This is a genomic window from Albirhodobacter sp. R86504, from assembly GCF_042466415.1.
In the GTDB taxonomy this organism is placed as follows: domain Bacteria; phylum Pseudomonadota; class Alphaproteobacteria; order Rhodobacterales; family Rhodobacteraceae; genus Albirhodobacter.
In genome coordinates this window covers 2,497,501-2,554,495 of the sequence record NZ_JAXHCH010000002.1, presented here as the reverse complement: position 1 = coordinate 2,554,495, position 56,995 = coordinate 2,497,501, and the positions used below count along the sequence as shown (strand labels likewise).

The following is a 56,995-nucleotide window of genomic DNA, read 5'->3' as shown; positions in this document are numbered from 1 at the left end:
TGAGCGGCACAGATTTCCTGCGTTCGTTGGCGAATGGACATGGCTGGGTCTCCCTTGGCTAAGATCTCGCTACAAGGCATTCAACAGTCAATCAATATCGCAATCCCGTTGAGTGATAGATAACGCCTATCACTCTTTAGCTTCAATCTGGCCGAGCAACGCCTGCAACGCAGGCCCAATCAGATCGCGCGACGGCAAAATCATGCCGATCGGATGCGTGAATTCCGGCGTTAAAGCCCGCGCGGTGCAGCCGGCAGGCAACATAACGCCCTCGGCCAGCGCCTGCGGCAAGATCGCCGACCAGCCGCCCTGTGCGACATGCGCGAGCAATGTGATCGTAGAATTTGACGAGAGCCGCGCCTGCGCTTCGACTCCTGTTTCAACGCCCGCCTCGCCCAAGTGCCGGTCTATGATCCGGCGATTTTGCATCTCGGGCGTCAACAGGCAAAGGGGGCGGGACGCGGCCTCAACCCAAGGCAACGGACCGGTCTCATTGCTCCGCTCGACAAGGCGGTAATGTTCCTCGAAAAATGGGACATGCGAAATGCGCGCCGGCAATCCGTCGATATAACTAACGCCTGCGTCCAGCTCGAAAGTTTCCAACCCCTCGACAATCTCGGCCGACGAGGCAGACCGGATCGTCAAACGGACCTGCGGATGCGCGGCCATGAACGGCGCTGTGATCTGCGCCACCCGCGCCAGCGCGGTCGGAATAACGCCCAATCGAATATGCCCCGCGACGCCACGACGCGCGCTGCGCATCTCGTCGCGCAGATGACGCGCGTCACGTGTGATCCTGCGCGCCCAATCGAGCGTACGCAGGCCCTCCGGCGTCAGCCCCTGATACCGTGCACCCCGGATGACCAACTGGACGCCCAGTTGATCTTCCAACGCGCGGATCGCGGAAGAAAGCGTCGGCTGCGTCACCCCATGCGCCGTCGCGGCACGGCCAAAATGGCCCTCCCGCGCGAGTGCAACGAACATTTCAAGCTTGTCGATCATACGTCGATCTTATCAATCCCCGACGCCCCCCGCGAGTGCGAAAGAGGTGGCGCGCGCGCCCTATTTTTAATGCGCGAATTCTGATGCAGACCTTGTCGGAAGCGTTGGCGGTCTCTATCTCCTATTCCATGGATATATCTCGCCTTCTTCCCGCCCGCTTTTCGCACCTCGCGCGTCGCGCGCCTCGCGTTCCGGTTCTACGCCTAGAGGGCGTCATAGGTGGCTCGTCCCGCCCCGGCGCGGCAGGCCTGTCGGACGCCGCGCTCGCGCCGCTGATCGAACGGGCGTTCAAGAAAAACCCCACCGCAGTTGCGCTGGTTATCAATTCGCCCGGCGGCTCACCCGTGCAAAGTTCGCTCATCGCGGCGCGCATTCGACGGCTGGCCGAGGAAACCGGAACTCCGGTTCATGCTTTCGTCGAGGATGTGGCCGCATCGGGCGGCTACTGGCTTGCCTGTGCCGCGGATGACATCTGGGCCGATAGCACCTCGATCGTGGGATCGATTGGTGTGATTTCTTCCGGGTTCGGCCTTCACGAGCTGATCGCGAAACACGGGATTGAACGGCGCGTCCACACGGCCGGCGCCTCGAAAAGCTTCATGGACCCGTTCAAACCGGAAAAACCGGAGGATATCGAGCGGCTCAAAAAGCTTCTCGCGCCGATGCACGAGAGCTTTAAGGCCCATGTCGAGCAACGTCGCGGCACACGGCTGAAGACAGATCAGGATATCTTCACTGGCGACATCTGGACCGGCACCGATGCAACCGATATCGGCTTGATCGACGGGACGGCACATCTCGTGCCGAAACTACGCGCGCTCTATGGCGAAAAAGTGCGGCTTGAACCCTATGCCCGCAAGCGTCCGTTCCTGTCGCGCTTCGGAATGAGCCTCGCAGGATCAGTTTTGGACACGGTCGAGGAGCGCGCCACATGGGCCCGTTTCGGCCTGTAGAATGCTCCTACGCATCGTCCTCCTTTTTTTGATCGCGATGGCCGTCCTCGCGATGTTCGGAAAACTACGTCTACCAAAGGGACGGCGTTGCGCGCGATGCGGCAGACCTCGCTTGGTCGGGAAAGCAACCTGCGGGTGTAAGGATAAACGCGGATGATGATCAGTTTGGGAATGGTCGCGCTTGGCCTCGTTTTGCTCGTGGGCGCGGGCGATATCTTGGTGCGCGGGGCGACAGGGCTTGCCTTCCGTCTCGGAATTCCCCCCCTGATCGTCGGATTGACCGTTGTTGCCTTCGGCACATCCGCGCCGGAGTTGATGGTGTCGGTCGCCGCCGTTCTCGATAACTCTCCCGGGATCGCCTTGGGCAATGTTGTCGGATCGAACATCGCGAACGTGCTTCTTGTCCTTGGCCTACCCGCCCTGATTGCGACGGTTCACACACACCCGTCCGAGACACGCCAAAGCTATCTCATAATGATCGGGGCAAGCGTTCTGTTTATCGTGCTATGCTTCCTAGGCCCGATCCGCCTACCGCATGCGCTGGTCTTGCTCACGGCGTTGTTCCTCATGATCTTCGGCCAAGTTAGGAACGCGCTGACGCATCGCGCCTCCAATGCGGGCCGCGCGCAGATCCCTGAGGACGCGCTCGAACAAGATCCACAGCTTTCCAGCAAGAAAATTGCCCTTTTCCTGATCCTCGGATTGATCGGCCTGCCTGTGGGGGCAGATTTCCTTGTCAAAGGCGCCACGGATATCGCGCTGGCTGCTGGCTTATCAGAGGCGGTCATCGGGCTGACGCTGGTCGCAATTGGCACATCCCTGCCCGAACTCGCCACCTCTCTCACCGCTGCCTTTAAGGGCCGCACGGATCTGATGATGGGGAATGTGATCGGATCGAACATCTTTAATATTCTTTGCATCATCGGCTTCGCCGGCTTGATTGGCCCTCTCCCTGTGCCTGCCGAAATGCTGCGCTTCGATATCTGGGTCATGTTGGCGGCGGCCATTGTGATGCTTCCTTTCGCAATGCGCGGCGTCGCGATTACGCGAAAGCTCGGGCTGTGCTTGACAGGCGCGTATGCGGCCTATGTTCTGGCTATTATTGCCTGATCCACATGCGGACGCAGGCGGGATAAAAACAAAAGCAGGAGTGCGCTGATGAAACGAGCCCTGATTACAGGTGGCGCGAAGCGTTTGGGACGGGCAATGGCACTGTTCCTAGCGAACCGGGGTCATGATGTGGCCATCCATTTTGACAGCTCGCGCGAAGCTGCGGAGGAAACCGCAGAAGCGGCCCGCAAATTTGGCGTGCAGGCCGTGATTTTGCAGGCAGATCTGCTCGACGAAGACCAAGCCTCCGGTCTCGTTGATCGCGCCGCAAAGGCCCTTGGTGGGCCGATCGCGCTTTTGATCAACAATGCATCGATCTTTGAGCACGACACAATCGCCACCGCCACAAAGGAGAGTTGGGATCGGCATATCGGCTCCAACCTGCGCGCGCCGTATCTATTGACGCAAGCCTTCGCGCGGCAGGCCCCCGAAGCGGAGCGCGTATCGGAACCGGTCGCGCGCGCGATGATCGTCAATATGGTTGATCAACGCGTGGCGAAGCTCACGCCGGAATTCTCGACCTATACATTGGCGAAGATGGGGCTCTGGGCCCTCACGCAAACCGCTGCACAAGGGCTTGCGCCGGATATCCGTGTGAATGCGATTGGTCCGGGGCCAACCATGCAGGGGGCGCGTCAAACAGCGGAGAATTTCGCAAAGCAGCGCGCCGCAACGATCCTTGAGCGCGGAGGCGACCCTTCGGATATCTGCGCGGCACTCGGGTATCTCATCGAGGCGAAAGCCGTCACAGGACAGCTGATTTGCGTCGATGGAGGGCAGCATCTTGCGTGGCAAACTCCTGATACACAGGGGGTCGAATAGAACGGCGCGGACCGGCTTCTCTTAGTGGTTGAACCGAGTTGTCCACTCATCACGAGCCTGTCACATATCCGTTAAGAATTCGCTAACCATTTCAGGGGTTTGCCAAGATTGTAAATAATTATACAATAATTTCAATGGCTTGCAAATTAGCCTAAAAAATAGGCAACCCCTTGAAACCCCTTTGAATCAACGGAAATCCGATGGTTCAGAAAACTTCCACACAGACTTATCCACAGTTTCCGTGGACACCTTTTCACTTGATCCCCTAGCCGTAAGATTGCAGCGCAGGGCAGAATCGCCCCGCGCTGCATGACTGCCCCTGCGTCACTTGAAACTCCGGCTTGAAAGACCAAATCGAGGGGGCGACCGCTATGCACCGATTCTCCGAAACGAGACCTAGAAACGATCCGCAGAAAGACTCGCGCAATGAGTGACCCGACCCAGCCCCCCCCGCCCGATATGGGTTTTGATCCGCACGACATTCCATCGCAGATCGACCCGCTGGCCGAGGAAGGGAATATCCGTCACATCGGGATCACCGGCCACAAATTGATCGCGGACTATCTCAAACGGCTCGACGGGTCGCCGGGCGTTTACCGGATGCTCAATGCCGCGAATGAGGTTCTCTATGTTGGCAAAGCCCGCAACCTGAAGAACCGGGTCTCGAATTACGCGCGCCCGACAGGACATTCGGCGCGGATTCAACGGATGATCTCCGAAACCTCTGCGATGATGTTTCTCACGACGCGCACCGAAACCGAAGCGCTGCTGTTAGAGCAAAACCTGATCAAACAGCTCAAGCCGCGCTATAACGTCTTGCTGCGTGACGATAAGAGTTTCCCCAATATTTTGATTTCGAAGACAACCGAGTTTCCGCAGATCAAGAAACATCGCGGGGCGCGGCGCGAAAAGGGCACCTATTTCGGGCCCTTTGCCTCCGGAACCGCCGTGAACCGGACGCTCTCGCAACTTCAGCGCGTGTTCTTGTTGCGCAACTGCACGGATGCGATGTTCTCGTCGCGCACGCGCCCCTGTCTGCTGTATCAAATCAAGCGATGTTCAGGCCCCTGCGTCGGGAAGGTGTCGGCGGAAGACTACAGCGGCCTCGTGTCGGATGCCGAACGGTTCTTGCAGGGGAAAAGCACCAAGATCCAAGCCGAGCTCGCCGCACAAATGCAAGCCGCCTCCGATGATATGGAGTTCGAGCGCGCCGCAGCGCTACGCGACCGCATCCAAGCCCTGACCAATGTTCAGGGCGCGCAAGGCATCAATCCTCGCAGCGTGGCCGAAGCCGACGTGATCGCCGTACATATGGATGGCGGGATTGCCTGCGTGCAGGTGTTCTTCATTCGCGCGCACCAATCTTGGGGCAACCGCGACTTCTATCCGAAAACGGGCTCCGGCGCGGAGGAGGCGGAGGTGTTAGAGGCCTTCCTCGGACAGTTCTACGATGACAAGCCGCCGCCGCCTTTGGTGATGATTTCGCACCCGATCGAGGATGAGGATCTCATGATAGACCTGCTCTCCAAACGCGCGGGCAAGAAGGTCACGTTGACAGTCCCGCAGCGGGGCGAAAAGGCCGAGATCATGGAAAATGCGGCGCGCAATGCCCGCGAAAGTCTTGGACGGAAGATGTCGGAATCCGCCGCGCAGACCAAGCTTCTGGACGGTTTAGCGCTTGCCTTCGATCTCGAAGCCCCGCCGAAACGGATCGAGATCTACGATAACTCGCATATTCAAGGCGCCCATGCCGTGGGTGGGATGGTTGTGGCGGGGCCGGAAGGGTTTATCCGCAATCAATACCGCAAGTATAATATTGAGGGGAAAGATCTCACCCCCGGTGACGATTTCGGGATGATGAAAGAGGTTCTTTCGCGTCGGTTTGCCCGATTGCTCAAAGACGATCCCGGTCGCGAGACACCGGCCTGGCCCGATCTCCTACTGATCGACGGCGGCGCGGGACAAGTTTCCGCCGTGCACGACATCATGGTTGAGATGGGCGTGGAGGATATCGCGATGATCGGTGTTGCCAAGGGCGTTGATCGCGACCACGGCAAAGAGGAATTCCACCGCATCGGCAAGCGCCCCTTTGCCCTGCGGATGAACGACCCTGTTCTCTATTACATTCAGCGTTTGCGTGATGAGGCGCATCGCTGGGCGATTGGCGCGCACCGCGCGAAGCGTGCGAAGGCGGTGATGGCAAACCCGCTCGACGAAATTGCGGGCGTCGGAGCCACGCGCAAACGCGCGCTTTTGATGCATTTTGGCTCCGCGAAAGCGGTGTCGCGCGCAGCACTGCCAGATCTACAGCTCGTGCCCGGTATCTCCGCCGCGATTGCGCAAGTTATTTTCGACCACTTCAATCCGAAGGGATAACGAATGATACCGATGCTGAAAATGAACGATGGCAAGATGATCCCTCAGCTTGGGCTGGGCGTCTGGCAAGCCAGCGATGCGGAAGTGTTGGGCGCCATCAAAACGGCGGCGCAGGCCGGCTATCGTCAAATCGATACTGCACGTCGCTACGACAACGAGGCAGGCGTCGGCGAGGCAATCCGCGCCTGCGGCGTTGAACGCGACGAGATGTTTGTCACCACAAAGGTCTGGAATAACGATCAGGGGTATGAGGCCACATTGCGCGCCTTTGACGCCAGCCTAGAGCGCCTCAAGATGGATGTTGTTGACCTGTTCCTCATTCATTGGCCCGTGCCTGAGCAAGGATTGGCAACCGAAACGTGGAAGGCGCTGATCGCGCTGCAAAAACAAGGTCGCGCGCGGTCCATCGGGGTCTGCAATTTCCGCGAGAGCGATCTGGATGAACTGATTGACGCGACCGGCGTCACCCCGGCAATTAACCAGATTGAAATCCATCCGGCCTTCCAGCAGGCGGACCTTATCGCAGCCAATACGAAGCGCGGGATCCTGAGCCAAGCTTGGAGCCCGCTCGGCCAGGGCAAGATGCTGCAAGACCCGACCATCGCGAACATCGCCGCGCAACATCAGCGCACACCCGCGCAGATCATCCTGCGTTGGCACATCGAACAGGGGCATGTCGTGATTCCGAAATCCGTCACCCCTTCGCGTATCCTCGAGAATGCGGCTGTGTTCGATTTCGCGCTAACCGACTCGGACCTGACAGCGATCAAGGGGCTGGACCGCACAGATGGGCGTATTGGGCCCGATCCAGCGACCTTCGCGATGATGTGATCCCCGCATGAATCGGGCCCTGCGCGCGGATTTTCACGCCGCGCGCAGCTTTCCCGCGCGATTGCAGCCCTCTGCAACGTGGCAGAGATGCTATATCCTGATCGAAGGGCCATTCCCTATCTTTCCCTCTCGCGATTGCGGGGCTAGGGTGCGCTCATGACATGGAATTTGCCAAATATACTCACCGTCCTGCGCCTACTCGCCGCCCCCGGCGTCGCAGTGATGTTTTTGTATTTCGCCCGACCGCTGGCCGATTGGTTTGCGCTCGCGCTGTTCGTATCCGCCGCAGTAACTGACTGGTTTGATGGCTATCTTGCCCGCCTATGGCATCAAGAGAGCAAGTTTGGCGCCATGATGGACCCGATTGCGGATAAAGCGATGGTGGTAATCGCCTTGGTGATCATCACGGGCTATTCGGGGATGAACCCATGGTTGATCCTGCCGGTCACCGTAATTCTCTTCCGCGAAGTCTTCGTATCTGGCCTGCGTGAGTTCCTTGGCGCGGATGCGGGCAAGCTCAAAGTGACCAAACTCGCAAAGTGGAAAACGACCGCGCAGATGGTCGCAATCTCGATTTTGTTCCTTGGCACTGGCCTGACCTATCTCGAACGTGGCCGCGCGCCGCTGGTAGGTGAGGGTGATCTGCCACATGGGGCATCGGTTGCGGATCTGGCAACCCATGCCGGGCTTGCGATTATCTGGATCGCGGCCGTGCTTACAGCCGTGACAGGGTGGGATTATTTCCGCAAGGCGCTGCCTTTCTTGCGCGGGCCGAAATGAGCGCGCAAAAAATCACTGTCGTCTATTTTGCTTGGGTGCGTGAGCGCATCGGGAAAGCGCGCGAGGAAGTAGAAACCGCCGCCACAACGCCCGAAGGCCTGATCGCGGAACTCCGCGCGCGCGAACCCCGCTATGAGGCCGCCTTCGCGGATATTCGCGCGTTGCGCGTCGCGTTGGATCAAGAGCTCTCCGACTTTAACACATCTCTAGCGGGCGTGCGTGAAGTCGCTTTCTTCCCGCCAATGACAGGCGGATGATCAAGGTCTCGATCCAGCCCGAAGCGTTCGATGTCGGGTCCGAACTCGCCGAGATTGGCGCCGCCCCCGCAGGCGCTGTCGTGAGTTTCACTGGCATTGTGCGGGATGACAGCGGCGAAATGCTCGCGTTGGAAATCGAACATTATCCCGCGATGACAACCCGCGCGATCACATCAATCGTAGAGGAAGCCTGTGCGCGCTGGGATCTGGTCGATGTGGTGGTGATCCACAGGTTCGGGCGCTTGGATGTCGGGGCGCAGATCATGATGGTCGCCACAGCTGCGCGCCACCGTGTCGCCGCGTTTGAGGCTGCCGAGTTTTTGATGGATTACCTCAAATCGCGCGCTCCGTTTTGGAAGCGCGAAATCGGGCCCGATGGCGCGTCATGGGTCGAGGCGAAAGCCGCCGATGAGGATGCGCTAAAGCGTTGGTGAGATGCCGCCCCTAGAGGTTATCGGTTACGCGGAACCCTTCGGGAATTTGATCTACCCCGTCGAGCACCAGATCGGCCATGACCTGCGCAATTTTCGGCGCCATCCCGAACCCGATTTTGAACCCACCATTCGCGATGAAATGCCCTGCGCGATCAGGCCAAGCACCCAGCATCGGCGCTCGTGTCTTCGCCCTCGGACGCGCACCTGCCCAACGGTCAATGACGGGCGCATCCGCAATCGCAGGGCAAAGCACACGCGCCGTCTCGATCAATGTCTCCAAGCTCTCGTCGGTGCTGTTCGCATCCTCAAACTCACGTTCGGTCGTGGAGCCGATGGCGATCGTGCCGTCTGCGTGGGCAATGATATGCAAGCTGCCGGTATAAACTTGCGGGGCATCCCGCAAACCGGCTATGGCGCGCCCATCAAGGAGAGCGGACTGGCCCTTAATCCCCTGCCCGACCGTCTTGCCAAAGGCTTGGGTTAGATCGTCGAGGCCCGCCGCCCCTGTGGCGTGGATGACCGTGCCGCGATCCGCATGATCACCGATCAGAACTTCCCCGCCCAAAGCACAAATGCCCAACGCCAATGCCTGAGCCGCGGCGCGCGGCGCGGCCCGCGCCGAGAGCGTATCGAAAATCACAAGGCCCGTCGCACTCGGGGGGGTAAACGCGCCGAACTCTCGCGCCTCGCGGATTTCCCAGACCGCGTGATCCTGCCACAAAGCCTTCGCACTTTCTCCGCGCGCCCGGGCAAGTTCAATCGCCGCTTCATCCTTGAGGGGCTGCACCCTACCGACGCGGCCGTACCCCGCATCACCGCCACCAATATCGCGCACGGAGTCCCAAAACGCCTGCGCCATCAACAGGCTTTCGAGTTGGAATGCTTTTTTAGGGTTCCAGTTCTCCGGAACATGCGGCGCGAGCGCGCCCACATGCCCGCCGGACGATCCCGCACCAATACGCGTCGTCTCGATCACTCGCACCTTGGCGCCCCGCCGCGCGCATTCAAACCCGATCGCCAAGCCAAACACCCCCGCTCCCCGTACGGTGATCTCTTGCCTTGCCGCAGGTTTGATCCGGTTTGCGATTGTCATTATCCTTGCCCTTCGCCATGGTGCGCCGATTCAGGGGTAGACCAGATGCACGACCAAGACCAGAGCACGCTCACGTGGCGCGATGGGGTTATCCCCGTTTCAAACCGTTTCGATGATCCGTATTTCAGCCTCAATGACGGGCTGGCAGAAACGCGACATGTGTTTCTCGCAGGCAATGATTTGCCTGCCCGCCTACGCAACGGGTTCCACATTGCAGAGCTAGGCTTCGGCACGGGGCTCAACATGCTCGCGACGGCGATGATCGCCGATGCTCCAATCCGGTTCACCTCGTTTGAAGCTTATCCCCTGGAGGCCGCGGAAATCGCCCGCGCGTTGGATCATTTTCCTCAAGCGCGCGCGGTGGCTGACCCGTTTCTTGATGCATGGGCCCGCGGCGCGCGGCGCTTTGACGTGGGCCCTGTGGCGGTGGAGATTATCGTCGGCGATGCTCGCGAGACCTTGCCACAATGGAGCGAGAAGGCCGATGCATGGTTTTTGGACGGGTTTTCGCCCGCCAAAAACCCCGAGCTTTGGAATGAAGACATTCTCGCGGCCGTCGGTGCGCACACCGCGCAAGACGGCACATTCGCGACCTACACCGCAGCCGGTTTTGTGCGCCGCGGCCTGCAAGACGCGGGCTTCCATGTCGAGCGGATTGCCGGTCATGGCCGCAAACGCCATATGACACGCGGCCACCTTTTGACGACGGATATTTCACATGGCTGAGCAAGATAACCGAAAAGGCATTTGGATGATGGTCGCGGTGACGATCATCTTCGCCCTCCAAGACGGGATCTCGCGTCATCTCGCGGATACTTACAATGTCTACATGGCGATCTTGGTGCGCTTTTGGTTTTTTGCGGGCTTCGTCATTCTTATCGCCGCGCGCAGCACTGGCGGCCTGCGCCGCGCTATGCGCTCAAACCGGCCCAAAACACAGATTTTACGCTCGGTGATCTTGGCGCTTGAAGTGATCGTAATGATCCAGTCCTTCGTTTATCTGGGCCTGATCGAAAGTCATGCTGTCTTCGCGTGCTACCCGTTGCTCGTCGCCGCACTCTCGGGGCCAGTCCTGGGGGAGGCCGTAGGCTGGCGTAGGATCACCGCGATTGTCATCGGGTTTATCGGTGTGCTCATCGTTTTGCGGCCCGGCTTCGATGTGTTCTCGCCTTACGCCCTAGTCCCGCTGCTGGCGGCGGCGATGTTTGCCATCTATTCCTTGATGACGCGCTATGTCGGGCGACACGACCCCGCATCAGTGTCGTTTTTCTACACAGGTGTGGTCAGCGCTGCCGTGATCACCGTGATCGGCCTGCCTTATTGGGTGCCCATGACAGGCTCTGACTGGGGATTGATGGGCATACTCTGCCTGACAGCCTCCGCAGGGCATTATCTGTTGATCCGGGTCTATGAGGTCGCCGAGGCGTCGGCTGTGCAACCGTTTGCCTACCTCCAACTCGTCTTTGCCTCGCTCCTCGGGGTCTTGGTCTTTGGCGAGACGATTGAGATGAACGTCGCGATCGGTGTTTTGGTCGTTGTCGGGGCGGGTGTCTTCACACTGTGGCGCGCACGTGTGAAATCCACCGGCGACGAGGATGAAACCCCGCCCCTAAAACCCTAACAATCTGTGCGGTGGCGCGTCCTCATGAGCGTCTGCGCTCATTGCCCGCGCAGCTCTTGTGAGAACGTCACTGGGCCCGCCTCCGCCCCAAGGCGCATCCGGTAAACGGGAAGGCTTTCGGCCACGCGCATCACGTAGTTTCGTGTTTCCGAGAAGGGGATCATCTCGACCCAATCGACGATGTCGACAGTCGGTTCACGCGGATCGCCACGCTCCTCCATCCACCGCCGCGATCGCCCTGGCCCGGCGTTGTAACCAACCGCAACGAGAACCGGACTAGAGCCGAACTCCGCGCGCAGCGTCGCCAGATATTCAGCCCCCAATTGCGCGTTGTAATCGGGATTTGTCAGGCGGTTTACGTCATATTCAACGCCCAGCTTTGACGCCATCATCTTCGCGGTTCCTGGCATCAACTGCATGAGCCCGCGCGCGCCCACGGGCGAGCCTGCGGTGGCGTCAAATTCACTCTCACGCCGCGCGATTGCGAGGGCGAGTTCCGGCGGAACGGAGAGTTTGTCTTTCTCGATACCCGTCAGCGGGAAATAGGCGGAGGTGAGAACCAGCCCATCCGTTGCGGCACGCTTTGCAAGGCGAACGGCAAGCGTGGGATCGTTCCACTCCTGCGCGAGCTTCGCAAGGCCTGCGATATCGCGGGCCCCCAAGCTTTCGGAGAGGTGCAAGATGAATCGCCGCGCCAACTCATCCGCGCCCGCATCATGCAACAACACTGCGGCCTCAAAAACCGAACTACTGCGGAAAGTGCCTTCCTTCCAATCGGGAAGCGGCGCTGTTCCTGCGAGGGTCGGATCCAATGTGCCGCCGATCTTTTCAGCTGCGAGAAGCCCGTAATACGCCGTCTGATGCGCAGCGGCGCGGGCATAGGCGGCCCGAGCATCCGCCGTGCGGCCCATGTGTTCCAGCGCGCGCCCTTCCCAATACCCCGCGCGCGCGGAGGAAATCGGGCTTTCAACGAGTGTTTCGAGATGCTGGAAATGGCCGAGCGCGGTCGGCCCATCCCCTAGCTTCAGCGCCGCATATCCGGAAATCCATTCGAGATCGGCATAGGCCTCACCACTGTTCAAATGGTGGTTGGACGCCAAACGATAGGCGCGGCGCGCATTACCGTTCCGCAGATCAAGCCGCGCTAGGCGGGCGCGGATACTTGCCCAGTTTCGCGGATCGCCCAAGCTGGCCGCCGTGACCGAGCGCTCTAGAATGAGCTCGATTGCCGCATCGTCGAAATCCTTGCGCGCACGCCAATCGGCGCGATCTTTGGCGAGGCCAGCGGAGGTATTGATCGGATGCGGAACGGCCGCGACCAAGGCATCGACGCCGTTTGCATCGGATTGCAAAGCAATACGTGCCTGCGCCACCGCACGCGTGTTCGGGCTGACGTGATCCAGCATCCGGCTAGCGGAGCGCCAATCGCCTGCATCAAGCAACATCGCCATCCGCCCATCATGATGGGGGGCGAGCTGTTCGGCATAGCGCGTCAAAAACTCGGCCTCGTCGGCGCTGCTCAACGTCAGGGAACGCCACGCTTTCGCCGCCGCGGCCGCCGCATGCTCCCCGTCCCCCATCGCCCCGTGTGCCGCAACCAAAGCAAGCGCACCTGTGCCGGTGATCGGTTCGTTCTCCGCGAAATAGGCCAAGACCTGCGCCGCGGGGGCGTCAGCGAGCTTGCTTTCCCCTTTGCGGCGCAAGAGCTCCATCCCCGGCCAATCCTCGCGGCGCGTGGCAAAATCTGCGTAATCGGCAAACGCCCCTTCGCCTGCCCGCAAGCGGTGCCACTCCATAATATCAAACGCGAGCGGTCCCGAGGTTCGCGCATCGCTCTCAGCGCGCACCCAATCGCCCGCGTCAGCGGCTTGCAGCGCCCTCGCGAGCGGCTCTGGCGCATCCGCAAAGCCCCGCGACGCCGGCGCAATGAGCACCAGCCCCGCGAACAGGGTATGGATAAGGTGGTTCATCATGAGCGTGCCTGTCTGCTTTTTTCCCTTCCTGCCCGATTCGGGCTAACCGGTTCAATACACAAACGCGCCAGCATCAAACTGACCGCCACAGAGTTGAGACGCGCGCTTGGCAATCGCGCAATGCTCGGCTAGTTTCCGCGCCACTATAGAACGGCGAATCCGCCATCATCACAAGGCCCCAGATCAAAGGGCAAATTTTAAGGAGCGTGTCATGTTCAAAGGGTCTTACCCCGCACTGATCACGCCGTTCAAGGACGGCGCGTTGGATCTGGACGCGCTCAAAAAACTTGTGGATTGGCACATCCGTGAAGGTAGCCACGGGCTTGTCCCGGTTGGCACCACGGGTGAGAGCCCCACGGTAAGCCACGAAGAACATATGTTGGTCGTGTCGGAGGTCGTCAAAGCGGCGGCTGGCCGGATCAAAATTATCGCGGGGGCTGGTTCGAACTCTACCGCCGAAGGTGTGGATCTGATCAAACATGCGGAAGCAACCGGCGCGGACGGTGCTCTCGTTGTGACGCCATATTACAACAAACCGACCCAGCGCGGCATGGTCGCGCATTTCACCGCAATGCATGACGCATGTTCGCTCCCGATCATCATATATAACATCCCGGGTCGTTCGGTTGTGGATATGATGCCCGATACGATGGCAGAGCTTGCAAAATTGCCGCGCATTGTCGGCGTGAAAGATGCGACCGGCGATCTCGCCCGCGTTGCAAAACAACGCATGACCTGCGGCGCGGAATTCCTGCAACTGTCGGGCGAAGACGCAACCGCGGTTGGCTTCAACGCGATGGGGGGCGTCGGCTGCATCTCGGTGACGGCAAACGTCGCGCCTAAGCTGTGCGCACAGATGCAGCAGGCCTGCCTCGCCGGCGACTACGCGACGGCCCTAGATATTCAAGATAAGCTTATTCCGCTGCACATCGCGATCTTCATTGAGCCGGGCGTCGCGGGCGCAAAATATGCGATGTCGAAACTTGGCCTGTGCTCGCCAGAAGTGCGGCTTCCGTTGACGGAGCTATTGGACGAAACGAAAGCTAAAATCGACGCGGCGATGATCCACGCGGGTTTGCTCTAAGATATCATCCTCCAGACGTCAAAAGACCCCGCCGGATAATCGTCCGGCGGGGTCTTTTTATTGAGTTGGGTCGCCGCAATCGCGGATCGGATCAGGCGTCGTTTTCTTCGCCGATCGGATCCTCCTGCTCGTCCGCCAAAGCCTGCGCCGCCGTATCAGCGCCCGGTGTAAAGATCGCCCAGCCCGACTTGTTGGTATCCTCAGGCAAGGCATCGGGCGACCATTCGCGGTGCAAATTCGCCTTCGCGAGGAAATGCGCGGTGATCGGGGCGGTCATGAACAGGAAAAGCGTGATCAGCAATTCATGGAACGAGAAGCCACTTCCGAAGGCCGCGAACCAAATCATCGAAGCGATCAGAACGCCACCGATGCCAAGCGTCGCAGCCTTTGTCGGCGCATGCAGGCGCGTCATTGGATCAGGCAGCTTGATAAGCCCTATCGAGCCCACCAGACCAAAGAAGCCCCCCAAGATGAGACAGGCCGAAATCAGAATTTCCCAGATCAAATCCATCACATCCTCACTCGATAATATCGCCGCGAAGGATAAACTTCGCATAGGCGACCGTGGAGACAAAACCGACCATCGCGAACAAGATCGACGCCTCAAAGTAGATCCCGTTATTCTCATCGATCCCGAAGAGGATCAAAAGCGCGATCGCGTTTACGACCATCGTATCCAAAGCGAGGATGCGATCCGTAACCCCCGGCGCGCGAACGATGCGGAACAGATTTAGCAACAGCGCGATTGAGAAGCATGCGATTGCGAAAACGAGCGCATATCCGATCATACGAAAATCTCCTTCAGGCGGGCCTCGTAGCGCGTCTTGATCTCGTCGCGCACAGAGTCTGGATCAGGGGCGTGGAGGCAATGCACCAACAATGATCGACCGTCGGTCGAAAGCTCGGCCGAGAGCGTGCCTGGTGTCATCGTCACAGTCGACGCCAAAGCGGTAATCGATTCAGGCGAGGTCAAATCCAGCGGCACATTCACCCACGCAGGTTGCAGATCCTTGTTCGATTTGAACAAAACAATCATCGCAACATCGAGGTTCGATTTGACGATATCGTACAACACGATGCCGAGGTAGGCGACCAGCTTATGCGGGTTACGAATGACCGACCGGTCAGGCCAGTAAGGCTCGGTGATGGCCGGAATAATGATCCCGAGGATCAGGCCCATCACAAGGCTGCCCCAGCGGAAATCATTGACGAGCATCAACCAGACAACGGTCAGCGTGAGCGACAGATAGGGATGCGGGAAAAGACGTTTCAGCATGGCGGTCCCCTTAATGCGCGACATCGGTCGCGGGCGATGTTGCGCCGGTTGCGTCATAATCGGCTGGCGGAGCAACGGTCAGATCGTCACCGTGGCTATCGTCCTGACCTGCTTCGTGCGCGGCGTCACTCGTGCCCGTAGCATCGGGCGCATCATGCCCGTGCGCGCCAGCTTCCTGCGCCGCCATCGCCCGCTCCAAAGCGCCATCCATCACAGCAGAGATATAGGCCTGCGGCGGATAAAGCTGGTCTGCCGTGCCGCGCATCCATTTCGCGGCAGGCCCGGCGAAGATCACCAGCGCGACCAAAACGCCGAGCGGTAGAAACGCGGAGGTAATCGCAAGGAATGGGGTCTCCTTCCGTTCGGTGATATCCCCAAGGCTTAACGCATCCTCGGAATAGGCTTTCCAGAAGACCGTCGAGCCCGCGCGTGCGAAGCCGTAGATTGCAATCAGCGAGGTGATCAGGATGGCCGCCCAGATCAGATAGCCACCGGCAAGATCCCTGAGCGCGTCCATGATCATCAACTTGCCCAAGAAGCCGGACAAAGGCGGCATCCCCGCCATCGCGATCGCGGAGGCGAAAAATCCGGCCGCGAGGAGGCCGTGGCCCTCCATCGGCTGCACTGCGCGGATTGTCAGGCCGCGCACCCCGCGGCGCATCCGCATAATGTCCACGATCAGGAACAGGGCGGCGGCGGCAAAGGTCGAATGCACCATGTAATAGAGACCTGCCGCTGTTGCGGCCGGATCAAATTGCGCGAAGGCCAACATCATTGTGCCGACAGACCCGACCACCGCATAGGCCACCGTCCGCCCCAGATCGCGGGCGCCCATAACACCGATCATGCCGATCACCATCGACACCACAGCCGCGGGCACAAGCACATCATACGCCATATCGCCAATCGTGCCACCGCGCGGGAACATCAACGTATAGATACGCACGATCGCATAGACGCCAACTTTCGTCATGATCGCAAAGAGCGCCGCCACCGGCCCAGGAGCGTTTGCATAGGTGCCCGGCAACCAGAACTGGAAGGGAACGAGTGCCGCCTTAACAGCGAAGACGAGCATCAGAAGCATCGCCCCAACCCGCACAAGCGCCGTGCTTTCAGGGGGCAGGATCGCCACCTTCTGCGCCAGATCCGCCATAGAGAGCGTCCCCGTCACCGAGTAAATCGTACCAAGCGCAATCAGGAACAAAGCCGAACCGGCGAGGTTATAAACGACATATTGCACGCCAGCTTTCAGGCGATCCTTGCCGCCCGAATGGATCATCAGACCATAAGACGCGATCAACAATACCTCGAAGAACACGAACAGGTTGAACGCATCGCCCGTCAAGAACGCACCGTTGAGGCCCATCATCTGGAACTGCAGCAAAGAATGGAAATGCCATCCGCGGCGATCCCAACCTGCACCGGTGGCGTAGAGCGCGACGATAAGGCCCAGTAGCGCCGTCAAGACGAGCATCAAAGCCGCCAAACGGTCAAGGACGAGGGTAATCCCGAAGGGCGCCTCCCAATTCCCGAGGCGGTAAACCTGCGGATCGTGGGAGGTTGCATAGGCCGCGAGTGAAATCGCGAGGCCCAAATGGGTGAGCATCCCGATGATCGAGAAGACACGCTGCGCCGTTAGATCAAACCGCGCCCAAAGCACAATAAGCGGTGCAAGGAATGCAGGCAGGATAACGGGAAGGATCATCCAATGGGTCATTGCGCGTCCTCCTCGTCGAGGTTGATGCGGTCATCGCCCGCTTCGATATAAGCTCCGAGCGACATCATCACCAATACGGCCGTCATCCCGAAGGAGATAACGATCGCCGTCAGGACAAGCGCCTGCGGCACAGGATCGGTGTAGACATTGTCGTGATGCGACAGGATCGGCGGCAAGTTCACCGCGAGACGACCCGTGGCGAACAGGAAAATATTAACCGCGTAAGACAGCAGCGACATCCCCAAGACAACAGGGAACGTGCGCAAACGCAAGATGAGGTAGAGGCCGGCCGCGCACATTGCGCCCACCGCCGTTGCGACGAGGATTTCCATCTTATTCCTCCGCTTTCTTCTTGGCGCGCTTGCCAGTTTTCGTCTTTTTTTCGAACGGCTCGGGTTCTGGCGGCAAAGGCGGTTTTGGTTGTGGCCTCGGGCTGGCCATCATGCCGACATGCGCCGGAACCGTTTGCGCAAAATCACGCGCTTCAGGTTTTTCGGCCACCGCATGTGCGCCGACACTGTCGCCGACCGCAGCCCGCCGCGCCAAGCGAGAGAGCCCGCCCAGCGCCAGCATGACCGACCCCACGACGCCGAGGAATACGCCCAGATCGAAGGCTGCTGCGGTCGCGAGCTCAAACTTCTCAAGTCCCGGAATTTTGAAATATCCGAAGTCCGACGTGAGGAACGGCATTCCGTTGAACCACGCGCCAACGCCCGTCACACCCGCGATGATCACGCCAAGCGCGATCAGAACGTGGTAATAGACCTTCTGGCGCGCCTGTGTCCAAGCGAAGCCTGACGCCATATACTGCATGACAAGCGCGATCGACACGACCAGACCGGCGATGAACCCGCCGCCCGGTTGATTGTGACCACGCAAGAAGATGAAGACACCCACCATCAATGCCAGCGGCATCATTACGCGGGTCGCAACCAAAAGCATCAGCGGATGGCGATCCCCCGCGCGCGCTTGATCGGGCGACCATGCCATCAGCTTACGGTTTGACGGCCCCGTCAACAGCGCTTCGGTCAAGGCGAAAATCGCCAGAGCTGCGATCCCCAGAACGATCACCTCCCCGAACGTATCGTAGCCGCGGAAATCAACGAGGATCACATTCACGACATTGTCGCCGCCCGCGAGATTATAAGAATTCGCGAGGTGGTATTCCGAAATTGACGGGAAGGCGAAATCACGGCGCATCAGCGCATAGATAAGCCCGCCCATGCCCAAACCGCCCGCAATAGCGATCACGGAGTCGAGGCTCAACTTCCAGACGGGGCTTTCGACCTTCGTCATCTTGGGGAGGAAGTTGAGCGCGAGGAGCATCAAGATCACTGTTACCGTCTCGACCGAGATTTGCGTCAGTGCGAGGTCCGGCGCGGAGAGATAGATGAAGCAGGTTGATACGATCAAACCGATAATCGCGATCAGCACCAAGGCAAGCAGGCGGAAATGGTGGAACGCCACAATGCCCCCCGTCGCCACCATCAACAATGTCCAGCCGATTGCAGCAGCAGGCGTAATTTCCAGCAGAGGGCGCGTTTGTGGCCCCATCACCCCACCAGACCAAGCCCACCAGCCCGCAGCCAGGGCCGCAATGGCAAAAGCAGCCAAGTAGCGCGGCATCGAGCCATTGTGCAGGCCATTGGTAAACCAAGCGAAACCACTCTCAATCCCGCCGGTCACGAGATCAAAGGCCGCTTTCGCCTCTGGCCGCGGGACTGCATTCCAGATCCGGTCAAGCGGCGCGTGGAGCGACAGCAGGATCAAACCACCTACGACCGCAATTCCCGACATAATCAACGCAGGCGTCACCCCATGCCAAATCGCGAGATGGACGTGGATCTCCTCCCCCGTCACGGCAGATGCAATCTGGCTGACGTACGGCGATATCCAAGCAGGCGCGACCCCGATGGCCATCACCAACACCGCGAGCAACGCCGGCGGCCCCCAAAGGCCGAAGCCCGGATCATGCGGCTTATGTGGATAATCGGTCCGCTCGGCTCCCAAGAACGGATGCGCAATATAGCGGAACGAGTAGGCCGCGGAGAGCAATGCGCCAATCGTCGCGAGCACAGGCACCAGCCACGCATAGCCGTTCCAGACGGTATGAGCGGCCTCCTCAAGCATAAGTTCTTTCGATAAGAAGCCGTTGAACAGCGGAATGCCTGCCATCGACAGCGCGCCGATCGTGGCGATTGTAAACGTCAAGGGCATCAAATGCCGCAACCCGCCCAGCCGTTTGATGTCGCGCGTGTGCGTCTCGTGATCGACGATGCCCGCCGTCATGAACAACGCGGCTTTGAAGGTGGCATGGTTGATAATATGGAACACGGCCGCAATCGCGCCGCCCGTCGTCCCCAACCCCAGCAGGAACGTAATCAGACCGAGATGCGAAACAGTGGAGAACGCCAGCAATGCCTTAAGATCGTCTTTGAAAATCGCGATCTTGGCACCAACCAACATGGTCACAAGGCCCGTCGTCGCAACAATATAAAACCACTCAGGCGTACCTGCCAAAACAGGCCAGAGACGCGCCATGAGGAACAACCCCGCCTTCACCATCGTCGCCGAATGCAGATAGGCCGAAACAGGGGTCGGCGCGGCCATCGCGTGTGGCAGCCAGAAGTGGAACGGGAACTGAGCCGATTTTGTGAAGGCACCGATCAAAATCAGGATCAGCGCCGGCAGGTAAAGAGGCGATGCCTGAATGGCGTCTTTTGCCTGCAAAATATCCGAAATCTCATAGCTGCCCGCGATATGACCCAAGATCATCATACCCGCGATCATCGCCAAGCCGCCTAACCCTGTGACGGTCAATGCCATCCGCGCGCCTTGGCGCCCCTCGGGAAGATGCTTCCAAAAGCCGATCAGAAGGAACGAGGAAAGTGACGTCAGCTCCCAGAAAATAAGCAAAAGCAGGATGTTATCTGACAACACAATGCCGACCATCGCGCCTTGGAACAGCATCAGATAGGTATAGAACTGGCCTGCCGGATCGTCTTTCGACAAGTAATAGCGCGCGTAGATGATGATGAGGATCCCGATCCCCAAGATCATCGTTGCAAACAGCATCGCAAGGCCGTCGATCCGGAAATTCACATTCAGCCCAAGCTCGGGCAGCCAAGAAAATTGCGCTGTGATCACCTCACCCGCCATCACCTCGGGAAGTTGCAACAGCAACCCCAGCAAAGCGAGTGCGGAGCAAAGGCCGGCGGCAATCGCGGTGTTATCCCGACCCGTTCGGATCAAAATACCAGGCAGCAAGGCGCCGAGGAAAGGAAGGGCTACGATAAGTGCGGGCGTCATAGGGGCATCGGTCCGTTTTAGGGCCGGTCTGGACCTGCGAATGAGCTGCAGACAGACCAATGGCGCGAGTTATCCCTAGTTGGGCTATGGGGCTATGCCAGTCAAGCCCAACGCGCCCCCGACCCGCGCTGTTTTACCCGATTTTCACTCAGAAAATGCCGGAAGGGCGCATCGAGATTTCGCCTCGCGCGCGATGAAAGAAGTAAGGGGGGCGATTTTACCGATGCGCGAAATGTCGCATGCCGCAATTGCAAAAACGGCGGGTTTTCGCGCAGCAATCAGATCTGCATTGCGCGATTGCCGCGAGAAAAGGCGAATAGGCGCCGATCCTTCAGCTAAGTGACGCAATTTCGTCACGACTCACTTGCATATTTTTTGAATTGCCCGATATGCAGTGAACGGCAATCCGGCCCGATCGATCTTCTGAACTATCTGACAAAGCACAAAAAACATGAACACTTCAGAGACCATTCCACGCGCCACTTTAACGCGCCGCTCGCTGCTCTCGGCGCTGCCTGTTTCGGCCGCTTTGCTTGCAGGCACAGCGATGCCGCGCATCGCTTTCGCCCAAGAGGCGGTCGCCCCTAATGCTGCGCAGCCTGCTGCGCCGGAGGCCCCTGCCGCACCGCAGAAATTCTCGTTCGATCTGCTCGCAGAAGAGATGCGCGATCTGGCGACCCGTCCGCATGTCCCGCCATCCATCCCGCCGAGCTTCCTTGAGAAGCTTACGTATGACGATTACCGCCTGATCCGGTTCAACCCGGAGCGTGCGCGGTGGGCAGCGGCTGACAACAGCTTCTACCAGCTTCACGCGTTCCACATGGGCTGGCTCTTCAAAGAGCCGGTGTTGATCTATGAGATTGAGGGCGAAACGGCCGCCCTCATGGGGTTTGACACCGACGATTTCATTTATGAGCGTCAAGTGGGCGAACGTGTTCCCGCACACGCGCAATTGCCTGGCGTTGCAGGCTTCCGCCTTCATTATCCGCTGAACCGTCCTGATGTGTTCGACGAATTGGTCGCGTTTGTTGGCGCGTCGTATTTCCGCGCCTTGGGCCGCGGGTCGGCCTACGGCCTCTCGGCACGTGGCTTGGCTCTGAATACCGGTCTTTCGGGCGCCGAAGAATTCCCGCGCTTCTCGCGGTTCTATGTGGAGCGTCCTCAGCCCGGCGCTGAGACGATTACTTTCTACGCGACGCTAGAAAGCCCTTCTGTCACCGGCGCTTACCGCTTCGTGATGACGCCCGGCTTCGAGACGATCATGGACGTCACCGCGCGCCTCAACTTCCGATCGGAAGTCGAGCAGCTTGGCGTTGCTCCGTTGACCTCGATGTTCCTGTTCGGGGAGCGCAACCGGACGGATTTCGACGATTTCCGTCCCAATGTGCATGACAGCGACGGTCTTCAAATCACACGGCATGACGGTGACACGCTCTGGCGTCCGCTCGCCAACCCGCCGCGTCTGTCGTCGTCGTATTTCAGCGAGACAAACCCGAAAAGCTTCGGCCTGCATCAGCGCGACCGCTTGTTCGATCATTACCAAGATGCCGCCGCGCATTACGAGAAGCGCCCATCAGTTTCGGTCGAGCCAATCGGCGATTGGGGTTCCGGCGCGGTGCGTCTTGTCGAGATCCCGTCGGACCTCGAAGTGAATGACAACATCGTCGCGTTCTGGGTGCCTTCAGAGCCCGTAAAGGCTGGCGAGTCGCGTGAATATAGCTACCGCCTGCTGTGGGGGGATCTCCCGCCGAACAAGCACGATGACCTCGCCCATATTCTGGAAACGCGGATCGGTCACGGCGGCGTTTCAGGCGTTGAGAACACAGACGGATCTCGGAAATTCGTGATTGATTTCAAGGGTGGCCTTTTGGGCAACCTTCCGGGCGGTTCGGATGTGAAGGCAATCGTGAACGTCAGCAATGGCGAAGTCGCGACCCAGATCCTCGAACAAATCTGGGGAACGGATATCTGGCGGCTCGTGATCGATGTCGTGCCCGCCGAGAAAGATACTGTGGAACTAAACGCGCACATTGCGGGTTTTGATAGGAAACTGTCTGAAACATGGCTTTATCAATGGATCAAACGATGACTTCGATGCAGATCACCGATAACGCAACCGTAATGCCGATGAACGGCGCCACGACACTGGATGGCGCCGCCCTGACGAGCGGCGTTTGCGCCCTTCCCGACGCGCCCATGGCGATGCCTGTGCAAATTATCGAGCATGAGGTTTCTCCGCTCCAACGGCTTTTCTCCGGCCTCCGCTCGGGTGTGCCCGCGCAAGGCAACTGAGGTTTAAATGACCACGCATTCGCCGGATAGCACCGGCCACGAACCGCAAATAAATCGCGCGCCCACGGGCGCGCTTTTCGCTATCCGCATTGCTGCGATCTGCACGGCCCTGGCCGCTGGCACGACAGCTTTCGTCATCTTCCTTAAGTTTGGCGCGGCGGATGGTTTGGATGCGTTGGATTACATCCGCGCAACCTTGATTTTGATTTCGACGCTCTGGCTTGCTTGGGGCGCGATTGGCGGCCTTCTTGGCCTACTGACACGCCCTAAACCTGCGTTGGAGGCGCCCGACGGCCTGCCGCATCGGACGGTGATCCTCGTGCCGGTGTACAATGAGGACCCCGTCGCGACATTTTCCCGCGTTGCAGCGATGGATGCGTCTCTCGCCGCGATCGGTCGCGCGCAGGAGTTCCATTTCGCCGTGCTCTCCGACACGCGCAATGAGGCTATCGCAGAGAAAGAACTTTTGTGGTTTGCCCGCCTTGTTGAGGAACGTGACGGGATCGGTCGGTTTTTCTACCGCCGCCGCCAACAAAACACTGGCAAGAAAGCCGGCAATATCGAGGATTTCATCTCGCGCTCCGGTTCGGCCTATGACTTCGCGCTGATTTTAGACGCGGATAGCTTGATGGAAGGCGAAACGATCGTTCGCATGGTGCGCCGGATGCAGGCGGAGCCCCGCCTCGGCCTGTTGCAAACCCTGCCAAAGGTCACCCGCGCGAGCTCGCGTTTCGGCCGCGCTGGCCAATTCGCCGCGTCGTTCTTCTCGCCAGTATTTGCGCGGGGGCTCGCCATGATGCAGGGCACCACGGGGCCGTTTTGGGGGCATAACGCGATGGTCCGCGTCCGCGCCTTTGCAGAGAGCTGCGGCCTGCCTGCGCTGCGCGGCAAGCCGCCCTTCGGCGGTCACGTCATGAGCCATGATTATGTGGAGGCCGCGCTTTTGGCGCGGGCGCGCTGGATCGTTCGGCTCGATGACGATCTGCAAGGATCGTTCGAAGAGGGTCCGGAAAACATTATCGATCACGCCAAGCGGGATCGTCGTTGGTGTCAGGGCAACCTGCAGCACGCGCGGATTATCGGCGCGCCTGGCCTGCGCGGATGGTCGCGGTTTGTGTTTGCCCAAGGCATTATGGCCTATATCGCGCCTCTGTTCTGGCTCGGATTTATTCTGGCATCCATCGCCGCGCCGCTTCTCGCACCTGAGCCGGATTACTTCCCAGAGCCGAACTGGCCGTTCCCAATCTTCCCGCAAAACGAAGCCGCCAAGGCAATTGCGCTGGCGCTTGGGATCTTCGGCCTTTTGCTCCTGCCAAAGCTTCTCGTCGCGATCAAAGCCGCATTCGACGGGCGCGCCAGAGGGTTCGGCGGCGGGGGCTTGGCTTTCCTGTCCACGCTCAACGAGCTCATTTTGTCGTCCATCACCGCGCCAATCCATCTACTGTTTGCGGCGCGGGCCGTATTCCAAGTTCTGATGGGTCTGGATGGCGGCTGGCCGACCAACAATCGTGGGGATGGTCGGTTGAGCCTGCGAGAAGCTTGGGCCGCATCCGGCTGGATCGTGACAATTGGTGTTGTCGGCTTGGCCGCGACCTATACATTCGCGCCGATGCTGCTGCTCTGGCTGTTACCTGTGGGAATTCCGATGTCGCTCGCGCCCTTTATCATTTCGTGGACGTCGAAACCCAGCACAACGGCCCTGATGAAAACGCCCGAAGAAACCTCTCCTGCGGCGGTGATGGGCTTGCAAGACACGATCTTCGCGCGGTGGAGCGCGATCGATCTCGACGAGAATCGGACTTAAAATGACAAAGACGCCGCTTACGGCCCGTGATCCTCGGTTGGACTTCTTCCGCGGGCTTTGCCTCGCGATGATTTTTATCAACCATGTGCCCGGCCAGATCTACGAGACCTTCACCTCGCGCAATTTCGGATTTACCGACGCGGCAGAAGGTTTCGTGTTTATGTCAGGCGCGGCGGCTGGGCTGGCCTACACCATAGGCATGATGACGCGCCCGCTCTGGCCAACCGTGGGCAAAATCTGGGGCCGCGTTTGGCTTTTGTATCTTGTCCATGTGATGACCGCGTTTCTGGCCATCGCGATCTCGGCTGCGACGATGAAGTTCTTCGGTGTCGATACTTTGCTTGAGCGCGCGAACGTGCAGTGGCTCGGGAAGGATATGCTTGGCTTCCTGATCGGTGTCCCCACTTTGGGCCACCAGCTCGGCTATGTGAATATCTTGCCGATGTATATGGTCTTGCTCGCGGTTGCGCCGCTGATGATCAAGCTGGCGCACTGGCGGGTTTGGGCGTTGCTTGCCACTGTCACCGTCATCTGGGCCGTCGCAGGGCAGTTCCGCATTGATCTGCCCAATTACCCCACCCAGGGCGGTTGGTTCTTCAATCCTATTTCATGGAGCATGATCTTCGCACTTGGCCTCGCAACGGGCATACGTTTGAAACAGGGCCGCCGTCTTGTGCCCGTCAATAAATGGCTAACTGGGTTTGCGATCGCCTATCTGGTGCTCTCTGTTGTTTGGCTCAAACATCCAGATGTGAACCGCACGATGGCGCAGTCTATGTCCTACCTTTGGGATCACGGCTTCCCGTTCTGGGTCGTTGGAATGGACAAGACATATGTTGCCCTACCGCGTCTGCTGCATCTGATGTCGTTGGCGTATCTGTTGTCTCTGCCCGGTCCGATCCGGCTGCTTGCCGCGTCGCGTTGGGTTGCACCCATCGTAACCTTGGGCCGGAACTCCTTGCCGGTGTTCGCTCTCGGAACAGTGCTCGCATTTGTCGGGCAGGCGATCAAGGTGACCAATGAGTTGAACTTCTGGCAAGACACCGCATTGATTTTGACGGGGTTGACGTTGCAATGGGCCTTGGCGCGGGCGCGGGAATGGCACAAGGCACAGATGAAAGCGCCAAAGCCGGTGGTTGCTCCTGCTTAACGATCAACGCACATTATTTATCGGAAAAAGGGCGGCCCTCACGAGGCCGCCCTTTTGATAACGTGTCATCCAGTGCCTGTGCTGCTCAGTCGCCAGCCTTTAACAAACCTGCAGGGCGCGCCGATAAGGGACGCAAGGCGAATACCATCCCCGCGAGCAATGTAACCCCCACACCGCCAACCAAGATCCACAGCGCCGGAAGCGGAGCGAAGCTATAGCTTGCCTCCATCACAAGAACCATCACCGCCCAAGACGACGTCACCCCGACAACCAAAGCCACGAGCGCCGCGGCGAGCCCCATCAACGCCGATCGCAGCAAAAACGACCCGAGGATTTTTGCGCGGCTCGCTCCCAACACTTTAAGGAGCGCTGCCTCACGCGCGCGCGCGCGCTCACCTGCGGCCGCCGCGCCGATGAGAACGGCAAAGCCCGTCAGCAAGGTGACACCAGCAGCCAGCGCGGTAGCCCGCGCGATTGCCGCCAGCGCTTCGCTCACCCGTGCGATGGCGTCGCGAACACGGATCGCTGTTACATTGGGGAAGTTTTTCGCCAATGCCCGCAAAACGATCGCCTCATCCTCCGCATCGGTATAAAGCGTTGCGATACTTGTATGCGGCGCGGCCTTAAGCGTTTGCGGATCAAAGACCATCACGAAACCCATCCCCGCCGTCGAGAAATCAACCTCGCGCAGGCTTGCGATTTCGGCGGTAAAGGAGCGGCCAAGGATGTTGACCGTGATCTCATCGCCCAAAGTCAGGCCGATCTCTTCGGCCTCCTCCGCCGCGAACGAAACCAAAGGCGGGCCGTCGTAATCGGCAGGCCACCATTCCCCCGCAACCACAGGCGTCGTCTCCGGGACCTCCGCGGAATAGGTAATGCCTCGGTCTCCGCGCAAGACCCAGTGATCCCCGAATTCCCGCGCCGGACGGCCATTGATCTGCGTGATAACGCCCCGCAGCATCGGCGCCGTGTCCATGCGCGTTACCGCGGGCGTTGCCTCGACTTGCGCGGTGAACGGCTCAACTTGATCGGGTTGAATATCGAGCATGAAATACGCGGGCGCCAGTTTTGGCAGATCCGTCGCAATTGCGCCGCGCAATCCGGCATCGACCTGACCTACACTCGATAGTACCGATAACCCGAGACCGAGCGATAGCACAGTTGCCATCGTCTCACCCCGTGCCGCGCCCATTGCAACCAGCGCCGCGCGCAGCATCGGTTTTCCGCGTACACGCCGCGCAAGACGCGCAGAGAGATGCCGTATTCCCAAGGCGATCAGTCCCAAAAGACCAAGCGCCACAACGACACCGAGAAGTGTCAGCCCTGCCAGCATCGGCTGTGACGACAGCCCGATCGCGACGAGCAACAAAGCTGTTACCAAGGCAACAATGGTGAGCATCGCCCCGCGGCCCGGCCGCCCCTCCAATGGGGCCGCCGCGCGGTAGAGCGCCGCAGGCCGCACCAAGATCATGCGCTCGAGTGGCCAAAGCGCGAAGATGCCGGTCACCAAAGCGCCGTAAAGGGCCGCCTCACCCGCCGCACGCGCCGCGAAACCGATCTCGGTCGGGAATGGAAGCGCCTTCGCAATCGCGCCCGACAAAATCACCGGCAGCCCCGCCCCCACGAGCACGCCCAGAGCGATGCCGATCAGCCCCATCACCACGACTTGGCTCATGAACACGGTGCGGATCAGACTGGTGCTCGCGCCGACGGCCTTCAATGTCGCAATCGTTTCGGTTTTCCGCTCGGCCCATGCGCGCACCGCTTGCGCAATGCCGACCCCGCCCACCGCAAGCCCGGCAAGCCCGACGAGCACGAGGAAAGAGCTGATCCGGCTCACGAAACGTTCAACCCCGCCCGCCGCACGGCGACTATCTCGCCAGCGGATATCGCTCCCCTCAAACTGCGCGTCAAACCGTGCCTCGGCAGCATCAAGATCTGTCCCGAGAGGCAGGGCGAGGCGATAGTTTGTTTCAAACATCGCCCCTTGCGCGAGGAGGCCCGAGGACGCGAGATCGACCTTCCGCACCAAGGTGCGCGGCCCCAATCCGATCCCCGCGCCAGAGCTATCAGGCTCGCGGATCAAACGAGCGGTGAGCTGGAACTCACTCGCGCCCAGCGCGAAACGATCGCCAATCGACAGGCCCATGCGATCTGCCAACACAGGGTCCATGACCGCGCCAGCCACATCGCCCACCGGCGCGAGGGCCTGCGCGAGATCAATTGCGGGTTCCAAGACAGGCTCGCCATAGAGGGGATACTGATCGTCCACGGCTTTCACTTGGGTCAGAACGCGCTCCTCGCCCACGATGGCCATGGATCGAAATTCGGTGACCTCCGCGACGCGCTCCGCCGCCGCATCAATCCACGCGCGCTCCTGCGCACTCGCGGAACGGTAATCAAACCGCACTTCGGCGTCGCCGCCCAAAATTACAGAGCCTTGATCCGCCAAACCAGACCGGATGCCCTCCCGAAGAGTTCCGATCGCGGCAATGGAGGCGACCCCGAGGATCAGGCAGGCGAGGAAAACACGAAACCCGCGTAATCCGTTCCCAAATTCGTGCCGCATCTCGCGCGCGGCGATGCGCCAAGCCAAAGCACGGCTCATACGCGGACCTCCTCCGCCAAACGGCCATCGGCCATGCGCACGACCATATCGCACCGCGCCGCGAGTTCCGGCGCATGCGTGACCATGATAAGGGTGGCGCCGTGTTTTTCCTGTAACCCGAAGAGCAGATCCATGATGCTCTCGCCATTTTGCGCATCCAAATTTCCGGTTGGTTCATCGGCCAGCAAAATCGCAGGGCGCACCGCAACCGCGCGCGCCAGAGCGACGCGTTGTTGCTCCCCGCCCGAGAGTTCCGATGGGTAATGCCCCAAGCGCGCGCCAAGCCCGACGCCTTCCAACTCGGCCTGCGCGCGCGCAAATGCATCCTGCGCTCCCGCCAGTTCCAGCGGCATCGCCACGTTCTCCAACGCAGTCATTGTTGGAATAAGGTGGAAGGATTGGAATACGATACCCATATTGTCCCTACGAAACCGCGCCAACGCATCCTCGCCCATCGCGGCAAGGTCCGCGCCCAGCGCATGGATCGTCCCGCCCGTGGGCCGTTCAAGCCCGCCAAGACACATCAGGAGTGACGACTTGCCAGATCCCGAAGGCCCGATAAGCCCCACACTCCGCCCTTGCGGGACATCGAGCGTAATGCCGCGCAAAATATCCACCTTGCCCGCGTTGCCGTTTAGCGTCAGGCGCAAGTCGCGGGTGCTCAGGATAGGATCACGGGTGGGATTGGTCATTGAAGCCTCAGATTTGGGGAGAGTTTAAATGGAAGGTTTAGCTATGTCTTCAAGAGCATATGGGGCCGCGCGCAGCGCACTCAAGCAAGGTGCGCTGGTTTTGGCCCTCATTAGCGGAGTTTTCACCGCGATTGCCCCCGCGCAGGCACAAGAAGTCGTGATGTTGGGCGACAGTTTGACGCAAGGCTATGGTTTGCCCGAAGATGAAGGCCTTGTGCCGCAATTACAGGCATGGCTTGATGCCGAGGGGGTCGAGGCCCAATTGGTGAATATGGGTGTGAGTGGGGACACCACATCGGGCGGGTTGTCGCGCGTGGCTTGGTCATTGACACCTGAGACGAAGGCCGTCGTCGTCGCACTGGGTGGCAACGATCTTTTGCGCGGACTAGACCCGAAGGAAACACGCGCCAATCTGGACGCTATACTTGCCGAGATAACAGGGCAGAAGCTGCCTGTCTTGCTGCTCGGGTTGCCGGCGCCCTCCAATTACGGGGCGGATTGGGCCGTCCAGTTCGATGCGATTTTTCCCGAACTCGCAGAAAAATATGGCGTGTTGATGGACCCCAACCAACTCGCACCGCTCGCGGCCTTCTCGCCCGAGGAACGCGCGGCCCGTGGCTTGATGCAAAGCGACGGCATCCACCCCTCCAAAGAAGGGGTGGCGATGGAGGTGGAGCACATCGGCCCGCTGGTCAAACAGTTGATCGAGCAGATTCCGTAAGCTTGGTCGCGGTCAACGCACTGATCGCGAGGAACACGGCGGCCGTCCCAAGGCAGGCGGGGAGGCCGCCGATCTGATAACTAAGCCCCGAGGCGAGCGTCCCCAAGAGCCGCCCCGCCGCGTTGGCCATGTAGTAAAACCCGACATCCATCGTGACCCGCCCCGCCCCCGCAAAGGCGAGGATCAGATAGGAATGAAGCGCGGAATTCACCGCAAACAGCGCGCCGAACACCATCAGCCCCGCAATCAGCGTCACCGTGAGCCAAGGCGCCGGATCTTGCGTGGCGGCAATCGCCAGCACGGCGGGGATGATCACCAAAAACCCCGCCCAGCGCGCCGCCGCCCGCACATGGTTTTCACGCCGCAGAATCTTTGGCGCATAGGCCTGCACGGCGCCGTAAAGGATCGTCCAGACCGCCATAAACGTCCCGATCATGAAGAACGCCGCGCGGTTGCCCGCCGCCGTGCCATCCGAGAGCACCGCGTAGAAATAGATCGGGATACCAACCACAAACCACACATCGCGCGCCCCGAACAAGAACACCCGCGACAGCGAAAGCCAGTTGATATTGCGGTTGCGCGAGATCACCTCGCCGAATTTGACGCCCTTCATCCCGCGCGGCATGCCGTCGGGCATCCACACCGCAACCAGCAGCAAGATCACGCCCAGCCCCAAAGCCATCGCATAAAGCGAGGCGTTGAACCCGAGCCAGCCAAGCAGCACCGCGCCCAGCAAGAACCCCAGCCCCTTCACCGCGTTTTTCGATCCGGTCAGCACCGCGACCCAGCGAAACAAGCTACCGTCTCCGTCAGGCGCGAGCACCTTGACCGCCGATTTCGACGACATCTTCGCCAGATCCTTCGCCACCCCCGACAGCCCTTGGACGATCATGATCAGCGCAATCGAACTGACGCCCACCTGCGCCAAGGCCACCAGCGCCACGATCTGCAACGCAAGCCCCGCATAAAGCGTGGAATTCAGCCCGAACCGCGCCGCAATCCACCCCGCCGCGAGGTTGGTGACCACCCCAGCGATCTCGTAGAGCACAAACAGATAGGCCAGCGTGACGGGGGAATAGCCCAGCTCGTGGAAATGCAGCAACACCAGCATCCGCAGCGCGCCATCGGTCAGCATAAACGCCCAATAGGCGGCGGTGACGGCGAAATAGGCGGCCATTAGAGTGACGCCCCCACCATCCGCGCCACATCCGCCAAGCGCATCGCATAGCCCCATTCATTATCATACCACGCGTAGAGTTTGACCTGCGTGCCGTTGATGACCATCGTGGAGGGCGCATCAATGATCGAGGAGCGGTCGTCATTGGTGTAATCGGCCGAGACCAAAGGCCGCGTTTCATAGCCGAGGATGCCTTTAAGCGGCCCGTCTGCGGCAGATTTCAGCAACGCATTGACCTCCTCCACCGTCGTCTCCCGCGCCACCTCAAACACGCAATCGGTCAGCGACGCATTCAGCAACGGCACCCGCACCGCATGGCCGTTCAGCTTGCCGGTCAGCTCGGGGAAAATCTGGGTGATCGCGGTGGCCGAGCCGGTCGTCGTCGGGATCAGGGAATTGAGGGCAGAGCGCGCACGGCGCAGATCTTTCGCGGGGCGATCCACCATCGTTTGCGTGTTGGTCACATCATGGATCGTGGTGATCGAGCCGTGTTTGATCCCCAGCCCCTCATGGATCACCTTCACCACCGGCGCGAGGCAATTGGTCGTGCAAGACGCCGCCGTGATGATCCGTTGCTTGGCAGGATCATAAATGTCGTGATTGACGCCGTAGACGATATTGGCGGCCTCATCCTCCTTCACCGGCGCGGAGACGACGACCTTTTTCACCCCCGCCGCGAAATACGGCGCGAGCGCCTCGGCGGTTTTGAATTTACCCGTGCAATCAATGACCACGTCGATGCCAACCAGCGGCAAATCCTCAATCCGTTTGGCATTATACATCGCCATTTTATGGCCGTTGATCGTGATCTCGCCGTCGGCATGGCCAAATTCGGCCTTCCAACGCCCATGCACCGTGTCAAATTCCAACAGATGCGCGTGCATTTCGGCATCGCCCACAGCGTCATTGAGGAACACGATCTCCGCGCCCTGCTCGATCAGCGACCGGATCGCGAGTTTGCCGATGCGGCCAAGGCCGTTGAGTGCGTATTTGGTCATTCTGGCCTCATTTGGGCAATTTCATCGACACGAGTTTGCAGCGACATCCGGTCGAGGGTCTCAAAGGGCAGCGCCACGAACGCAGCGATACGATGTTTCAAAATACCGTAGGCGGTTTGGAACGCCAAAGCCCGTTCAGCGTCGGTGCCCGTCGCTTTAACGGGATCAGGCTGCCCCCAATGGCCGCTGATCGGCTGACCCGGCCATGCGGGGCATTCCTCATTCGCGGCCTGATCGCAAACAGTGAAGACAAAATCCATTTGCGGCGCGTCCGGCGCGCGGAACTCGTCCATCGATTTGGACCGCAGGTTCGCCATCGAATGCCCCTTGCTTTCGAGCAACGCGACCGCATCAGGGTTCAAGACCGACGGCCTCGTTCCCGCCGAAAATGCGTTAAACTGCTCGCCTTGCGCGCGCAAAATACTTTCGGCCATGATCGAGCGCGCGGAGTTTGCAGAGCACAAGAACAAGACGTTGAACTTCCGTGTCATAGGCTTTTCCTCATCGGAGCAAGAAGTGACTGAAAGGGCCGCATTTTGTGGAGCGGCGGATCGACAGATCTGCGGGCGGGCGCGGCAGCAATCCTCGACGAGGTAGCTCACGAGCGCCTCGGTGCCGCTGATGTTGGTGCGATACAGGAGAGATGTTCCGGCACGCTCTTGCGTGATCAAGCCCGACTGGCGCAAGGCCGCGAGATAGACGGACAAGGTCGATGGTTTTACCGACATCGCCGCGGCGATGTCGCCGGCGGTCATCGGTTCGGGATAGTGACGCATCAACAAACGAAACACCGCGAGGCGTTGCGGATGGCCAAGGGTCGCGAATTGGGTAACGGCTAATTCTTCCATAATTCACGTATATTGGAATTAAAGACGAGTCGCAAGACTGATTCAGCTCTCGGCAGGTGCGCATAGCAAAAGAGGCGACCCGCAGGCCGCCTCTTCGTATCAACGCATTATGTCAGTAGGATTGCAGTGCGCGGCGATTGTGCCGCGACTGCGATCAGGCGTCCTTGAAGAAGGTATCAACTTCCGCGTCGGCCTCTTCCTTGGTCTTGCCATACCGTTCTTGCAAAACACCTGCGAGGCGCTCGGCGCTGCCCTCAACTTTATCAAGGTCATCATCCGTGAGCTCGCCCCATTTGATTTTGGCCGAACCCTTGAGTTGCTTCCATTTGCCTTCGACTTGATCAAGATTCATAACAGTCTCCTTTTCCGTCAAAATGGTGCAGCGCGTTTGTCGCTGCTTCATCATACCAACCCGCAGCGCTGCAAATAGTTCCTTCAGGCCGCGCGAATTTTGCGATGTGACCGGCGACGAGAGCGGGTGAAGGTGCGATGCGCCGACCCGCCTCTGCCCCGCGTCTGCGACGCCGCGACCAATAAAAAAGAAGGGGAGGCAGAGGGCCGCGTAACCGCGACACCTCTGCCTCCCCTCAACCTATTAGCCCTTAAAGGCCAAAGAGTTTACCGCGTTTAGATACGGCGATTATGTGTTGCCGACGAACGGCCCGGACCAGCGATAAGCCAGATCAGGAAGCCGAGCAGCGGCAGGACGATCACGAGGAGTGACCACAAGACTTTTGCGCCCGTGCTCTCACGCGAGCCAAAGATCGAGACGAGCGCCCAGAGGTCAAGCGCGAGCAGAAGAAGGCCACCAAGGCCAGAAAGTTCAAACATGGATTGCTCCTTTCGGATGCCCTGACGCGGGCAATTGCGGAGGCCGGAGATACGACCCGTTTCACGAAAGAAACTCGCTCAAGGCGCAAAAAGTTCCTTATCCGCCAGCGCGAGGATGATCACGAAAGCCTGATCCGTTGCCTGACATACGAGTTGAAGCGCCTCACCGATAGCCATTTCCCGCCCCAAAACGCCGCGATTACCCCTCCGCCTGAACCTCTTGCCGTTGCACGCCCAACCCCTCCACGCCGAGCTCGACGATGTCGCCTTTGCGCAGGTAGCGCGCCGGCTTCATGCCCACCCCCACGCCTGGCGGCGTGCCCGTTGAGATAACATCGCCCGGATGAAGCGTCATGAAGTTTGAGAGATACGCCACGACATAGGCGGCCCCGTAGACCATCGTGCGTGTCGAGCCGCGCTGCATATACTCGCCGTTAACCTTTAGCCAAAGCTCAAGGGCTTGCGGGTCCGCGATTTCATCGCGCGTCACCAACCACGGCCCGAGCGGGCCGAAGGTGTCGCAACTCTTGCCCTTCGTCCACTGGCCGGAACCCTCAATCTGATACGCGCGCTCGGACACGTCATTGGCCACGGTAAAGCCTGCGACATAGCTCATCGCATCTTCTTGCGAGACGTATTTTGCCTTCGTGCCAATGATGATCGCAAGTTCCACCTCCCAGTCGGTTTTCTCTGACCCACGCGGCAGCAAGATCGGATCGTTCGGCCCGCAGATCGCGGACGTCGCCTTCATGAAAACAACGGGTTCGGGCGGGACCGCCATTCCCGCCTCGGCGGCATGATCCGCGTAGTTGAGGCCGATACAAATCATCTTGCCGGTGCCCGCAACACAAGGCCCGAGCCGCGTCGACGCGGGAACAACGGGCAAGTGCGACGGATTGATCGCCCGCAACTTCTCAAGACCAGCCTCAGACAAAACCTCCCCGCCAATATCTGGGACGATGCCTGTGAGGTCGCGCATGACGCCGTCGTCCCCGATCATTCCCGGCTTCTCTCGACCTATTTCTCCGTGACGTAGCAGCTTCATGCGCTTCCCCTTTCATGCTCTGCGGAGCCTCTCGCCCCTGCTGGATTGATCCGGTGACTAGACCCGTGCAACGGGCTGAAGGCAAGTTGTGCAAGCCCCCGCTACGGGTTGGCGACACGAGGTCGCTGTGCCAACATGCCACGTGCCAACCTGTCACACTGGACAGTGGTACGCGTTGCTATAGGTCTTGCGTCATAATTGAATGGAGACGACTGATGGATTTCTCGGCACTTGAGCTCGCGCGTATCCAGTTCGCCTTTGTGGTTTCGGCGCATATCATCTTTCCCGCGTTCACAATCGGCCTCGCATCCTATCTAGCGGTGCTGGAAGGTCTGCATATGTGGACGGGGCGCGAGGTTTACGCGCGGATTTTCGAATTCTGGAAGCATATCTTTGCGGTCGTCTTCGGGATGGGCGTCGTATCGGGCATTGTGATGTCCTACCAGTTCGGCACGAACTGGGCCGTATTCTCGGATCGAGCGGGACCGATCATCGGGCCACTTATGGGGTATGAAGTGCTCTCCGCCTTCTTCCTTGAAGCGGGCTTCCTTGGCATCTTGCTCTTCGGACGTAAGCGCGTCTCGCCCAAAATCTACATGGGCGCCACGTTGATGGTTGCCATCGGCACATTTGCATCGGCGTTCTGGATTTTGTCGGTGAACTCGTGGATGCAGACACCGCAGGGCTACTCGATCAATGAGGTCGGGCAGTTCGTTCCTGAGGACTGGATTAAAATCGTCTTCAACCCGTCCTTCCCCTATCGCCTGACGCATATGTTGCTGGCCGCCTATTTGACGACCGCGCTGGTCGTCGCGGCAACGGCGGCATGGCAGCTTCTGCGCGGAGTGCGCGATGAGGCGGCGCGGGTGATGCTGCGGATGGCAATCGGCATGCTGATCGTCGTCGCCCCGCTTCAGATCCTCGCAGGGGATGCGCATGGCCTCAACACGCTGGAACACCAACCGGCTAAAATCGCCGCGATGGAGGGGCACTGGGAAACGAAGGCGGGCGCGGGGCTCATCTTGTTCGGGTTGCCTGACGATCAAGCCGAAGAAACCCGTTTCAAGATCGAGATCCCCTACGCTTCGGCGCTTATCCTCACGCATTCGCTTGATGGCGAAGTTCCCGGATTGGGCGATTTCCCCGCCAATGAGCGCCCGCCGATGGAGATTGTGTTCTGGTCCTTCCGTGTGATGGTCGGTCTTGGGTTTGCGATGCTGGGCCTCGGCGCTTGGGGTGGCTATTTGATGTGGCGCAAACGCATCGCGAGCACCCGCTCGTTCCACTGGGCGACGCTGATGATGGGGCCTGCTGGCTTTGCTGCTGTGCTGGCGGGGTGGATTACAACCGAAGTCGGCCGCCAACCATGGACGATCTATGGCTTGATGCGAACCGACGAGTCCGCCTCGACGCTCGACGCGGCGACAGTATCGGCCTCTCTTACCGCCTTCGTGATCGTTTATTTCTGCCTGTTCGGGGCAGGTACGGTCTACGTCCTTCGCCTGATGCACCGCGGACCTGCTAATCCGGTGCCTTTGGAGAATACGCCGACACATGCCGCAGGTCGCGCGGCACCTATTCAGGATGTGACAACCGACGAGAAGGAGGCCCACGAATGACCGCCATGTTTGCACAATTCGGCTTGCCGGAGATTTGGGCAGGGCTGATTGCCTTCGCGGTGCTAACCTATGTTGTTCTTGACGGGTTTGATTTGGGGATCGGGATCTTGTTCCCCTTCTTCAAACACGAGGACGAGCGCACGATGGCCATGGATACGATCGCGCCGATCTGGGACGGGAATGAGACATGGCTCGTGCTCGGCGGGGGCGGTTTGTTGGCGGTGTTCCCTTTGGCCTACGGGGTGGTCCTGAATGCGCTTTATGTGCCGATCATCATCATGCTGCTCGCGCTTGTCTTTCGCGGTGTCGCTTTTGAATTCCGTGGAAAAACGAAAAACTGGAAAGTGCTCTGGGATGCCTCGTTCTTCGCGGGCTCCCTGACCGCGACCTTGGCCCAAGGCGCAATTCTGGGCGGTCTCTTGCAAGGGCCGAAGATCGAAGGCCGCGTGTTCGCAGGCTCGGTTTGGGATTGGGCAACACCTTTCGCGCTCATGACCGCGCTCGCTCTCGTGGCAGGCTATGTGATGCTCGGGGCCGCGTGGCTCGCGCTTAAGGCGGATGGTCCGACAGCAGAATTCGCCCGGAGCATCGGGCGCAAGGCCCTGTCTGCGACGGTCATCTTTATCGCGATTGCTTCGCTGGCGACACCCCTCCTGAACCCCGTGTATTATGAGCGTTGGTTCGTCTGGCCGGGCCTCATCCTATCCGGCCTGATGCCGGTGCTGGTTCTGGCCTCTGCGTGGCTATACCTGCGAGACATCAATTCAGGTGCGGGGCTGAAGGCCTATCTGGCGGGGATCGGTATCTTCGTGATCAGCTTTGCAGGGCTTGGCCTGTCCGTGGCACCTTATATCGTGCCGCACTCGATTACGATCCGTCAGGCCGCCGCGCCCGACAGCTCGCTCGGTTTCCTCTTGGTGGGTGCATCCGTCCTCTTACCAATCATTCTCGCCTATACCGCCTACGCCTACTGGGTATTTCGCGGGAAGAGCAGCATCGATCACCACTACTAATGGCGCCGCGCCCTGCGCCCGGCATATCAAAATGCGTGGCCTGCGAAGCTTATTCGCGGGCCATTTTTCATAAATCGCCTAAAATTTACGCAAAAATTGACGTGCGGGTCGTGGTGACGTAGCGTCTCATCAACAATACCCAAAGCCTATCCGTTTGCGTCCCCTACCATCATCGAAAACCCGTTGCCCGCAGAGGACTTTCCGTTTACGACATCCTCAATGTCGCTTTTAGAGACATTTGCGTCGTTTCAACACGTTACGCAATTGCCCGACCATATGTCAGGGCACGTAGTATTGCCCTCTCGCCGCGCAGTAAGCGGGAGAGCCTATTCATAAACTGCAAGACAGGAGTAACCCTATGAAGGCCAATCTTGCCAAAATTCTTGTTTCGGCTTCTTTCACCGCCCTCGCGGCTCCAGCCCTCGCTGAAGACTGTGGTTCGGTATCGATCGCGGAAATGAACTGGGCGTCCGCAGGTGTTGCGGCGTGGGTCGATAAGATCATCCTCGAAGCCGGCTACGATTGCGACGTCGAGCTGGTGACGGGCGACACGATGCCAACGTTCACATCGATGAACGAAAAAGCCGAACCCGACATGGCGCCAGAGCTTTGGGTCAACGCGGTGAAAATTGCGCTCGACCAAGCTGTGGAAGAAGACCGCATGGTCATCGCAGCGCCTTTGCTGGAAGATGGCGGCGTTGAAGGCTGGTGGATCCCGAAATATATCGCGGATGCGCATCCTGATATCAAAACCGTTGAAGACGCGCTCGCGCATCCTGAGCTGTTCCCAGCACCGGAAGACGCTTCGCGTGGCGGGATCTATAACTGCCCGGCAGGCTGGAACTGTCAAATTTCCACCCAGAACCTCTACGACGCTTACGGCGCTGAAGAAAAAGGCTTCGATCTGATCGATACCGGTTCGGCTGCAGGCCTCGACGGCTCGATCGCCAACGCGTATGAGCGTGAACAAGGCTGGTTGGGCTACTATTGGGCTCCGACATCGGTTCTCGGTAAATACGAGATGGTCGCGCTCGATTGGGGTGTGCCGAACGACAAAGAGGCATGGGATAGCTGCATCTCGCAGGCCGATTGTGCCGATCCCAAGCCGAACGCCTACCCTGTCTCTGATGTGTTCACCGTTGTCACCAAAGGCTTCTCCGAGAAGGCTGGCGTCGCGATGGATTACGTAACGACCCGTAAGTGGGACAACCAAACGGTTGGCAAGATCCTTGCGTGGAAAGACGACAACCAAGGCTCGAACGAAGACACCGCCTACTACTTCCTTGAGAACCACAAGGATATGTGGAGCGCTTGGCTTCCGGCCGATGTTGCTGAAAAAGTTGCAGCAGAGCTGTAATCGACAGTTACATCTCAAGGCGCGCGGACGAACTTCGCGCGCCTTTTTCTTTTCCTAATCCGGAGATTTAATAATGGCCAGTTGCTGGGGTTTGCCCGAGGTCCTGTGTGAGTTCCCCTCCCTTCCCAATAGCTCGTTGCGAGTGCTGCGGAAGGGCATTGATGATGGCTTCAGAGGGATCGTGAGGCAATACTCCGATCTGATCGATACCGCGACAGCTCCAATGCAGCTGTTCCTCAATGGTCTTGAAGATGCGTTCACCAACGCGCCATGGCTGTTGGTCATGGTCATCTTGCTCGTGATTGTCTGGCTTGGCTCACGCCAATGGCAAACCGTCCTCGGCACATCGATCGCGATGGCGCTGATCGGCGTATTCGGCCTTTGGGAAGATACGATGACGACCCTTGCGATGGTCACGGTTGCGACATTCATCGCAATCTTGATTGGCCTGCCACTCGGTATTTTGATGGCCCGCTCGGATCGTTTTCAGAGCTTCCTTTCGCCTGTTCTAGACCTGATGCAAACGATGCCATCCTTCGTTTATCTTATTCCGGTGGTTGTGATTTTCGGCATCGGGAAGGTCCCGGGGCTTATCGCTGTTGTGATCTACGCCGTGCCGCCGATGATCCGCCTCACGAACCTTGGTATCCGCCTCGTGGACCGCGAAGTTATTGAGGCCGCGGATGCGTTCGGCGCGGACCGCAAGCAAAAGCTCTTTGGGGTTCAGCTGCCGCTCTCGCTTCCGACGATCATGACGGGGGTGAACCAGACCATTATGATGTCGCTTTCGATGGTCGTTGTAGCCTCGATGGTTGGTGTTGGAGGTTTGGGCAAAAACGTCCTGCAAGCAATCACGAACCAATATTTCACCGTCGGCTTCCTAAACGGCTTCGCGCTCGCCGCGATTGCGATCATCTTCGACCGCACCAGCCAAGCCTTCGGCAAACGTCTGCAAAAACATACGGAGGTTGGCCATGACTGAACGTTCAGGCATCCAGATCCGCAGCCTATATAAAATCTTTGGCGCGCATCCCGAGCGCTATATCAAAGCCGTGAAAACGGGGATGACGAAGGAAGAGCTTAACGACAAGCACAACCACGTGCTGGGTTTGCAAAACATCAATCTCGATATCGAGCCGGGTCAGATTTCGGTGATCATGGGCCTGTCCGGCTCGGGTAAATCAACCCTAATCCGTCATATCAATGGGTTGATCGAGCCAACCGCGGGCGAAATCCTGTATGAAGGTCGTGATGTCGTCGCGATGGGCCCCACCGAATTACGAGCCTTCCGCCGCGAAAAAACGGCCATGGTCTTCCAGAAGTTCGGACTTTTGCCCCACCGCACCGTGTTGGAGAACACCTGCTACGGGCTTGATATCCGTGGCATGTCGCGTGAAGAAGCGGAGCCGATTGCACGCAAATGGATTGATCGCGTCGGTTTGACAGGGTTTGAGGATTACTACCCCAAACAGCTGTCCGGCGGGATGCAACAGCGCGTCGGCCTTGCGCGCGCGCTGGCCAACGATGCGGATATCTTGTTGATGGACGAGGCCTTCTCGGCCTTGGACCCACTGATCCGGATGGATATGCAAAAGGTTCTTCTTGAACTGCAAGACGAGTTGCAAAAGACGATCATCTTTATCACGCATGACCTCGATGAGGCGCTGCGCTTGGGCGACAGCATCGCCATTTTGCGCGATGGGAAGATGGAGCAGGTCGGCACAGGGCAGGATATCGTTCTGCGGCCTGCGAATGACTATATTGCCGAGTTCGTACGCGAAGTGAATCGCGGCCGCGTGATCCGCGCGGATCGTCTCGCACGGCCGATGAATGAAGGCGAGGAGATGCCGCCATTCACGATCAAAGGCGCCACCGTCATTGAGAAAGTTGCCCGCGCAATGTCTGAGGCCGGGGTGGATGTCGCCCAAGTCTTGAACAAAAAGGGCGAGAACGTTGGTGTCATCGACAGCGCCACCATTTTGCGCGCGATGGTTACCCCGAGCGACGTCGCCGCCTAAGGCGCCATACTACCGCTGAAAACGCAAAACGGGGGGCCATTGCCCCCCGTTTTTATGTCAAATCGAACGTTGCCTTCACTCGCCGTAAGGCAGCCAGATCGTCTTGATCTGCGTTGCCCGGCGCAAGAACTCCGTTCCTTGGCCGTCGCGTGCCCAATCTCGGACGATACCGCCATCGGTCCAAACCGCCTTCAGGTTACCCGTGGACGCCGCCTCAACGCCTGCGCCCCCGTCAGCCGAACCGCAATACCACAGCGCCGCAACATCATCATGCTCCGCCAATGTCTTGGCCAGATCGTCGCGCGGTCCGGTGATGAGGTTCACGACACCTGCGGGGATATCTGATGTCGCGAGAACCTGCATAAGGCGCGCGGCGATCAGGGGGTGGCTTTGTGATGCGACGACAACGGTTCGGTTGCCCATCGCAATCGCAGGCAGAATCAACGAGAGCATTGATAGAAGCGGCGCCTCGTCAGGGCACACAAGGCCCATCACGCCCCAAGATTCCGGCACGGCCAAAGTGAGATGCCGTGATTTCGTCGAATGCACCGCGCCGTCGAACTTATCGGCCTGCGCCGCGTAATAGAAGGCGCGCCGGATCGCCGCATCGACTTCTGCTTTCGCGTTTTTCTCGCCCGTCGAAGCGGTGAGAAGATCCGCGAATTCGGTGGCGCGTTGCTCAAGATTTTCCGCGAAGTAATACAGGACTTGTGCACGGTTATGCCCCGTCGCACCGCCCCAGCAAGCCGCTTTCGCCGCCGCCTCTACAGCGTTGCGGATATCCTTGCGCGAGCCATACGCGGCCTGACCGAGAGCCCCTTTGGCCCCCGACACACTATAGCTTTGGCCGTTGTCGGCACGGGCCTGCTTGCCGCCGATGTAATGTTTGGCAGTGACGTCGATCCCCGAATCTGCCCCCTCCCCCGACGCGGGCAGAGCGGTGATCGGGCTCGGCGCAGGGCGCGATTTGCCCTTGGCTTTTGGTTCTACCAGATATTCGAGCATCCCTTCGCGCGCCCCTTCACGGCCAAACCCGCTCTCGCGCATCCCGCCAAACGCCGCACCTGCGTCGAAGAGGTTGGTCGCGTTGATCCAGACCACGCCCGCCTTCACCTTGGCCGCCACTTCAATCGCGCGGTCGATGTTTTGCGACCAGATCGACGCTGCCAGACCGTAGCGACTGTCATTTGCCAACTGCACGGCCTCACCGCTTGTCCGGAAGGTCAGTGTGGTCGCCACAGGCCCGAAAATCTCCACGTTAGAGACGCCATGCGCAGGGTTCGTTCCCGTAAAGAAACCGGGCGCGCAGAAGCTTCCCTTCGCGGGCAACTGCGCCGGGGCGCGGTGCAAGGTTGCACCCTCGGACACGCCTTGGGCGAGCAATCCCTCGACCCGAGCGAGTTGCTTGGCCGAGACCACCGCCCCGATATCCATCGTCTTGTCGAGAGGATCACCGATGCGCAGCGTCTCCATACGCGCGCGGAGTTTGGCGAAAAACCGATCCGCGACGCCTTCTTGCACCAAGATCCGCGATCCTGCACAGCAGACCTCGCCTTGGTTGAACCAGATCGCATCCACAACCCCTTCAACGGCCGCGTCTAGATCTGCATCTTCAAACACGATGAACGGCGATTTGCCGCCCAACTCGAGGGAGAGTTTCTTGCCGGAGCCCGCGATCTGCTTGCGAATGACGCGGCCCACTTCGGTCGATCCGGTGAAAGCGACTTTATCGACGCCCTCATGCCCCGTAATCAACGCACCTGTTGCGCCGTCGCCTTGAACGATGTTCACCACCCCCTTCGGCAGGCCGATTTCGACGCAAATTTCAGCAAACGCTTGCGCGGTTAACGGAGTCAAATCCGCAGGCTTCAGCACGACCGTATTACCCGCCGCCAAAGCGGGCGCGATTTTCCATGCCAGCATCAAGAGTGGGAAGTTCCACGGGATTACCTGCCCACAGACGCCCACGGGGCCTAGATCGGGGAATTCGCTCTCAACGAGCTCAGCCCATCCAGCATGGTGATAAAAATGGCGCGCGGCGGTCGGGATGTCGATATCCCGCGTCTCGCGAATTGTCTTACCGTTATCCATCGTTTCCAGCACGGCCAGAAAACGTTCCCGCTTTTGGATATGTCGCGCAATCGCGTAGAGGTATTTCGCGCGCTTGTGACCTGGCAGAGCGGCCCAAGGGCCCTGCGCCTTGCGCGCCGCCTTAACTGCCGCATCTACTTCAGCAGCTCCGCCGATATGCAGCTTTGCGAGCACAGTCTCATGCGCCGGATCGACCACATCAACCTGCGCGCCGCCCATCACGAACGTCCCGTTGATGAAATGACCAACGCCGTTCGCGTGACCCGCCAGCCACGCCTTCACCTCGGAATTGCTTTCCATCGCTGGCCCGTATTCCATGCTATCCATCAGTTCCTTAATCGTCGGCATCGGATTTCCTCAGGCCATCGCGTGGCGGTTAGCGGCCGAATAGCGGCCCGTGACATGATGTTCGATCTGGCGTTCGATATCGGCCAACATCGAGGACGCACCGATCCGGAACAGATCATTTTGCAGCCAACGCGTGCCCAGTTCTTCCTTCATCAGGATTTGCCAAGTCATCGCATCTTTCGCAGATTTCAGCCCGCCTGCGGGCTTAAAGCCAACAATCTGGCCGGTGTATTCGCGGAAATCTCGCAATGCGCGCAGCATCGTCAAAGAAACCGGAAGGGTCGCGTTCACGTCTTCTTTGCCAGTCGATGTCTTGATGAAATCAGATCCTGCCTGCATCGCCACCATCGAGGCCTTATAGACATTGGAGAGCGTCTTGAGATCACCCGTCGCCAAGATTGCCTTCATATGCGCCGCGCCGCAGGCCTCGCGCATGGCCTTGATTTCGTCGTAAAGCGCTTGCCAGTTGCCTGTGAGAACATGCTCCCGCGTGATGACGATATCGATCTCGCGGGCCCCCTCCGACACCGCATAGTCGATTTCCGCAAGTCGAAGCTTGAGTGGCGTCAGGCCTGCTGGGAAGCCAGTCGCAACGGAGGCCACCGGAATTCCCGACCCCTCCAAAGCCGCAACCGCATGCGGAACCATCGTCGGGTAAACACACACGGCGCCCACGGTGATCGGATCAATACCGAGCGCCTCGATCAAATCTGATCGAACCGGATGTTTCGCTTTCGCGCATAGTCGCTCAACGCGCCCTGCGGTGTCATCGCCCGCCAGTGTCGTCAGATCAATGCACGTAATCGCCTTGAGCAGCCACGCGACCTGCCACTCTTTTTTGACCGAGCGCCGTGCGCCAAGTTGCGCGGCGCGGCGCTCGGCTGCGGATAGATTGACACTGACCGTCTCAAACCATTCCGGCGTATAGGCAGTGCCCGTCATGCGGGGGAAATCATGCGTCATCTCGACTCCTGTCTCGATCCCGCGAGGAAAGCGCGGGCCTGTTTGACCGCAAGTGTAACGGCGCAGCGGGGATAAGAGAAAGGCCGAAAACGCCCATTTCCGTAACGCTCTGCCACAAGACACAGCACTGCAGCGATCTTGCGCCGTTGCCGCGTTTCGGGCATGACGCATCTTTAGACATCATCCGCGAGGCATGAAGATGGACTACGGAAAATCCGGCGCGCCTAAAAAAGGCAAGAACACCCCCCGCCACCAAGAACACAACGCCAAAGGCACCGACAAAAACCCATTTGGCGATGGTCAAACAAAGGCAGAGCTTCTGGCGCGGATGAAAGCGGCAGCCACGGCGAAGAAAAACACTCAATAAGCCAATCGACGCGCTTTCGTCTCCACCTGCGGCGAAGCGCGTTGTTTTCCCTTTCGGATTGTGGCCTTGCGGTTGAGGCCGCAAAACGCGAGCATCCCGTTAAGCGTATCACAACAACGTGAGTGCAGGCTCCCCTTTGTAACAGACTGCGGTTTCAGCCGTAGTGAACTGTATGACAAACGCGGGCTCCGGCCAGCTTTATGGAGCCTTATGATGAAAAAGCCGATCCTTTTTGCCGTTCTCGCCGTAATCGCGGTGGTTATGGCTATGCTCTTGCGCCCTTATTTCCCCGATCTTGCAGGTGTACGCGACCTTCTGGCGCAAGCTCAGGGCTGGCGCGATGCGAACTTCTCTTTGCTATTTAGCGCATATTTCTTCGCGTATGTTGCAGTCACCGCATTTTCCCTGCCGATCGCGACTTGGCTCACTTTGGGCGCGGGTGCTCTGTTCGGGTTCTGGGGCGGCTTGTTGCTGGCCTCTTTTGCATCAACCATTGGGGCGACCTTGGCTTTCCTCGCTGCGCGCTACCTGCTGCGGGACTGGGTTCGCGCACGCTTGGGCGCGCGCGCCGACAAAATTGACGCCGGATTACAGCGCGACGGAGCATTCTACCTCTTTACGCTGCGTCTGATCCCTGTCGTCCCCTTCTTCGCGGTCAATTTGTTGATGGGCCTCGCGCCGATCTCCGCTTTGATGTTTTATGGGGTGAGTCAACTTGGCATGCTCGCCGGGACAGCCGTCTTCGTCAACGCGGGGACGCAACTCGCGCAGATCGACAGCCTTTCGGGGATCGTCTCGCCTGCCCTCCTCGCATCCTTCGCCCTTTTGGGCCTGATGCCGTGGATCGCGCGTTTCATTCTCGCCGCCATTAAGGCGAAGCGCGTCTATGCGAACTACCCGCGCCCTGCGAAATTTGATCGCAATCTGATCGTGATCGGCGCTGGCGCAGCCGGCCTCGTATCATCCTATATCGCCGCTGCCACAAAAGCGAAGGTGACTCTGGTCGAAGCGCATAAGATGGGTGGCGATTGCCTGAACTATGGCTGTGTTCCATCGAAGGCCTTGATCAAAAGTGCGAAAGTCGCGCAGCAAATGCGCCACGCAGATCGCTACGGCCTGACGCAGACCGATACGCCCGTTCCGTTCCGGTACGTGATGGCGCGGGTCCACGAGGTGATCGCGAAGATCGCACCGCATGATAGCGTGGAGCGGTATACCGATCTGGGCGTTGAGGTCTTGGAGGGATATGCGCGCATCGTGGATCCCTGGACCGTCGAGATCAAGCTGAACTCCGGCGAGATTCAACGCCTGACCACACGCGCAATTGTCATCGCAACAGGGGCTGCACCCTTCGTACCGCCACTTCGAGGGCTGGAGGAGGTCGGCTATTTGACATCTGACACCCTGTGGGAGGCCTTGCGCGATCAAGATCACGCGCCCAAACGCCTTGCGGTGCTGGGTGGTGGCCCGATCGGGACCGAGCTCGCACAAAGCTTCGCGCGCCTTGGATCACAGGTTGTGCAGATCGAGATGGGCGATCGCCTGATGGCGCGCGAGGATCGTGACGTCTCCGATCACGTCCGCGCCGCATTGGAAGCAGATGGCGTCACTGTCATGACGGGCCACAAGGCGCTGGCCTGCGGCGTGACCGATGGCGAAAAGTGGATTGAGGTCGAGCATGAAGGTGAAACCCGTAAGATTGCCTTCGATGCGCTGCTCGTTGCTTCGGGTCGCAAACCGCGGCTGAGCGGGTTCGGCTTGGAAGAACTGGGGATTGAAACCGGCCGCACGGTGGAAACCAACGATTATTTAGAAACGCTGTTCCCCAATATTCTCGCGGCGGGCGATGTGGCTGGGCCCTACCAGTTCACCCACACCGCCTCACATCAAGCGTGGTTTGCATCGGTCAACGCGCTGTTCGGACAGTTCAAGAAATTCCGCGCCGACTACCGCGTGATCCCTTGGGCCACGTTCACTGACCCGGAAGTCGCGCGTGTAGGCCTGTCAGAGGCAGAGGCCGTCGAGCAAGGAATAGCGTTCGAGGTTACGCATTACGGAATCGATGATCTGGATCGGGCGATTGCGGATGGGACGGATGCGGGCTGGGTGAAGGTGCTCACCGTGCCGGGCAAGGATAAGATACTCGGCGTCACAATTGTGGGGGCGCAGGCAGGTGATCTGATCGCTGAGTTCGTGCTGGCGATGAAACATGGGCTCGGGCTGAACAAGATCCTCGGCACGATCCATATTTACCCCACGCTTGCGGAGGCAAATAAGTTCGCAGCAGGTGAATGGCGCCGCGCCCACGTCAATCCGCGCCTCTTGGCCTTGGTCGAACGCTATCACACGTGGAGGCGCGGATGATCGACGCCGCTTTACTTCCCCTCCAAAAGCGAGCGATGGCGCCTTTGGCCCAAGCCCTTGCGCGGGCGGGCGTCCGTGCGGATCACATCACGCTTTTGGGGTTCGCGATCGGCGCGGCCGCGATGATCGCGGCGGCATGCGGCGCATTCGGGCTGGCTTTGCTCTTGGTAATCGGCAACAGGCTTGCCGATGGTCTGGATGGCGCGGTTGCGCGCCTGAATGGCCCCACGGATCGCGGCGCGTTTCTTGATATCTCACTGGATTTCGCGTTTTACGCGCTGTTCCCATTGGGGTTCGCGGTAAGTGACCCGGCCAATGCACTCCCCGCGGCGGTCTTGATCGCGAGCTTCGTGGGCACAGGCTCATCCTTCCTCGCGTTCTCAATCATCGCGGCACAACGCGGCGAGCATGCCGCGGCCTTTCCCACCAAGGGTATCTACTATCTCGGTGGTTTGACGGAAGGCTTTGAAACAATTTTGCTGTTCCTCGCCATGTGCCTATGGCCGCACCTGTTCGCGCCGCTTGCCTATGTCTTCTCCGCCGCCTGTGCGGTGACGACATTGACGCGCTGGCACCACGGCTGGGTCGCATTCGCAGCGCCTAAGACTAAGTAAATGAGACCAGCCGCAAATCTACGACCTGTATGAGTAAACCTTTTAATACCGAGACCGGAGACGCCATGAAAACGCCATTCGCTATCACCCTCGCCCTGCTACTTGCCACGCCCGCCTTCGCGGATTGGGACGATACGCTCGCCGCTGCGCGCGGACAGACAGTGTACTGGAATGCTTGGGGCGGCGATGCGCGCACCAATGCGTTTATCGATTGGGTCGGCACGCATACCGAAGAGCGGTACGGCGTGAAGGTGGAGCAGGTTAAACTCACCGATACTGCTGAGGCCGTGACGCGCGTGCTGTCCGAAAAATCTGCCGGTCGGATGACGGATGGAACGGTAGATCTGCTCTGGGTCAATGGGCCGAACTTCCTCGCGATGAAAACTCAAGGCTTGCTGCACCCCCCCTTCGTCGCCGATCTGCCGAACGCGCGCTATCTTGATCTTGGGCCTGATAGTCCGGCTTCCGTTGATTTTACGGTTCCAACCGAAGGGATGGAAAGCCCGTGGCGTTTGGCGAAATTCGTTTTCACCTACGACAGTGCGCGCATTGACACTCCGCCTGCGACGATGGCCGATTTCGTTGAATGGACCGCCGCAAACCCGGGCCGGATGACGCATCCTGACCCGTCGAATTTCATGGGAGCGACATTCCTCAAGCAAGCCTTGATCGAACTCGCGCCCGATATGGCCGCCTTACAATCCGAGGTGAATGATGATGCCTACGAGGCGGCTACGGCCCCTCTTTGGGCTTGGTATGATGCGATAAAGCCGAACCTTTGGCGCGGCGGCGAAACCTTCCCTGAGAATGAATCCGTTCAGCAGCAGCTATTGAATGACGGTGAGGTTGATATCGCGATGTCGTTCGATCCCGCCTCAGCCGCCAGCGCGATCATGCAGGGGCTGCTGCCCGAAACGGTGCGGGTTTATACGCCTGAGGCTGGTTCGATCGGCAACATCAGCTTTGTGGCGATCCCCTTCAATGCCGCTCATTCTGAGGGAGCGCAGGTCGTTGCAAACTTCCTGATTGATCCGGAAACCCAAGCCCATATGCAAAATATAGACGTGTTAGGGTCATTTTCAGTCCTAGATCCGGCCAAACTTGACGCCGCAGCACAGGCTCGGTTCGAGGCCTTGCCAAGCAATCCCGCCCTGCCCGAACTCGCAGATCTCGGCCCAACATTGCTCGAACCCCACGCAAGTTGGATGACCAAACTGACGCAAGATTGGACGCGTAGATACGCGCAGTGATGATACCGGTTGAGGGCAGACAAAAATTGGGCGCACATGCACGACAGGGGGCGGTTTTAGGACTGATCCTTGGCGTGTTGATCCTGCCTGTTCTCGCCGGATTATGGGATACGCTCCGATCCGCCTTCGGCGTCTCGCCGATTTTGGGACGCAGCACCCCCAGTCTTGCTCCGTGGTTGGAACTGTTTGATCTCGCGGGGGTGGCGAGAAGTCTGCGACTATCGCTGGTCACGGGAGTGGGCTCGACGCTGATTTCTTTGTGCATCGCCATCGGCACCTGTGCCGCATTGGGCGGCCGGATGCCGCCGTTGCTAACACGCGGACTCGCGCCGTTTCTCGCCGTCCCACATGCGGCAATGGCTGTAGGGCTCGCGTTTCTGCTCTCGCCTTCGGGCTGGATCGCCCGCCTACTCGCGCCCGCGTTCGACTGGGCGGTCCCGCCGCAGATTGCCACCGTCAATGATCCGCTGGGGATCGCGCTGATGATGGGCTTGGTCGTAAAGGAAACCCCGTTTCTGATCTTCGTGATCTTGTCTGCGCAGGCACAAATTCCAACGCGCCAATACCTCGCTGTAGGCGCGTCGCTCGGATACGCAAGGGGCGCGGCGTGGATCAAACTGGTCGCGCCTTCGGTCTGGCCCCTGATCCGCTTACCGGTGCTAGCGGTGTTATCCTACGCCCTCTCGAACGTCGATATGGCCCTCATATTGGGGCCATCCTCTCCGCCAAGCTTTGCGGTCGCCGTCATGCGTTGGTTCACAGCGCCGGATCTTTTGATGACGCTGCCCGCATCCGCGGGGGCGATTTTACAAGCCGCCCTTGTTGCGGGCGTATGGGGCGCGCTGATCGGCGCGGAAAGAGTGATCGCTCGATTGGGGCGGATATGGCTGCGACGGGGAGCACGCGGCGCGATGCTGAGTGGCGCCGTCAGGGGCGCCGCGCTTTTCTGCGCGGCTTTGTTCGTCGCGGGAACGCTTGCAATTCTGAGCTTGGCAATATGGTCGATCACGTGGCGCTGGTCGTTCCCGTTGATCCTGCCTGAAAGCATTTCCTTACGGCCTTGGGCACAGTCTTCGGGGTGGCCAAGCGCCCTGAAAACGACCCTAACCTTGGCTATTGGCGCGGTCGGGATGTCGCTCGCGATGGCGATCCTGTGGCTGGAAGCGGAAGACCGCGGCAAGCTTCGCCTTCCGGTTTGGATCCTATATCTGCCCCTGATCGTACCGCAGATTGGATTTCTCTACGGGTTACAATCCAGCTTCTTGCGAGCCAGTTTGCCTCATGGGATGATTGCGGTGATCTGGGCACACTCTTTGTTTGTCTTTCCCTACATCATGCTCGCTTTGCGCGATCCTTGGCGCAATCTGGATGCGCGGCATCGGTCCGCCGCCGCCAGCCTCGGCGCCGGACCGATGCGCCGTCTGCTGCGGGTAAAGCTACCGATGTTGCTCGCGCCAATCCTTGCGGCATGTGCGATTGGCGTCGCGGTCTCGGTCGCGCAATACTTGCCAACCCTGTTTATGGGCGCGGGTAGAATTGTGACCCTCACCACAGAGGCCGTCACCCTTTCATCAGGCTCCGACCGCAGGATCACCGGCGTGTTCGCAGCCTTGCAAGCGAGCCTGCCGTTGCTTGCCTATCTCGCCGCGTTCGCGATCCCGCGGTGGCGCGCACGCCATTTCAGCCGGATATGAAAATGACCCTCAGACTAGATCAACTGACCGTCCTCACGCCCAACGGGCAACCACTTTTCCAACCGGTTAACGTGAGCGTGGCAGGGGGTGATATTTTGAGCATTGTCGGTGCGTCAGGCATCGGGAAGTCTACCTTACTTGACGCAATCGGCGGTCATCTCAAACCGGAGTTTCGCGCACAGGGTCATGTGGATTTAAACGGAACTGATCTGCTGGCCCTACCGGCAGAGCGCCGTGAGGTCGGGCTCGTGTTTCAAGATGCCCTCCTGTTTCCCCACCTCAGCGTCGGGGATAACATCGCATTCGGTCTGCCATCTCGGATCAAAGGCGCGAAGGCACGTCGCGCCGCCGTCAATGCCGCGCTGGGGCAAGCGGGGTTGGACGGGTTTTATGCGCGAGACCCCGCCACGCTCTCGGGGGGGCAACGCGCTCGCGCCGCGCTCATGCGCTGTCTGATTGCTGAGCCGAAGGCCGTTTTATTAGACGAACCATTCTCGAAGCTCGATCCGGTCTTGCGGATCGACATCCGTGATTTCACATGCGCGCACATCCGTGCGGCTCAAATTCCGGCTTTGCTTGTGACACATGATCTTGACGATGCGACAGCCGCAGGTGGTCATATCGTCGAGCTAACGCCCTAACCCTCACGCGCTCGGCGGCGGCGCTTGAACGGTGATCCCTGAATCCGTCAGGCTCTTACGGAGGTGCCGCGCCATATCGACCGCACTCGCCGTGTCGCCATGCACGCATATCGTCTCAATCCGCGCGGGAATTTCTTTACCACTTGCAGAAATAATCGCCCCCTTCCGGATCATCGTCTTGATGCGATCGGCGGCTGCGATAGGATCATGTAGAACCGCATTTGGGTCTCGACGGTCAATCAACGTGCCGTCATCGCGGTATCCGCGATCTGCGAATATCTCACCCGACCATGTCGCATTCATTGAAACGGCCGCCGCCTCCATCGCGGTTCTCGGCAGGATCAACAACCGGATATCGGGTTGTAAGGCGAGCGCCGCCGCAAAGCACACCCGAGAGAGGTCTTGGGACACCATTGCCATGTTTGAGAGGGCGCCGTGCAATTTGAAATGCCGCAATCGGGCGCCACGGGCGCGCGCCATGCCGATCGCCGCGCCGAGCTGGTATTGGATAAGGTTGGTTAGTTCCGGCGCGCTCAAGGTCATCTGGCGGCGCCCGAACCCTTTAAGATCCGCAAAGCCGGGATGCGCGCCCAAGGCGACGTTATGTCGAAGTGCCTGATCCATCGTGCGAGCCATCACATCAGGGTCCCCCGCATGAAATCCGCAGGCGATATTGGCCGATGTCACCGTCTGTAAGAGGGCCGCGTCATCGCCCATTTCCCACGGGCCAAACCCTTCGCCCAAATCCGCATTGATATCGATCACATGGGTCATATGTCTCACTCCAGATCATCGCCACGCGTGACGCCGCTAATTAATTGATAGGATAGCAGATCCGCGATGTCCTGCGGATCGCGGATGCGGCGTCGGAGGCGGCTTGAGAGCGCCTTCATCACATCGGCCGGTGCGCGGTAGCTCTGATCGGCGTCTTCCACGCTCACCCATTTAAACCGCAATTGCGCTCCGGCGGGCGCTTGTGCGGCAATCGGCAGATCCTCGGCGAGAACCGTCCCGATCCTCGGATAGCCACCAATGGTCTGGCATTCCGACATCAAGAGATAGGGCAGACCCTGCCCCGTCATCTGAACATCGCCACATGTAATTGCATCCGAGATCAGACCGGCAGGGCGCAACGGGGTGAAGCCACCCGCCTCATGATCGAGGCGTAACCCTTGACGGTTGGATGCCGCGCTACGGCAAAACGTTGTATCAGCGAAGCGGTTTAGCGTCTCTTGGCTGAACATGTCCGTCTGCGGGCCAGGCATGATGCGCAACAGGCCGCCGTTGAAACGATCTTCAACCGCGAGCGTTAACGGGGCGCGATCGGGCGAGACATCGCGGTTCAACAGAAGTTCGTCTCCTTGCTTCAGTCTCGCACCAATCTCGGCGCTCAGATGGGCCGAATGGCTGCTGAGCACGGCGGGCACCGCGATCCCCCCAGCGAATGTCAGGTAGCCGTAGCTGCCCGATTGCATGGCACCGATCGTAAGGAGCTGCCCCGGCAACAGAAGATGGGATGCGTTCCAGCTAATCGCGTTGCCATCGATCTGCGTCTGGCAAGGCGCGCCGGTCAATGCAAACCGGACGGCGTGATCGGATTTGAACGTGGCACCCGATCCGATCATCTCAATAGCGGGGAGGTGGGTCCTGCTTTCCAGCAAAACCGACGCCTCCGCGAGCGCTCTGCGATCCATCGCGCCGGCGGGTGAAAGCCCCTGCGCCGTAAACCCCTCCCGCCCGAGATCTTGCACAGACATCATCTGCGCCGCGCGTATGACTGTGATAACCGTCTTCATGGAACGTCTTTCACGGTCGCTCCGCCGAGTCCCTCATCGTCCGAAGTCCGCAGCGCGTCCAGCGTTTCTCGATCGGTCGGCTCAAACCTAATCATGTCATCTGGCCGCGGCGCAAACGGCGTTTTCCTATTGGTATCAAATGGCTTGAAGGCAACTTGGCCGATCCATCGCCACCCTGTCGGGCTGGGATTTGCAAAGAGAACAATTTGCCGGAGCGCGACCACCAAAGCGCCTTGCGGCACTTGCGGGGTGAGACTCGTTTGACGCGGCATGTTCCAGTTCTGGGCCAGATGTCCAAGGTACGGCTGCCCCGGCGCAAAGCCAATAGCAAGAACACTTAGAGTTGATGCGGCGAGTTGGTCCACGGCTTGGTCTGCGGTAAGTCCTGCGATCTGTGCCGCCTCATCAAGCTGAGGGCCATATTCACCGCCAAAAACCGCGGGGATGGTCCATAAGCGACGCGGCGCGGAATGGCTTGAGTGATCATCCTTCGCGAGGACGTCGCGAACATGGTCGGCCAAATCACGGCGCTGGATCAGCGCCGGATCAAAGTTGATCCGAACAGATGTCAGAGCCGCTGCGATTTCCGTGACACCGGCGATATGCGCGCGATTCAATGCAGAGGCAGCGGCTGCAGCGAGCTGATGATGATCAACGTAGCCATCGCCGAAGCGTATCAAGAGAGCCTGCTGTCCCAGCGGCCATATCTGAGGGTCGGGGGAGGTCGTGGAAGGCCGGCTGATCTTGGTTTCTGACATGATCTCCTCCTTTCCGCTTATGTCGACAGTTATAAATGTCTCGGCCTGTCTACTCTATGGGGTTATTTATAATATTTGGTGTTTGTATTTTGGTTGTGCACAGCGGGGCTGATCTGGGGCGCGCTTCAGCCGATGCCGAAGGCGCTGAAGATCGTCGGTCGGTTCAGGAAGCGTGACATGGTAGGACTGCGCGGGTCAGGCAAATGGGGAGAGGGAGGCGAGGTCATATGCCCTCAATTTCCCCGCTTTCTTGATCGTGTATCGGAGTGGTGTGGTCGATCAAACAGGATCCCGCAAAACGCGACATCCTGTTGGAGTGTAGCAACAACCATTTCGCGTGGACGCATATAGTTTGAGAAGAGACGCGAGGTCGTATTCTCGGTGTATTTGTGAGTGGCGCTAGGGTCGGGTGACGCTGCGTTGTGTTGGTTTGCGAGGTTGGCTTGCGACTTTTCTGCGGGGTCAAACGCCAAAAACCCGCCGGAGCGGGTTATGAAGTATCTGATATTGTTGATGAATTAGTGTTGGTTGCGGGAGTAGGATTTGAACCTACGACCTTCAGGTTATGAGCCTGACGAGCTACCGGGCTGCTCCATCCCGCGACGGTGTGCGATTTGTTGCACGTTTTGCCCCTTGGGCGGTTAAGCTTTTGGGGTTTTTTGAGTATCGTTTGAGAGAATATCTTGGTTCTTACTAGGTTTGGCGGTGACCTACTCTCCCACGTCTTAAGACGCAGTACCATTGGCGCGACGGCACTTAACTGCCGGGTTCGGAATGGAGCCGGGTGTTTTGCTCGCGCTATGACCACCAAACCGAGAAAGAACCATGTCCAAGTCAAGTCACTGACGTTTATTGTGTATACTTGTTGATCGTAGAGTTTATCTTCTACTGGATCAAATCAAGCCTATCGGGCAATTAGTACCAGTCAACTGAATGCATTGCTGCACTTACATCTCTAGCCTATCGACGTGGTGGTCTTCCACGGCCCTCAAGGGATACCTAGTTTTGAAGGGGGCTTCCCGCTTAGATGCCTTCAGCGGTTATCCTGTCCGGACATAGCTACCCAGCACTACCGTTGGCACGATAACTGGTCCACCAGTGGTCCGTTCACCCCGGTCCTCTCGTACTAGGGGCAACTCTTCTCAAGTATCCTACACCCACGGCAGATAGGGACCGAACTGTCTCACGACGTTCTAAACCCAGCTCACGTACCTCTTTAAACGGCGAACAGCCGTACCCTTGGGACCTGCTCCAGCCCCAGGATGAGATGAGCCGACATCGAGGTGCCAAACGATGCCGTCGATATGGACTCTTGGGCATCATCAGCCTGTTATCCCCAGCGTACCTTTTATCCGTTGAGCGATGGCCCTTCCACTCGGGACCACCGGATCACTATGACCGACTTTCGTCTCTGCTCGTCTTGTCAGACTTGCAGTCAGGCAGGCTTCTGCCATTGCACTCAACGAGCGATTTCCGACCGCTCTGAGCCTACCTTCGCGCGCCTCCGTTACTCTTTGGGAGGCGACCGCCCCAGTCAAACTACCCACCACGCAGGGTCCCGGATCCGGATAACGGACCGCGGTTAGACATCAAGAGTGCGAAGGGTGGTATCTCAAGGGAGGCTCCACAGAAACTGGCGTTTCTGCTTCAAAGCCTACCACCTATCCTGCACATCACAATCCTGATGCCAGTGCGAAGCTATAGTAAAGGTGCATGGGGTCTTTCCGTCTAACCGCGGGTAGTGTGCATCTTGACACACAGTTCAATTTCGCTGAGTCCACGTTTGAGACAGCGGGGAGATCGTTACGCCATTCGTGCAGGTCGGAACTTACCCGACAAGGAATTTCGCTACCTTAGGACCGTTATAGTTACGGCCGCCGTTTACTGGGGCTTCAATTCAGAGCTTGCACCCCTCCTTTTAACCTTCCAGCACCGGGCAGGCGTCAGACTGTATACGTCGCCTTACGGCTTCGCACAGCCCTGTGTTTTAAGTAAACAGTCGCCACCCCCTAGTTTGTGCCCCCTACCCAGACTTGCGTCCGAATAGGGCCTCCTTCTCGCGAACTTACGGAGGCATTTTGCCGAGTTCCTTAAACGTGGTTCTCTCAAGCGCCTTGGTATACTCTACCTGTCCACCTGTGTCGGTTTAGGGTACGGTCTTGCGGAGGGCTATTTCCAGGAACCCCTAAGCAGCCCCTCCAATCCGATAAGGAGGAACTACACTCGGGATCCGTCACCATCTCCTGGCCCAGGAATATTAACCTGGTTCCCATCGACTACGCCTTTCGGCCTCGCCTTAGGGGCCGGCTTACCCTGCTCAGATTAGCTTTAAGCAGGAACCCTTGGACTTTCGGCGAGAGGGTCTCTCACCCTCTTTGTCGCTACTCATGTCAACATTCTCACTTCTGATCACTCCACCGGATCCCTCACAGGCCGGCTTCACAGTCAGAACATTGCCTCCAAACTTCCCGAAGGAAGCAAAGAGGCAGCGTTCTATATCACAGAACGCTCCGCTACCACGTGCACCTTGCGGTACACATCCAAAGCTTCGGCTCGTGGCTTGAGCCCCGTTACATCTTCGCCGCAGGACAACTTATCTAGACCAGTGAGCTGTTACGCTATCTTTAAAGGATGGCTGCTTCTAAGCCAACCTCCTGGTTGTTTTGGTCGTCCCACCTGCTTTCCCACTTAGCCACGAATTGGGGGCCTTAGCTGTTGGTCAGGGTTGTTTCCCTCTTCACGACGGACGTTAGCACCCGCCGTGTGTCTCCCGGATAGTACTCATGGGTATTCGGAGTTTGGTTAGACTCAGTAAGGCTGTGGGCCCCCATCATCCATCCAGTGCTCTACCCCCCATGGTATTCGTCCGAGGCGCTACCTAAATAGCTTTCGCGGAGAACCAGCTATCTCCAAGTTTGATTGGCCTTTCACCCCTAGCCACACGTCATCCGGACCCTTTTCAACGGGTGTCGGTTCGGACCTCCAGTAAGTGTTACCTTACCTTCATCCTGCACATGGCTAGATCACTTGGTTTCGGGTCTGATCCATCGAACTCATTCGCCCTTTTAAGACTCGCTTTCGCTGCGCCTACACCTAACGGCTTAAGCTTGCTCGATAGACCAAGTCGTTGACCCATTATACAAAAGGTACGCCGTCACTTCTCAAGGAAGCTCCGACTGCTTGTAGGCGTCCGGTTTCAGAAACTGTTTCACTCCCCTCGTCGGGGTGCTTTTCACCTTTCCCTCACGGTACTGGTTCACTATCGGTCAGTAAGGAGTACTTAGCCTTCGAGGGTGGT

The 56,995-nt window shown here is 59.1% G+C and carries 50 protein-coding genes, 1 tRNA gene and 2 rRNA genes (2 of these 53 running past the window's edge); 27 read left to right on the top strand and 26 right to left on the bottom strand.

The genetic code is table 11. The annotated features are described in order from the left end of the window. A protein-coding gene (locus SJY32_RS14325) for an NAD(P)H-dependent oxidoreductase subunit E (protein WP_376876768.1) crosses the window boundary here: on the bottom strand, window positions 1-41 show its start. Its footprint begins 403 nt before the window's first position; 41 of the gene's 444 nt are visible here — the first part of the coding sequence; it begins with the start codon at window positions 39-41; its stop codon lies beyond the left edge, outside the window. Window positions 42-129: 88 nt separating this feature from the next. Beyond that, complete coding sequence (locus SJY32_RS14320) at window positions 130-1,002, bottom strand: LysR family transcriptional regulator (protein WP_376876765.1); 873 nt, start codon at window positions 1,000-1,002, stop codon at window positions 130-132. Window positions 1,003-1,130: 128 nt separating this feature from the next. Between SJY32_RS14320 and SJY32_RS14315 the strand changes: the two genes are divergently transcribed. The 8 genes from SJY32_RS14315 to SJY32_RS14280 all read left to right on the top strand — a co-directional run bounded on the left by SJY32_RS14315 (window position 1,131) and on the right by SJY32_RS14280 (window position 8,565). Beyond that, window positions 1,131-1,955, top strand: a complete 825-nt coding sequence (locus SJY32_RS14315; protein ID WP_376877771.1) for a S49 family peptidase — start codon at window positions 1,131-1,133, stop codon at window positions 1,953-1,955. 153 nt (window positions 1,956-2,108) lie between these two features. Further along, complete coding sequence (locus SJY32_RS14310) at window positions 2,109-3,065, top strand: calcium/sodium antiporter (protein WP_376876762.1); 957 nt, start codon at window positions 2,109-2,111, stop codon at window positions 3,063-3,065. Between the two features lie 48 nt (window positions 3,066-3,113). Beyond that, on the top strand, window positions 3,114-3,887 hold the full coding sequence (locus SJY32_RS14305) for an SDR family oxidoreductase (RefSeq protein WP_376876759.1): 774 nt from the start codon (window positions 3,114-3,116) through the stop codon (window positions 3,885-3,887). A gap of 426 nt (window positions 3,888-4,313) precedes the next feature. Continuing rightward, on the top strand, window positions 4,314-6,263 hold the full coding sequence (gene uvrC / locus SJY32_RS14300) for an excinuclease ABC subunit UvrC (protein WP_376876756.1): 1,950 nt from the start codon (window positions 4,314-4,316) through the stop codon (window positions 6,261-6,263). Between the two features lie 3 nt (window positions 6,264-6,266). Next, window positions 6,267-7,094 (top strand): aldo/keto reductase, encoded by an 828-nt coding sequence (locus SJY32_RS14295; RefSeq protein WP_376876753.1) that lies wholly within the window; start codon window positions 6,267-6,269, stop codon window positions 7,092-7,094. A 156-nt stretch (window positions 7,095-7,250) separates the two neighbouring features. Then, complete coding sequence (gene pgsA / locus SJY32_RS14290; protein ID WP_376876750.1) at window positions 7,251-7,874, top strand: CDP-diacylglycerol--glycerol-3-phosphate 3-phosphatidyltransferase; 624 nt, start codon at window positions 7,251-7,253, stop codon at window positions 7,872-7,874. A gap of 11 nt (window positions 7,875-7,885) precedes the next feature. Continuing rightward, on the top strand, window positions 7,886-8,131 hold the full coding sequence (moaD, locus tag SJY32_RS14285; RefSeq protein ID WP_376877768.1) for a molybdopterin converting factor subunit 1: 246 nt from the start codon (window positions 7,886-7,888) through the stop codon (window positions 8,129-8,131). After that, window positions 8,128-8,565: a molybdenum cofactor biosynthesis protein MoaE gene (locus SJY32_RS14280; RefSeq protein ID WP_376876747.1), complete on the top strand. Its 438-nt coding sequence runs from the start codon at window positions 8,128-8,130 to the stop codon at window positions 8,563-8,565. Before moaD ends, SJY32_RS14280 begins: the two co-directional genes overlap by 4 nt. A 10-nt stretch (window positions 8,566-8,575) precedes the next feature. Here the strand turns inward: SJY32_RS14280 and SJY32_RS14275 are convergent, their stop codons facing one another. Further along, the gene (locus tag SJY32_RS14275) at window positions 8,576-9,658 is read right to left on the bottom strand and encodes an NAD(P)/FAD-dependent oxidoreductase (protein ID WP_376876744.1); all 1,083 of its coding nucleotides are present in this window, start codon (window positions 9,656-9,658) and stop codon (window positions 8,576-8,578) included. A 45-nt stretch (window positions 9,659-9,703) separates the two neighbouring features. Between SJY32_RS14275 and mnmD the strand changes: the two genes are divergently transcribed. Further along, window positions 9,704-10,384 carry a tRNA (5-methylaminomethyl-2-thiouridine)(34)-methyltransferase MnmD gene (mnmD, locus tag SJY32_RS14270; RefSeq protein ID WP_376876741.1) on the top strand — a complete coding sequence of 227 codons (681 nt, stop codon included), beginning with the start codon at window positions 9,704-9,706 and terminating at the stop codon, window positions 10,382-10,384. Then, window positions 10,377-11,279: a DMT family transporter gene (locus SJY32_RS14265; RefSeq protein ID WP_376876738.1), complete on the top strand. Its 903-nt coding sequence runs from the start codon at window positions 10,377-10,379 to the stop codon at window positions 11,277-11,279. Before mnmD ends, SJY32_RS14265 begins: the two co-directional genes overlap by 8 nt. Window positions 11,280-11,317: 38 nt before the next feature. Here SJY32_RS14265 and SJY32_RS14260 read toward each other — a convergent pair whose 3' ends face one another. Then, a complete protein-coding gene (locus SJY32_RS14260; RefSeq protein ID WP_376876735.1) occupies window positions 11,318-13,252 on the bottom strand; it encodes a lytic transglycosylase domain-containing protein in 1,935 nt (644 codons plus the stop codon). 211 nt (window positions 13,253-13,463) lie between these two features. On the opposite strand from SJY32_RS14260, the gene dapA reads away from it, so the two are divergent. Beyond that, on the top strand, window positions 13,464-14,336 hold the full coding sequence (gene dapA / locus SJY32_RS14255) for a 4-hydroxy-tetrahydrodipicolinate synthase (protein ID WP_376876732.1): 873 nt from the start codon (window positions 13,464-13,466) through the stop codon (window positions 14,334-14,336). A 91-nt stretch (window positions 14,337-14,427) separates the two neighbouring features. Here the strand turns inward: dapA and SJY32_RS14250 are convergent, their stop codons facing one another. From SJY32_RS14250 to SJY32_RS14225, 6 genes are read right to left on the bottom strand one after another with little or no spacing between them, the layout of a single operon-like run. Beyond that, window positions 14,428-14,847: a Na+/H+ antiporter subunit G gene (locus SJY32_RS14250; RefSeq protein ID WP_376876729.1), complete on the bottom strand. Its 420-nt coding sequence runs from the start codon at window positions 14,845-14,847 to the stop codon at window positions 14,428-14,430. 7 nt (window positions 14,848-14,854) lie between these two features. Continuing rightward, complete coding sequence (locus SJY32_RS14245; RefSeq protein ID WP_376876726.1) at window positions 14,855-15,124, bottom strand: K+/H+ antiporter subunit F; 270 nt, start codon at window positions 15,122-15,124, stop codon at window positions 14,855-14,857. After that, a complete protein-coding gene (locus tag SJY32_RS14240) occupies window positions 15,121-15,612 on the bottom strand; it encodes a Na+/H+ antiporter subunit E (protein WP_376876723.1) in 492 nt (163 codons plus the stop codon). The genes SJY32_RS14245 and SJY32_RS14240 overlap by 4 nt, the downstream gene beginning before the upstream one ends. A 10-nt stretch (window positions 15,613-15,622) precedes the next feature. Continuing rightward, window positions 15,623-17,329 (bottom strand): monovalent cation/H+ antiporter subunit D, encoded by a 1,707-nt coding sequence (locus SJY32_RS14235; protein WP_376876715.1) that lies wholly within the window; start codon window positions 17,327-17,329, stop codon window positions 15,623-15,625. Next, a complete protein-coding gene (locus SJY32_RS14230; protein WP_376876712.1) occupies window positions 17,326-17,661 on the bottom strand; it encodes a Na+/H+ antiporter subunit C in 336 nt (111 codons plus the stop codon). The genes SJY32_RS14235 and SJY32_RS14230 overlap by 4 nt, the downstream gene beginning before the upstream one ends. A gap of 1 nt (window position 17,662) precedes the next feature. Then, the gene (locus SJY32_RS14225; RefSeq protein ID WP_376876709.1) at window positions 17,663-20,638 is read right to left on the bottom strand and encodes a monovalent cation/H+ antiporter subunit A; all 2,976 of its coding nucleotides are present in this window, start codon (window positions 20,636-20,638) and stop codon (window positions 17,663-17,665) included. Between the two features lie 451 nt (window positions 20,639-21,089). Between SJY32_RS14225 and SJY32_RS14220 the strand changes: the two genes are divergently transcribed. Genes SJY32_RS14220 through SJY32_RS14205 form a run of 4 tightly spaced genes read left to right on the top strand, consistent with a single transcriptional unit; the run spans window position 21,090 to window position 25,884 of the window. Next, window positions 21,090-22,727 (top strand): glucan biosynthesis protein, encoded by a 1,638-nt coding sequence (locus tag SJY32_RS14220; protein ID WP_376876706.1) that lies wholly within the window; start codon window positions 21,090-21,092, stop codon window positions 22,725-22,727. After that, the gene (locus SJY32_RS14215) at window positions 22,724-22,930 is read left to right on the top strand and encodes a hypothetical protein (protein WP_376876703.1); all 207 of its coding nucleotides are present in this window, start codon (window positions 22,724-22,726) and stop codon (window positions 22,928-22,930) included. Before SJY32_RS14220 ends, SJY32_RS14215 begins: the two co-directional genes overlap by 4 nt. A 7-nt stretch (window positions 22,931-22,937) precedes the next feature. Beyond that, on the top strand, window positions 22,938-24,734 hold the full coding sequence (mdoH, locus tag SJY32_RS14210) for a glucans biosynthesis glucosyltransferase MdoH (RefSeq protein ID WP_376876700.1): 1,797 nt from the start codon (window positions 22,938-22,940) through the stop codon (window positions 24,732-24,734). A 1-nt stretch (window position 24,735) separates the two neighbouring features. After that, window positions 24,736-25,884 carry an OpgC family protein gene (locus SJY32_RS14205; RefSeq protein WP_376876697.1) on the top strand — a complete coding sequence of 383 codons (1,149 nt, stop codon included), beginning with the start codon at window positions 24,736-24,738 and terminating at the stop codon, window positions 25,882-25,884. An 85-nt stretch (window positions 25,885-25,969) separates the two neighbouring features. On the opposite strand, the gene SJY32_RS14200 is transcribed toward SJY32_RS14205, so the two are convergent. Together SJY32_RS14200 and SJY32_RS14195 are read right to left on the bottom strand one after the other, a co-directional pair. Continuing rightward, window positions 25,970-28,492, bottom strand: a complete 2,523-nt coding sequence (locus SJY32_RS14200; RefSeq protein WP_376876694.1) for an ABC transporter permease — start codon at window positions 28,490-28,492, stop codon at window positions 25,970-25,972. Continuing rightward, on the bottom strand, window positions 28,489-29,184 hold the full coding sequence (locus SJY32_RS14195) for an ABC transporter ATP-binding protein (RefSeq protein ID WP_376876691.1): 696 nt from the start codon (window positions 29,182-29,184) through the stop codon (window positions 28,489-28,491). The genes SJY32_RS14200 and SJY32_RS14195 overlap by 4 nt, the downstream gene beginning before the upstream one ends. A 28-nt stretch (window positions 29,185-29,212) precedes the next feature. Here SJY32_RS14195 and SJY32_RS14190 point away from each other — a divergent pair, with 28 nt between their 5' ends. Then, window positions 29,213-29,905 carry an arylesterase gene (locus SJY32_RS14190; RefSeq protein WP_376876688.1) on the top strand — a complete coding sequence of 231 codons (693 nt, stop codon included), beginning with the start codon at window positions 29,213-29,215 and terminating at the stop codon, window positions 29,903-29,905. Here SJY32_RS14190 and arsJ read toward each other — a convergent pair. From arsJ to SJY32_RS14160, 6 genes are all read right to left on the bottom strand, one after another. Continuing rightward, a complete protein-coding gene (gene arsJ / locus SJY32_RS14185) occupies window positions 29,877-31,139 on the bottom strand; it encodes an organoarsenical effux MFS transporter ArsJ (protein WP_376876686.1) in 1,263 nt (420 codons plus the stop codon). The two genes, SJY32_RS14190 and arsJ, sit on opposite strands and share 29 nt — an antisense overlap. Next, a complete protein-coding gene (locus SJY32_RS14180) occupies window positions 31,082-32,080 on the bottom strand; it encodes an ArsJ-associated glyceraldehyde-3-phosphate dehydrogenase (protein ID WP_376876683.1) in 999 nt (332 codons plus the stop codon). Before SJY32_RS14180 ends, arsJ begins: the two co-directional genes overlap by 58 nt. Beyond that, window positions 32,077-32,928 (bottom strand): helix-turn-helix domain-containing protein, encoded by an 852-nt coding sequence (locus SJY32_RS14175; RefSeq protein WP_376876680.1) that lies wholly within the window; start codon window positions 32,926-32,928, stop codon window positions 32,077-32,079. Before SJY32_RS14175 ends, SJY32_RS14180 begins: the two co-directional genes overlap by 4 nt. 154 nt (window positions 32,929-33,082) lie before the next feature. Beyond that, window positions 33,083-33,280, bottom strand: coding sequence for a CsbD family protein (locus SJY32_RS14170; protein WP_376876677.1), 198 nt, complete (start codon window positions 33,278-33,280; stop codon window positions 33,083-33,085). Window positions 33,281-33,555: 275 nt separating this feature from the next. Further along, complete coding sequence (locus SJY32_RS14165; RefSeq protein ID WP_376876674.1) at window positions 33,556-33,759, bottom strand: PLD nuclease N-terminal domain-containing protein; 204 nt, start codon at window positions 33,757-33,759, stop codon at window positions 33,556-33,558. 199 nt (window positions 33,760-33,958) lie between these two features. Further along, window positions 33,959-34,804, bottom strand: a complete 846-nt coding sequence (locus SJY32_RS14160; RefSeq protein WP_376876671.1) for a fumarylacetoacetate hydrolase family protein — start codon at window positions 34,802-34,804, stop codon at window positions 33,959-33,961. Window positions 34,805-35,019: 215 nt separating this feature from the next. Between SJY32_RS14160 and SJY32_RS14155 the strand changes: the two genes are divergently transcribed. The 5 genes from SJY32_RS14155 to SJY32_RS14135 all read left to right on the top strand — a co-directional run bounded on the left by SJY32_RS14155 (window position 35,020) and on the right by SJY32_RS14135 (window position 40,811). Continuing rightward, complete coding sequence (locus SJY32_RS14155) at window positions 35,020-36,423, top strand: cytochrome ubiquinol oxidase subunit I (RefSeq protein ID WP_376876668.1); 1,404 nt, start codon at window positions 35,020-35,022, stop codon at window positions 36,421-36,423. Continuing rightward, complete coding sequence (gene cydB / locus SJY32_RS14150) at window positions 36,420-37,436, top strand: cytochrome d ubiquinol oxidase subunit II (protein ID WP_376876665.1); 1,017 nt, start codon at window positions 36,420-36,422, stop codon at window positions 37,434-37,436. Before SJY32_RS14155 ends, cydB begins: the two co-directional genes overlap by 4 nt. A gap of 358 nt (window positions 37,437-37,794) precedes the next feature. Further along, window positions 37,795-38,793, top strand: coding sequence for a glycine betaine ABC transporter substrate-binding protein (locus SJY32_RS14145; RefSeq protein ID WP_376876662.1), 999 nt, complete (start codon window positions 37,795-37,797; stop codon window positions 38,791-38,793). Between the two features lie 70 nt (window positions 38,794-38,863). Beyond that, complete coding sequence (locus SJY32_RS14140) at window positions 38,864-39,775, top strand: ABC transporter permease (protein WP_376877765.1); 912 nt, start codon at window positions 38,864-38,866, stop codon at window positions 39,773-39,775. Further along, window positions 39,768-40,811 (top strand): glycine betaine/L-proline ABC transporter ATP-binding protein, encoded by a 1,044-nt coding sequence (locus SJY32_RS14135; RefSeq protein ID WP_376876659.1) that lies wholly within the window; start codon window positions 39,768-39,770, stop codon window positions 40,809-40,811. Before SJY32_RS14140 ends, SJY32_RS14135 begins: the two co-directional genes overlap by 8 nt. A 75-nt stretch (window positions 40,812-40,886) precedes the next feature. On the opposite strand, the gene SJY32_RS14130 is transcribed toward SJY32_RS14135, so the two are convergent. Beyond that, complete coding sequence (locus SJY32_RS14130) at window positions 40,887-43,250, bottom strand: aldehyde dehydrogenase family protein (protein WP_376876657.1); 2,364 nt, start codon at window positions 43,248-43,250, stop codon at window positions 40,887-40,889. 9 nt (window positions 43,251-43,259) lie between these two features. Further along, window positions 43,260-44,213, bottom strand: a complete 954-nt coding sequence (gene deoC / locus SJY32_RS14125) for a deoxyribose-phosphate aldolase (RefSeq protein ID WP_376876654.1) — start codon at window positions 44,211-44,213, stop codon at window positions 43,260-43,262. 199 nt (window positions 44,214-44,412) lie between these two features. Here deoC and SJY32_RS14120 point away from each other — a divergent pair, with 199 nt between their 5' ends. From SJY32_RS14120 to SJY32_RS14095, 6 genes are all read left to right on the top strand, one after another. Next, window positions 44,413-44,580, top strand: coding sequence for a hypothetical protein (locus tag SJY32_RS14120; protein WP_376876651.1), 168 nt, complete (start codon window positions 44,413-44,415; stop codon window positions 44,578-44,580). Window positions 44,581-44,793: 213 nt separating this feature from the next. Beyond that, a complete protein-coding gene (locus SJY32_RS14115; protein WP_376876649.1) occupies window positions 44,794-46,944 on the top strand; it encodes an FAD-dependent oxidoreductase in 2,151 nt (716 codons plus the stop codon). Then, entirely contained in the window at window positions 46,941-47,558 is a 618-nt protein-coding gene (locus tag SJY32_RS14110; protein ID WP_376876646.1) for a CDP-alcohol phosphatidyltransferase family protein, read from the top strand. The genes SJY32_RS14115 and SJY32_RS14110 overlap by 4 nt, the downstream gene beginning before the upstream one ends. Before the next feature lie 65 nt (window positions 47,559-47,623). After that, window positions 47,624-48,808, top strand: coding sequence for an ABC transporter substrate-binding protein (locus tag SJY32_RS14105; protein ID WP_376876643.1), 1,185 nt, complete (start codon window positions 47,624-47,626; stop codon window positions 48,806-48,808). Beyond that, window positions 48,808-50,502 carry an ABC transporter permease gene (locus tag SJY32_RS14100; RefSeq protein WP_376876640.1) on the top strand — a complete coding sequence of 565 codons (1,695 nt, stop codon included), beginning with the start codon at window positions 48,808-48,810 and terminating at the stop codon, window positions 50,500-50,502. The genes SJY32_RS14105 and SJY32_RS14100 overlap by 1 nt, the downstream gene beginning before the upstream one ends. A 2-nt stretch (window positions 50,503-50,504) precedes the next feature. Beyond that, window positions 50,505-51,143 (top strand): ATP-binding cassette domain-containing protein, encoded by a 639-nt coding sequence (locus SJY32_RS14095; RefSeq protein ID WP_376876637.1) that lies wholly within the window; start codon window positions 50,505-50,507, stop codon window positions 51,141-51,143. Window positions 51,144-51,146: 3 nt separating this feature from the next. Here the strand turns inward: SJY32_RS14095 and SJY32_RS14090 are convergent, their stop codons facing one another. From SJY32_RS14090 to SJY32_RS14065, 6 genes are all read right to left on the bottom strand, one after another. Beyond that, a complete protein-coding gene (locus tag SJY32_RS14090) occupies window positions 51,147-51,917 on the bottom strand; it encodes a LamB/YcsF family protein (RefSeq protein WP_376876635.1) in 771 nt (256 codons plus the stop codon). A 5-nt stretch (window positions 51,918-51,922) separates the two neighbouring features. Beyond that, window positions 51,923-52,939, bottom strand: coding sequence for a biotin-dependent carboxyltransferase family protein (locus tag SJY32_RS14085; RefSeq protein WP_376876633.1), 1,017 nt, complete (start codon window positions 52,937-52,939; stop codon window positions 51,923-51,925). After that, complete coding sequence (locus tag SJY32_RS14080) at window positions 52,936-53,697, bottom strand: allophanate hydrolase subunit 1 (RefSeq protein WP_376876630.1); 762 nt, start codon at window positions 53,695-53,697, stop codon at window positions 52,936-52,938. The genes SJY32_RS14085 and SJY32_RS14080 overlap by 4 nt, the downstream gene beginning before the upstream one ends. Window positions 53,698-54,222: 525 nt before the next feature. Then, window positions 54,223-54,299, bottom strand: a tRNA-Met gene (locus tag SJY32_RS14075). Window positions 54,300-54,394: 95 nt separating this feature from the next. Beyond that, window positions 54,395-54,509: ribosomal RNA gene (gene rrf / locus SJY32_RS14070) — 5S ribosomal RNA — on the bottom strand. 82 nt (window positions 54,510-54,591) lie between these two features. Next, window positions 54,592-56,995: ribosomal RNA gene (locus SJY32_RS14065) — 23S ribosomal RNA — on the bottom strand; it runs 431 nt beyond the window's last position.

What these genes read in the sequence shown, in the direction of transcription:
- SJY32_RS14320 (WP_376876765.1), bottom strand. Translation starts at nt 1,002, where the DNA reads ATGATCGACAAGCTTGAAATGTTCGTTGCACTCGCGCGGGAGGGCCAT.
- SJY32_RS14315 (WP_376877771.1), top strand. Translation starts at nt 1,131, where the DNA reads ATGGATATATCTCGCCTTCTTCCCGCCCGCTTTTCGCACCTCGCGCGT.
- SJY32_RS14310 (WP_376876762.1), top strand. Translation starts at nt 2,109, where the DNA reads ATGATGATCAGTTTGGGAATGGTCGCGCTTGGCCTCGTTTTGCTCGTG.
- SJY32_RS14305 (WP_376876759.1), top strand. Translation starts at nt 3,114, where the DNA reads ATGAAACGAGCCCTGATTACAGGTGGCGCGAAGCGTTTGGGACGGGCA.
- uvrC (WP_376876756.1), top strand. Translation starts at nt 4,314, where the DNA reads ATGAGTGACCCGACCCAGCCCCCCCCGCCCGATATGGGTTTTGATCCG.
- SJY32_RS14295 (WP_376876753.1), top strand. Translation starts at nt 6,267, where the DNA reads ATGATACCGATGCTGAAAATGAACGATGGCAAGATGATCCCTCAGCTT.
- pgsA (WP_376876750.1), top strand. Translation starts at nt 7,251, where the DNA reads ATGACATGGAATTTGCCAAATATACTCACCGTCCTGCGCCTACTCGCC.
- SJY32_RS14280 (WP_376876747.1), top strand. Translation starts at nt 8,128, where the DNA reads ATGATCAAGGTCTCGATCCAGCCCGAAGCGTTCGATGTCGGGTCCGAA.
- SJY32_RS14275 (WP_376876744.1), bottom strand. Translation starts at nt 9,658, where the DNA reads ATGACAATCGCAAACCGGATCAAACCTGCGGCAAGGCAAGAGATCACC.
- mnmD (WP_376876741.1), top strand. Translation starts at nt 9,704, where the DNA reads ATGCACGACCAAGACCAGAGCACGCTCACGTGGCGCGATGGGGTTATC.
- SJY32_RS14265 (WP_376876738.1), top strand. Translation starts at nt 10,377, where the DNA reads ATGGCTGAGCAAGATAACCGAAAAGGCATTTGGATGATGGTCGCGGTG.
- SJY32_RS14260 (WP_376876735.1), bottom strand. Translation starts at nt 13,252, where the DNA reads ATGATGAACCACCTTATCCATACCCTGTTCGCGGGGCTGGTGCTCATT.
- dapA (WP_376876732.1), top strand. Translation starts at nt 13,464, where the DNA reads ATGTTCAAAGGGTCTTACCCCGCACTGATCACGCCGTTCAAGGACGGC.
- SJY32_RS14250 (WP_376876729.1), bottom strand. Translation starts at nt 14,847, where the DNA reads ATGGATTTGATCTGGGAAATTCTGATTTCGGCCTGTCTCATCTTGGGG.
- SJY32_RS14245 (WP_376876726.1), bottom strand. Translation starts at nt 15,124, where the DNA reads ATGATCGGATATGCGCTCGTTTTCGCAATCGCATGCTTCTCAATCGCG.
- SJY32_RS14240 (WP_376876723.1), bottom strand. Translation starts at nt 15,612, where the DNA reads ATGCTGAAACGTCTTTTCCCGCATCCCTATCTGTCGCTCACGCTGACC.
- SJY32_RS14235 (WP_376876715.1), bottom strand. Translation starts at nt 17,329, where the DNA reads ATGACCCATTGGATGATCCTTCCCGTTATCCTGCCTGCATTCCTTGCA.
- SJY32_RS14230 (WP_376876712.1), bottom strand. Translation starts at nt 17,661, where the DNA reads ATGGAAATCCTCGTCGCAACGGCGGTGGGCGCAATGTGCGCGGCCGGC.
- SJY32_RS14225 (WP_376876709.1), bottom strand. Translation starts at nt 20,638, where the DNA reads ATGACGCCCGCACTTATCGTAGCCCTTCCTTTCCTCGGCGCCTTGCTG.
- SJY32_RS14220 (WP_376876706.1), top strand. Translation starts at nt 21,090, where the DNA reads ATGAACACTTCAGAGACCATTCCACGCGCCACTTTAACGCGCCGCTCG.
- SJY32_RS14215 (WP_376876703.1), top strand. Translation starts at nt 22,724, where the DNA reads ATGACTTCGATGCAGATCACCGATAACGCAACCGTAATGCCGATGAAC.
- mdoH (WP_376876700.1), top strand. Translation starts at nt 22,938, where the DNA reads ATGACCACGCATTCGCCGGATAGCACCGGCCACGAACCGCAAATAAAT.
- SJY32_RS14205 (WP_376876697.1), top strand. Translation starts at nt 24,736, where the DNA reads ATGACAAAGACGCCGCTTACGGCCCGTGATCCTCGGTTGGACTTCTTC.
- SJY32_RS14200 (WP_376876694.1), bottom strand. Translation starts at nt 28,492, where the DNA reads ATGAGCCGTGCTTTGGCTTGGCGCATCGCCGCGCGCGAGATGCGGCAC.
- SJY32_RS14195 (WP_376876691.1), bottom strand. Translation starts at nt 29,184, where the DNA reads ATGACCAATCCCACCCGTGATCCTATCCTGAGCACCCGCGACTTGCGC.
- SJY32_RS14190 (WP_376876688.1), top strand. Translation starts at nt 29,213, where the DNA reads ATGGAAGGTTTAGCTATGTCTTCAAGAGCATATGGGGCCGCGCGCAGC.
- arsJ (WP_376876686.1), bottom strand. Translation starts at nt 31,139, where the DNA reads ATGGGGCTATGCGATGCGCTTGGCGGATGTGGCGCGGATGGTGGGGGC.
- SJY32_RS14180 (WP_376876683.1), bottom strand. Translation starts at nt 32,080, where the DNA reads ATGACCAAATACGCACTCAACGGCCTTGGCCGCATCGGCAAACTCGCG.
- SJY32_RS14175 (WP_376876680.1), bottom strand. Translation starts at nt 32,928, where the DNA reads ATGGAAGAATTAGCCGTTACCCAATTCGCGACCCTTGGCCATCCGCAA.
- SJY32_RS14170 (WP_376876677.1), bottom strand. Translation starts at nt 33,280, where the DNA reads ATGAATCTTGATCAAGTCGAAGGCAAATGGAAGCAACTCAAGGGTTCG.
- SJY32_RS14165 (WP_376876674.1), bottom strand. Translation starts at nt 33,759, where the DNA reads ATGTTTGAACTTTCTGGCCTTGGTGGCCTTCTTCTGCTCGCGCTTGAC.
- SJY32_RS14160 (WP_376876671.1), bottom strand. Translation starts at nt 34,804, where the DNA reads ATGAAGCTGCTACGTCACGGAGAAATAGGTCGAGAGAAGCCGGGAATG.
- SJY32_RS14155 (WP_376876668.1), top strand. Translation starts at nt 35,020, where the DNA reads ATGGATTTCTCGGCACTTGAGCTCGCGCGTATCCAGTTCGCCTTTGTG.
- cydB (WP_376876665.1), top strand. Translation starts at nt 36,420, where the DNA reads ATGACCGCCATGTTTGCACAATTCGGCTTGCCGGAGATTTGGGCAGGG.
- SJY32_RS14145 (WP_376876662.1), top strand. Translation starts at nt 37,795, where the DNA reads ATGAAGGCCAATCTTGCCAAAATTCTTGTTTCGGCTTCTTTCACCGCC.
- SJY32_RS14135 (WP_376876659.1), top strand. Translation starts at nt 39,768, where the DNA reads ATGACTGAACGTTCAGGCATCCAGATCCGCAGCCTATATAAAATCTTT.
- SJY32_RS14130 (WP_376876657.1), bottom strand. Translation starts at nt 43,250, where the DNA reads ATGCCGACGATTAAGGAACTGATGGATAGCATGGAATACGGGCCAGCG.
- deoC (WP_376876654.1), bottom strand. Translation starts at nt 44,213, where the DNA reads ATGACGCATGATTTCCCCCGCATGACGGGCACTGCCTATACGCCGGAA.
- SJY32_RS14120 (WP_376876651.1), top strand. Translation starts at nt 44,413, where the DNA reads ATGGACTACGGAAAATCCGGCGCGCCTAAAAAAGGCAAGAACACCCCC.
- SJY32_RS14115 (WP_376876649.1), top strand. Translation starts at nt 44,794, where the DNA reads ATGAAAAAGCCGATCCTTTTTGCCGTTCTCGCCGTAATCGCGGTGGTT.
- SJY32_RS14110 (WP_376876646.1), top strand. Translation starts at nt 46,941, where the DNA reads ATGATCGACGCCGCTTTACTTCCCCTCCAAAAGCGAGCGATGGCGCCT.
- SJY32_RS14105 (WP_376876643.1), top strand. Translation starts at nt 47,624, where the DNA reads ATGAAAACGCCATTCGCTATCACCCTCGCCCTGCTACTTGCCACGCCC.
- SJY32_RS14100 (WP_376876640.1), top strand. Translation starts at nt 48,808, where the DNA reads ATGATACCGGTTGAGGGCAGACAAAAATTGGGCGCACATGCACGACAG.
- SJY32_RS14095 (WP_376876637.1), top strand. Translation starts at nt 50,505, where the DNA reads ATGACCCTCAGACTAGATCAACTGACCGTCCTCACGCCCAACGGGCAA.
- SJY32_RS14090 (WP_376876635.1), bottom strand. Translation starts at nt 51,917, where the DNA reads ATGACCCATGTGATCGATATCAATGCGGATTTGGGCGAAGGGTTTGGC.
- SJY32_RS14085 (WP_376876633.1), bottom strand. Translation starts at nt 52,939, where the DNA reads ATGAAGACGGTTATCACAGTCATACGCGCGGCGCAGATGATGTCTGTG.
- SJY32_RS14080 (WP_376876630.1), bottom strand. Translation starts at nt 53,697, where the DNA reads ATGTCAGAAACCAAGATCAGCCGGCCTTCCACGACCTCCCCCGACCCT.